The organism is Pseudactinotalea suaedae (genome assembly GCF_009733815.1).
In the GTDB taxonomy this organism is placed as follows: domain Bacteria; phylum Actinomycetota; class Actinomycetes; order Actinomycetales; family Beutenbergiaceae; genus Pseudactinotalea; species Pseudactinotalea suaedae.
On the sequence record NZ_WNXY01000012.1, the window covers coordinates 1 to 55,955 of the forward strand.

Annotated in this window: 56 protein-coding genes, 2 tRNA genes and 1 pseudogene (1 of these 59 running past the window's edge); 18 read left to right on the forward strand and 41 right to left on the reverse strand. The window is 71.5% G+C overall.

The features are described 5' to 3' along the window. On the forward strand, positions 1-1,394 hold a 1,394-nt coding region (locus GPA04_RS21055), incomplete at its 5' end, for an HNH endonuclease signature motif containing protein (RefSeq protein ID WP_162458662.1). Positions 1,395-1,748: 354 nt separating this feature from the next. Here GPA04_RS21055 and GPA04_RS18235 read toward each other — a convergent pair. Continuing rightward, positions 1,749-2,243: an AAA family ATPase gene (locus tag GPA04_RS18235; RefSeq protein ID WP_436277930.1), complete on the reverse strand. Its 495-nt coding sequence runs from the start codon at positions 2,241-2,243 to the stop codon at positions 1,749-1,751. A gap of 60 nt (positions 2,244-2,303) precedes the next feature. Here GPA04_RS18235 and GPA04_RS18240 point away from each other — a divergent pair, with 60 nt between their 5' ends. Both GPA04_RS18240 and valS read left to right on the forward strand, forming a co-directional pair. Next, on the forward strand, positions 2,304-3,224 hold the full coding sequence (locus tag GPA04_RS18240) for an SMP-30/gluconolactonase/LRE family protein (protein ID WP_206674279.1): 921 nt from the start codon (positions 2,304-2,306) through the stop codon (positions 3,222-3,224). 229 nt (positions 3,225-3,453) lie between these two features. Beyond that, entirely contained in the window at positions 3,454-6,105 is a 2,652-nt protein-coding gene (gene valS, locus GPA04_RS18245; RefSeq protein WP_156225654.1) for a valine--tRNA ligase, read from the forward strand. Positions 6,106-6,109: 4 nt separating this feature from the next. Here the strand turns inward: valS and GPA04_RS18250 are convergent, their stop codons facing one another. Together GPA04_RS18250 and GPA04_RS18255 are read right to left on the reverse strand one after the other, a co-directional pair. After that, positions 6,110-6,754, reverse strand: coding sequence for a DUF6226 family protein (locus GPA04_RS18250; RefSeq protein ID WP_366464997.1), 645 nt, complete (start codon positions 6,752-6,754; stop codon positions 6,110-6,112). Continuing rightward, positions 6,751-6,960 carry a hypothetical protein gene (locus GPA04_RS18255; protein WP_156225656.1) on the reverse strand — a complete coding sequence of 70 codons (210 nt, stop codon included), beginning with the start codon at positions 6,958-6,960 and terminating at the stop codon, positions 6,751-6,753. The genes GPA04_RS18250 and GPA04_RS18255 overlap by 4 nt, the downstream gene beginning before the upstream one ends. Before the next feature lie 75 nt (positions 6,961-7,035). On the opposite strand from GPA04_RS18255, the gene GPA04_RS18260 reads away from it, so the two are divergent. From GPA04_RS18260 to GPA04_RS18270, 3 genes are all read left to right on the forward strand, one after another. Continuing rightward, positions 7,036-8,328 carry an alpha-L-fucosidase gene (locus GPA04_RS18260; protein WP_156225657.1) on the forward strand — a complete coding sequence of 431 codons (1,293 nt, stop codon included), beginning with the start codon at positions 7,036-7,038 and terminating at the stop codon, positions 8,326-8,328. A 7-nt stretch (positions 8,329-8,335) separates the two neighbouring features. Then, positions 8,336-9,412 (forward strand): C45 family autoproteolytic acyltransferase/hydrolase, encoded by a 1,077-nt coding sequence (locus GPA04_RS18265; protein WP_156225658.1) that lies wholly within the window; start codon positions 8,336-8,338, stop codon positions 9,410-9,412. Between the two features lie 89 nt (positions 9,413-9,501). Beyond that, complete coding sequence (locus GPA04_RS18270) at positions 9,502-10,032, forward strand: hypothetical protein (protein ID WP_156225659.1); 531 nt, start codon at positions 9,502-9,504, stop codon at positions 10,030-10,032. 4 nt (positions 10,033-10,036) lie between these two features. Here GPA04_RS18270 and GPA04_RS18275 read toward each other — a convergent pair whose 3' ends face one another. Genes GPA04_RS18275 through GPA04_RS18290 form a run of 4 tightly spaced genes read right to left on the reverse strand, consistent with a single transcriptional unit; the run spans position 10,037 to position 13,994 of the window. Then, positions 10,037-11,272, reverse strand: coding sequence for an ATP-grasp domain-containing protein (locus GPA04_RS18275; protein WP_156225660.1), 1,236 nt, complete (start codon positions 11,270-11,272; stop codon positions 10,037-10,039). Positions 11,273-11,300: 28 nt separating this feature from the next. Then, on the reverse strand, positions 11,301-12,047 hold the full coding sequence (locus GPA04_RS18280; protein WP_156225661.1) for an alpha/beta hydrolase-fold protein: 747 nt from the start codon (positions 12,045-12,047) through the stop codon (positions 11,301-11,303). A gap of 2 nt (positions 12,048-12,049) precedes the next feature. After that, entirely contained in the window at positions 12,050-13,069 is a 1,020-nt protein-coding gene (locus GPA04_RS18285) for an alpha/beta hydrolase (RefSeq protein WP_156225662.1), read from the reverse strand. Positions 13,070-13,121: 52 nt separating this feature from the next. Beyond that, a complete protein-coding gene (locus GPA04_RS18290; protein ID WP_156225663.1) occupies positions 13,122-13,994 on the reverse strand; it encodes an oxidoreductase in 873 nt (290 codons plus the stop codon). A gap of 103 nt (positions 13,995-14,097) precedes the next feature. Between GPA04_RS18290 and GPA04_RS18295 the strand changes: the two genes are divergently transcribed. Further along, positions 14,098-14,532 (forward strand): winged helix-turn-helix transcriptional regulator, encoded by a 435-nt coding sequence (locus GPA04_RS18295; protein ID WP_156225664.1) that lies wholly within the window; start codon positions 14,098-14,100, stop codon positions 14,530-14,532. A gap of 44 nt (positions 14,533-14,576) precedes the next feature. On the opposite strand, the gene GPA04_RS18300 is transcribed toward GPA04_RS18295, so the two are convergent. The 22 genes and pseudogenes from GPA04_RS18300 to GPA04_RS18400 form a co-directional block, all read right to left on the reverse strand. After that, positions 14,577-14,957, reverse strand: coding sequence for an HIT family protein (locus GPA04_RS18300; protein WP_162458663.1), 381 nt, complete (start codon positions 14,955-14,957; stop codon positions 14,577-14,579). A 121-nt stretch (positions 14,958-15,078) separates the two neighbouring features. Further along, positions 15,079-15,660: a putative glycolipid-binding domain-containing protein gene (locus GPA04_RS18305; RefSeq protein ID WP_156225666.1), complete on the reverse strand. Its 582-nt coding sequence runs from the start codon at positions 15,658-15,660 to the stop codon at positions 15,079-15,081. Between the two features lie 81 nt (positions 15,661-15,741). Beyond that, positions 15,742-16,848, reverse strand: a complete 1,107-nt coding sequence (cobA, locus tag GPA04_RS18310; protein WP_156225667.1) for a uroporphyrinogen-III C-methyltransferase — start codon at positions 16,846-16,848, stop codon at positions 15,742-15,744. 67 nt (positions 16,849-16,915) lie between these two features. Further along, on the reverse strand, positions 16,916-18,484 hold the full coding sequence (locus tag GPA04_RS18315) for an FAD-dependent oxidoreductase (RefSeq protein WP_156225668.1): 1,569 nt from the start codon (positions 18,482-18,484) through the stop codon (positions 16,916-16,918). Continuing rightward, entirely contained in the window at positions 18,481-20,646 is a 2,166-nt protein-coding gene (locus GPA04_RS18320) for a molybdopterin oxidoreductase family protein (protein ID WP_156225669.1), read from the reverse strand. The genes GPA04_RS18315 and GPA04_RS18320 overlap by 4 nt, the downstream gene beginning before the upstream one ends. Next, positions 20,646-22,028 (reverse strand): MFS transporter, encoded by a 1,383-nt coding sequence (locus tag GPA04_RS18325; RefSeq protein WP_156225670.1) that lies wholly within the window; start codon positions 22,026-22,028, stop codon positions 20,646-20,648. Before GPA04_RS18325 ends, GPA04_RS18320 begins: the two co-directional genes overlap by 1 nt. Before the next feature lie 124 nt (positions 22,029-22,152). Then, the gene (locus tag GPA04_RS18330; RefSeq protein ID WP_241680912.1) at positions 22,153-22,446 is read right to left on the reverse strand and encodes a chorismate mutase; all 294 of its coding nucleotides are present in this window, start codon (positions 22,444-22,446) and stop codon (positions 22,153-22,155) included. Continuing rightward, positions 22,439-23,740 carry an ATP-dependent Clp protease ATP-binding subunit ClpX gene (clpX, locus tag GPA04_RS18335; protein WP_156225671.1) on the reverse strand — a complete coding sequence of 434 codons (1,302 nt, stop codon included), beginning with the start codon at positions 23,738-23,740 and terminating at the stop codon, positions 22,439-22,441. Before clpX ends, GPA04_RS18330 begins: the two co-directional genes overlap by 8 nt. A 219-nt stretch (positions 23,741-23,959) precedes the next feature. Beyond that, entirely contained in the window at positions 23,960-24,616 is a 657-nt protein-coding gene (locus GPA04_RS18340) for an ATP-dependent Clp protease proteolytic subunit (RefSeq protein ID WP_156225672.1), read from the reverse strand. Between the two features lie 37 nt (positions 24,617-24,653). Then, positions 24,654-25,283 carry an ATP-dependent Clp protease proteolytic subunit gene (locus GPA04_RS18345; protein WP_436277927.1) on the reverse strand — a complete coding sequence of 210 codons (630 nt, stop codon included), beginning with the start codon at positions 25,281-25,283 and terminating at the stop codon, positions 24,654-24,656. A 148-nt stretch (positions 25,284-25,431) separates the two neighbouring features. Then, a complete protein-coding gene (gene tig, locus GPA04_RS18350; RefSeq protein ID WP_156225674.1) occupies positions 25,432-26,856 on the reverse strand; it encodes a trigger factor in 1,425 nt (474 codons plus the stop codon). A gap of 124 nt (positions 26,857-26,980) precedes the next feature. After that, the gene (locus tag GPA04_RS18355) at positions 26,981-27,976 is read right to left on the reverse strand and encodes a WxL protein peptidoglycan domain-containing protein (protein WP_156225675.1); all 996 of its coding nucleotides are present in this window, start codon (positions 27,974-27,976) and stop codon (positions 26,981-26,983) included. Positions 27,977-28,056: 80 nt separating this feature from the next. After that, on the reverse strand, positions 28,057-29,469 hold the full coding sequence (locus tag GPA04_RS18360; RefSeq protein WP_156225676.1) for a hypothetical protein: 1,413 nt from the start codon (positions 29,467-29,469) through the stop codon (positions 28,057-28,059). A 75-nt stretch (positions 29,470-29,544) separates the two neighbouring features. Continuing rightward, the gene (locus tag GPA04_RS18365; protein ID WP_156225677.1) at positions 29,545-30,840 is read right to left on the reverse strand and encodes a hypothetical protein; all 1,296 of its coding nucleotides are present in this window, start codon (positions 30,838-30,840) and stop codon (positions 29,545-29,547) included. Further along, complete coding sequence (locus GPA04_RS18370) at positions 30,837-32,060, reverse strand: hypothetical protein (RefSeq protein ID WP_156225678.1); 1,224 nt, start codon at positions 32,058-32,060, stop codon at positions 30,837-30,839. Before GPA04_RS18370 ends, GPA04_RS18365 begins: the two co-directional genes overlap by 4 nt. Continuing rightward, a complete protein-coding gene (locus GPA04_RS18375; RefSeq protein WP_156225679.1) occupies positions 32,057-32,908 on the reverse strand; it encodes a heme ABC transporter ATP-binding protein in 852 nt (283 codons plus the stop codon). The genes GPA04_RS18370 and GPA04_RS18375 overlap by 4 nt, the downstream gene beginning before the upstream one ends. After that, positions 32,905-34,011: a FecCD family ABC transporter permease gene (locus GPA04_RS18380; RefSeq protein ID WP_156225680.1), complete on the reverse strand. Its 1,107-nt coding sequence runs from the start codon at positions 34,009-34,011 to the stop codon at positions 32,905-32,907. Before GPA04_RS18380 ends, GPA04_RS18375 begins: the two co-directional genes overlap by 4 nt. Further along, complete coding sequence (locus tag GPA04_RS18385; protein ID WP_156225681.1) at positions 34,008-35,093, reverse strand: heme/hemin ABC transporter substrate-binding protein; 1,086 nt, start codon at positions 35,091-35,093, stop codon at positions 34,008-34,010. The genes GPA04_RS18380 and GPA04_RS18385 overlap by 4 nt, the downstream gene beginning before the upstream one ends. 85 nt (positions 35,094-35,178) lie before the next feature. Further along, positions 35,179-35,844, reverse strand: coding sequence for a biliverdin-producing heme oxygenase (locus GPA04_RS18390; RefSeq protein ID WP_156225682.1), 666 nt, complete (start codon positions 35,842-35,844; stop codon positions 35,179-35,181). Next, positions 35,765-36,823, reverse strand: a complete 1,059-nt coding sequence (locus tag GPA04_RS21540; protein WP_366464960.1) for an IS3 family transposase — start codon at positions 36,821-36,823, stop codon at positions 35,765-35,767. Before GPA04_RS21540 ends, GPA04_RS18390 begins: the two co-directional genes overlap by 80 nt. 32 nt (positions 36,824-36,855) lie before the next feature. Beyond that, positions 36,856-37,128: pseudogene (locus tag GPA04_RS21545) on the reverse strand (hypothetical protein); the annotation flags it as partial. Between the two features lie 306 nt (positions 37,129-37,434). Then, positions 37,435-37,508 (reverse strand) — tRNA-Pro (locus GPA04_RS18400). A gap of 70 nt (positions 37,509-37,578) precedes the next feature. On the opposite strand from GPA04_RS18400, the gene GPA04_RS18405 reads away from it, so the two are divergent. Further along, positions 37,579-37,652, forward strand: a tRNA-Gly gene (locus GPA04_RS18405). A gap of 53 nt (positions 37,653-37,705) precedes the next feature. On the opposite strand, the gene GPA04_RS18410 is transcribed toward GPA04_RS18405, so the two are convergent. The 3 genes from GPA04_RS18410 to GPA04_RS18420 all read right to left on the reverse strand — a co-directional run bounded on the left by GPA04_RS18410 (position 37,706) and on the right by GPA04_RS18420 (position 38,519). Further along, positions 37,706-37,912, reverse strand: a complete 207-nt coding sequence (locus GPA04_RS18410; protein ID WP_156225683.1) for a hypothetical protein — start codon at positions 37,910-37,912, stop codon at positions 37,706-37,708. A gap of 136 nt (positions 37,913-38,048) precedes the next feature. Beyond that, positions 38,049-38,219, reverse strand: coding sequence for a 50S ribosomal protein L32 (gene rpmF, locus GPA04_RS18415; RefSeq protein ID WP_156225684.1), 171 nt, complete (start codon positions 38,217-38,219; stop codon positions 38,049-38,051). Positions 38,220-38,258: 39 nt separating this feature from the next. Then, positions 38,259-38,519 carry a type B 50S ribosomal protein L31 gene (locus GPA04_RS18420; RefSeq protein WP_156225810.1) on the reverse strand — a complete coding sequence of 87 codons (261 nt, stop codon included), beginning with the start codon at positions 38,517-38,519 and terminating at the stop codon, positions 38,259-38,261. A gap of 198 nt (positions 38,520-38,717) precedes the next feature. Here GPA04_RS18420 and GPA04_RS18425 point away from each other — a divergent pair, with 198 nt between their 5' ends. From GPA04_RS18425 to cysE, 5 genes are all read left to right on the forward strand, one after another. Further along, positions 38,718-39,152, forward strand: a complete 435-nt coding sequence (locus tag GPA04_RS18425; RefSeq protein WP_156225685.1) for a DUF3592 domain-containing protein — start codon at positions 38,718-38,720, stop codon at positions 39,150-39,152. A gap of 38 nt (positions 39,153-39,190) precedes the next feature. Next, a complete protein-coding gene (locus GPA04_RS18430; RefSeq protein ID WP_156225686.1) occupies positions 39,191-39,544 on the forward strand; it encodes a GntR family transcriptional regulator in 354 nt (117 codons plus the stop codon). Further along, the gene (locus tag GPA04_RS18435) at positions 39,541-40,527 is read left to right on the forward strand and encodes a hypothetical protein (protein WP_156225687.1); all 987 of its coding nucleotides are present in this window, start codon (positions 39,541-39,543) and stop codon (positions 40,525-40,527) included. Before GPA04_RS18430 ends, GPA04_RS18435 begins: the two co-directional genes overlap by 4 nt. 82 nt (positions 40,528-40,609) lie before the next feature. Continuing rightward, the gene (cysK, locus tag GPA04_RS18440; RefSeq protein WP_156225688.1) at positions 40,610-41,548 is read left to right on the forward strand and encodes a cysteine synthase A; all 939 of its coding nucleotides are present in this window, start codon (positions 40,610-40,612) and stop codon (positions 41,546-41,548) included. 10 nt (positions 41,549-41,558) lie between these two features. Then, positions 41,559-42,146, forward strand: a complete 588-nt coding sequence (gene cysE / locus GPA04_RS18445) for a serine O-acetyltransferase (RefSeq protein WP_156225689.1) — start codon at positions 41,559-41,561, stop codon at positions 42,144-42,146. A gap of 100 nt (positions 42,147-42,246) precedes the next feature. Here cysE and GPA04_RS18450 read toward each other — a convergent pair whose 3' ends face one another. Next, positions 42,247-42,588, reverse strand: coding sequence for an MGMT family protein (locus tag GPA04_RS18450; protein ID WP_170299375.1), 342 nt, complete (start codon positions 42,586-42,588; stop codon positions 42,247-42,249). Between the two features lie 125 nt (positions 42,589-42,713). Between GPA04_RS18450 and GPA04_RS18455 the strand changes: the two genes are divergently transcribed. Then, complete coding sequence (locus GPA04_RS18455; RefSeq protein ID WP_156225690.1) at positions 42,714-43,337, forward strand: hypothetical protein; 624 nt, start codon at positions 42,714-42,716, stop codon at positions 43,335-43,337. A gap of 240 nt (positions 43,338-43,577) precedes the next feature. On the opposite strand, the gene GPA04_RS18460 is transcribed toward GPA04_RS18455, so the two are convergent. Then, on the reverse strand, positions 43,578-44,030 hold the full coding sequence (locus tag GPA04_RS18460; protein WP_156225691.1) for a ribose-5-phosphate isomerase: 453 nt from the start codon (positions 44,028-44,030) through the stop codon (positions 43,578-43,580). Positions 44,031-44,065: 35 nt separating this feature from the next. On the opposite strand from GPA04_RS18460, the gene GPA04_RS18465 reads away from it, so the two are divergent. Both GPA04_RS18465 and GPA04_RS18470 read left to right on the forward strand, forming a co-directional pair. Further along, the gene (locus tag GPA04_RS18465) at positions 44,066-46,054 is read left to right on the forward strand and encodes a S9 family peptidase (protein WP_156225692.1); all 1,989 of its coding nucleotides are present in this window, start codon (positions 44,066-44,068) and stop codon (positions 46,052-46,054) included. Positions 46,055-46,112: 58 nt separating this feature from the next. After that, complete coding sequence (locus GPA04_RS18470) at positions 46,113-47,294, forward strand: NAD(P)/FAD-dependent oxidoreductase (RefSeq protein ID WP_156225693.1); 1,182 nt, start codon at positions 46,113-46,115, stop codon at positions 47,292-47,294. A gap of 28 nt (positions 47,295-47,322) precedes the next feature. Here GPA04_RS18470 and GPA04_RS18475 read toward each other — a convergent pair whose 3' ends face one another. From GPA04_RS18475 to pdxR, 5 genes are all read right to left on the reverse strand, one after another. Further along, complete coding sequence (locus GPA04_RS18475; protein ID WP_156225694.1) at positions 47,323-48,075, reverse strand: SDR family NAD(P)-dependent oxidoreductase; 753 nt, start codon at positions 48,073-48,075, stop codon at positions 47,323-47,325. 9 nt (positions 48,076-48,084) lie between these two features. Then, positions 48,085-48,456: a rhodanese-like domain-containing protein gene (locus GPA04_RS18480; RefSeq protein ID WP_156225695.1), complete on the reverse strand. Its 372-nt coding sequence runs from the start codon at positions 48,454-48,456 to the stop codon at positions 48,085-48,087. A 188-nt stretch (positions 48,457-48,644) separates the two neighbouring features. Further along, positions 48,645-49,217: a hypothetical protein gene (locus GPA04_RS18485; protein WP_156225696.1), complete on the reverse strand. Its 573-nt coding sequence runs from the start codon at positions 49,215-49,217 to the stop codon at positions 48,645-48,647. Positions 49,218-49,304: 87 nt separating this feature from the next. Further along, positions 49,305-49,952 (reverse strand): mycothiol-dependent nitroreductase Rv2466c family protein, encoded by a 648-nt coding sequence (locus tag GPA04_RS18490; RefSeq protein ID WP_156225697.1) that lies wholly within the window; start codon positions 49,950-49,952, stop codon positions 49,305-49,307. 85 nt (positions 49,953-50,037) lie between these two features. Beyond that, the gene (gene pdxR, locus GPA04_RS18495; protein ID WP_156225698.1) at positions 50,038-51,426 is read right to left on the reverse strand and encodes a MocR-like pyridoxine biosynthesis transcription factor PdxR; all 1,389 of its coding nucleotides are present in this window, start codon (positions 51,424-51,426) and stop codon (positions 50,038-50,040) included. A gap of 92 nt (positions 51,427-51,518) precedes the next feature. Here pdxR and GPA04_RS18500 point away from each other — a divergent pair, with 92 nt between their 5' ends. Next, entirely contained in the window at positions 51,519-52,469 is a 951-nt protein-coding gene (locus GPA04_RS18500) for a DMT family transporter (RefSeq protein ID WP_156225699.1), read from the forward strand. Positions 52,470-52,533: 64 nt separating this feature from the next. Further along, positions 52,534-55,119 (forward strand): aminopeptidase N, encoded by a 2,586-nt coding sequence (gene pepN, locus GPA04_RS18505; RefSeq protein WP_156225700.1) that lies wholly within the window; start codon positions 52,534-52,536, stop codon positions 55,117-55,119. Positions 55,120-55,178: 59 nt separating this feature from the next. Here the strand turns inward: pepN and GPA04_RS18510 are convergent, their stop codons facing one another. After that, positions 55,179-55,751, reverse strand: a complete 573-nt coding sequence (locus GPA04_RS18510; protein ID WP_156225701.1) for a GNAT family N-acetyltransferase — start codon at positions 55,749-55,751, stop codon at positions 55,179-55,181. 20 nt (positions 55,752-55,771) lie between these two features. Next, a protein-coding gene (locus GPA04_RS18515) for a YciI family protein (protein WP_156225702.1) crosses the window boundary here: on the reverse strand, positions 55,772-55,955 show its 3' portion. Its footprint extends 137 nt past the window's final position; only the last 184 of its 321 coding nucleotides appear in the window; its start codon lies off the right edge, out of view; the stop codon is at positions 55,772-55,774.

Consider the following 55,955-nt stretch of genomic DNA (forward strand, 5'->3'; position numbering starts at 1 on the left):
CTCGGGTGCTGGCTGGTGAGGTCAAGCCGTGGCGGGCGCGTCGGATCGCGCAGGCCACTGGCGGGTTGAGCAGGCTGGCGGCGGGGTTCGTGGATCGTGAGATCGCTGCGGCGGCGGACCGGGTCAGTGGCCATCAGCTGGAGGGGTTGATCGCGACCGCGATGGCCCGTCATGACAGCGAGCTGGCCGAGCAGGTGGCGGCCGAGCGGGCCGAGCAGCGGGGGGTGCAGATCCGCCTGGACCAGACCGGTATCGCCGGGTTGACCGAGGTCAGTGGCTGGGTGGATCTGCCGGATGCGTTGGATCTGGAGGCGGCGCTGTCGCACTCGGCGCAGCAGCTGGCCGCGTGGGGATCAGCCGACCCGTTGAACGTGCGCCGCGCCCGCGCCCTGGGCGAGCTCGCCCGCGAACACCTGACCTTCCAAGGTCAACCAGTCACCGGCAGCAGCAGCGACGACCACGCCGACCACGCCGACGGCCAGGCCTGCGACGCCGGTACTGGTGGCCACGGTGGGGTGCGCGTGCGGTCCCGGCGGCAGGTGGTGCTCTACGTGCACCTGACCGATGCCGCGATCTACGACATGCTCAGCCGCGGCCCCGCCAACACCGGGCAACCCGGCGCCAGCGGCCGCAGCGGTGGCGGCGCTGCCGCCGCGGACGGCGGTGCTGCTCCCCATAGCGACAGCGCTGCCGGTGGTGGCGACGGCGCGGGTTGCGGTGTCAACGGCGAGGGGTGGCGGGTGCCGGTGTGGGTGGGGCGGGTGGAGAACACCGCGACCCCGATCACCGCCCAGACGATCCGGGCCTGGTGCGCCGATCCGGGTACCCGGGTTGCGGTGCGGCCGGTGCTGGACCTGAACGGCTACCAGCAGGCCGACTCCTATGAGGTCCCGGGACGGATCAAGGAACAGCTCCGGTTACGTGATGGCACCTGCGTCTTCCCCAACTGCCGCGCCAAGGCCCTGTACTGCCAGGACGATCACGTCGAACCTTACGACCACGCCAACCCTGAGGCCGGTGGCCGGACCGAGACCACGAACCTGCGGTTGTTGTGTCAACGCCACCACAACCTCAAGACCCACCACGGGTTCCGCTACCTGATCCTGACCAACGGGGCGGTGCTGTGGCGCACCCCGCACGGCCTACGCATCCGCCGCAACCGCGACGGCACCGTCGACTACCTCACCCGACACCAAGCACGCCACCGACCACACACCGACGACGACTGCGGCGGCGATGAAGCCGGCCACCAGGTCGAGACCACCACAGCCGCTGGTGCCCGCCGGCGAGGCATCCCCGGACTGGACGCCCTCGACGGGCTCGCGAAGCTGAACTCCATGGACAGCGTCGAGGGTCGCGGCACTCTCGACGACCTCGGTCCACCACCCTTCTGAACCACCCGCCCCGAACCCCGCCAACCCACCGAGGCGGAGACATCGGGCTGTCCACGATCGGGCACCGGGCTGCCGGAGCCAGACCACCAGGCAGTAGCAGAGACCTGAGGCTTGCGAGCCATCAAGCGGCGGGGATACCGGGCTTGTCGGAGTCAGGACACCGGGCTTGTCGGAGTCAGGACACTGGGCTGTCGGAGGCGCGACATCAGGCGCTGCCACCAGGTCCTGACGTCGACGCAGGCTTGCCCTCCACGACTCACGGCGTCCACGCGAGGCCCAAGGAACGTCCACTACCGCCCGGACCCGCGCGGTCCCACCACAGCACCAGGGCTGTACCGGTCTGCGTGTGCCGCCCTACGCTCGATCTGCTGGCATCGTCTGCGGGCGCGCCCAGACCGCGACAGCGTCGAGTACCTCGGCGACGTCCCGGCGACCGGTATCGATGCACGGCAGCCCGAGCGCGCGGTACTCAGCCGCATCGGCCAACGCGGCGAGGACCCCCGCCTCGGGCCCACCTCGGGACGACAACCGGCGTACCCGTTCCTCGTCGTCGCAGTCGAGCAGCAGCCACTCCCCCGTGGGCCAACCCTGGCCGGGGTCGAGCTCCTGCGGGGTGCACACCGTGGCGAGCAGCACGGGAACCGACCCGAGACCGCTGAGCACCGAGCGAACCAGCTCCGCATAGGGCTGCCACAGCTCCTGGTGCTCCCTGACCGGCCGCCCTGCGAGCCCCATGGCCGCAGGCATCAGCCAGTCCCAGTCGAGCACGACCCAGCCCGGCAACCGCTCCGTCAGCAACGGCAGCACCGTGCTCTTGCCGACCCCGGGCGCACCCAGCACGTACCGCATCTGCACGAGCCCGAGCGTTGCACGCCCGGCCCAACCCCGGAAGAGCAATAGCCTGGCCCCGTGGAACCGACGCCGACTCCCGTGCTGAGCAGCACCCCCGCCGAGCTCGTTCCCGCCCCGGGACACGACGACGAGTTCGCATCCCTCTTCCCCGAGGGCGCCACGCTCGACCTCCTCGCCGAGGGCGGCACCTGGTTCGAGGGCCCCACGTGGACCGGCGAGGACGAGATCGTCTGGAGCGACGTCGTCGGCAACCGTCTGCTGGTCTGGACCCCGCAACAGGGCGCCGGCATCCTCCTCGAACCTTCGCACCACCAGAACGGGCACACCGTCGACAACCACGGTCGCCTCGTCGCCGCCAGTCACGGCGAGCGCGCCGTGGTCCGTCGCGAGCTCGACGGCTCCTGGCACGTGCTCGTCGACCGCCACGAGGGGCGCCGCTTCAACTCCCCCAACGACCTCGTCGTCGACAGCCACGACGCCATCTGGTTCACCGACCCCCGCTATGGCATCGACAAGCCCGAGGAGGGCTACGGCGGCACGGTCGAGATGGACGGCTGCCGCGTCTACCGGCTGACCCCGGACGGCAACGCCACCGCGGTCACCCCGCCGCACCCGGGCCCCAACGGGCTCGCCTTCTCCCCCGACGAGTCGGTGCTCTACCTGGCCGACTCCGAGGTCGGGCACATCCTGGCCTTCGAGGTGCTCGACGGCGGAGCTCGCCTGGGCGAGCCGGTCACGTTCGCGCGCCTCGACCCGGGACCGCCGGACGGCATCCGCGTCGACCCGCAGGGTCGCGTCTGGACCTCCTGCGCCTCGGGGATCCAGGTGTTCGCCGCGCGCGGCCCGAGCGAGCCCGGCGAGCGTCTCGGCTCGGTCGCCGTTCCCCAGCGCACCGCGAACCTCGCGTTCGGCGGCCCGGAGGGCAAGACCCTCGCGATCACCGCCACCTCGGGGCTGTACCGGCTGCAGACCCGCTGACCACCGCCGCTGGCCCGCGCCGGGCAGGGTGGGTACCCTGTGACCGTGATCTCGACTCTTCCGTCCCGCCCTCTGGTGGTGCTGACGCGCGTCGAGGTACCGGTACGAGTATCCGTACCCCTCGCCTGAGCGCTCCGGCCGTCGGCCGCGCTCGCGAACCGCAGGACACCCCTGCCCCCAGCCGCACCGCGGGCCGACCGGCCCGCTGATACCGAGAGACGAAGCGACCATGACCAGCACCACGCCGAGCCAGCCGACATCCACCCGCAAGGCGCAGGTGCCGGACAAGGTCGCGCTCGAGGGTCTCGAGGAGCGCTGGGGCCAGACCTGGGCCGAGCACGGCACCTACACCTTCGACCGCAGCCGCTCGCGCGAGGAGGTCTTCTCGATCGACACCCCGCCGCCCACGGTCAGCGGGTCGCTGCACGTCGGGCACGTGTTCTCCTACACGCACACCGACGTGGTGGCCCGCTTCCAGCGGATGCGGGGCCGCGAAGTCTTCTATCCGATGGGCTGGGACGACAACGGCCTGCCCACCGAGCGTCGCGTGCAGAACTACTACGGCGTGCGGTGCGACCCGTCGCTGCCGTACGTCGCGGACTTCACTCCGCCGCACGACGGGACCGACGGCAAGAACGTCAAGCCCGGTGACCAGGTCCCGGTGTCCCGCCGCAACTTCATCGAGCTGTGCGAGCAGCTGACCGCTCAGGACGAGAAGCAGTTCGAGGCGCTCTGGCGCTACCTGGGCCTGTCGGTCGACTGGTCGCAGACCTACCAGACCATCGGCACGCGCGCCCAGAAGGTCGCCCAGGTCGCGTTCCTGCGCAACCTCGCCCGCGGCGAGGCGTACCAGGCCGACGCACCCGGGCTGTGGGACGTCACGTTCCAGACGGCGGTCGCCCAGGCCGAGCTGGAGGCTCGCGACTACCCGGGTCACTTCCACGAGGTCGCGTTCCACACCTCCGCCGGTGAGAACGTGGTCATCGAGACCACCCGGCCCGAGCTGCTCCCCGCCTGTGTCGCGCTGATCGCGCACCCCGACGACGAGCGCTACCAGGCGCTCTTCGGCACCACGGTCACGACGCCGGTGTTCGGGGTCGAGATCCCGGTGCTGGCACACCCGGACGCCGAGAAGGACAAGGGATCCGGCATCGCGATGTGCTGCACCTTCGGCGACCTCACCGACGTGACGTGGTGGCGCGAGCTGAACCTGCCCACCCGCTCGGTGGTCGGCCGTGACGGTCGCATCCTCGCCGACACCCCCGAGTGGATCACCACCGACTCGGGCCGCGCCACCTACGCCGAGCTCGCGGGCAAGACCACCTTCTCGGCGCGCACTGCCGTCGTCGACGCGCTCATGGCGAGCGGCGACCTGCTCGCCGAGCCCAAGCCCACCCAGCGCAAGGCGAACTTCTACGAGAAGGGCGACAAGCCGCTCGAGATCGTCACCAGCCGCCAGTGGTACATCCGCAACGGCGGCCGCGAGGCACCCGGGCGCAACCTCCGCGGCGAGCTGCTCGCCCGCGGTGACGAGCTCGCGTTCCACCCGGACTTCATGGGTGTGCGCTACGCGAACTGGGTCAACGGCCTCAACGGTGACTGGCTGATCAGCCGGCAGCGCTTCTTCGGCGTCCCGATCCCGCTCTGGTACCGGCTCGACGAGGCCGGCGAGCCCGATCTCGGCGACCCGATCCAGCCCACCGAGGACCAGCTCCCCGTGGACCCGAGCTCGCAGGCGCCGGCCGGGTACACCGAGGACCAGCGTGGCGTGCCCGGCGGCTTCATCGGCGACCTGGACATCATGGACACCTGGGCCACCAGCTCGCTGACACCGCAGATCGTGGCCGGCTGGCTCGAGGACGAGGACCTGTTCGGTCGGATCTTCCCGATGGACCTGCGCCCGCAGGGCCAGGACATCATCCGCACCTGGCTGTTCGCCACCGTGCTGCGCAGCCACCTCGAGCACGGCTCGCTGCCGTGGACCGACGCCGCGATCTCAGGCTGGATCCTCGACCCGGACCGCAAGAAGATGAGCAAGTCCAAGGGCAACGTCGTGACCCCGATGGGACTGCTGGAGCAGCACGGCTCCGACGCGGTGCGCTACTGGGCGGCGTCGGCGCGGCTGGGAACGGACGCGGCGTTCGACCCGCAGCGACCCACCCAGATGAAGATCGGGCGCCGCCTCGCGATCAAGGTCCTCAACGCCAGCAAGTTCGCGCTCTCCTTCGGCGGTGACGAGCCGGTCTCGCTCGACGGCGGCGCCGTCACCGAGCCCATCGACAGGGCCGTGCTCGCCGCGCTGGCCACGGTGGTCGACGAGGCCACCACCGCGCTCGAGAGCTACGACCACACCCGTGCGCTCGAGGTCACCGAGACCTTCTTCTGGACGTTCTGCGACGACTACCTCGAGCTCGTGAAGGACCGCGCCTACGGTCGCGAGGACGCCGGTCTCGATCCCGCGAGCGTCGCCTCGGCCCGCACCACGCTCGGGCTCGTGCTCGACGTCGTGCTGCGCCTGCTGGCCCCGGTGCTGCCGTTCGCCACCGAAGAGGTCTGGTGCTGGTGGCGCGAGGGCTCGGTGCACCGAGCACCCTGGCCCGTCTCGGCGCCGCTGCGTGAGGCCGCGCCCGACGGCGACCCCCACCTCCTCGCGGCCGCGGGCGCCGCTCTCGCGGCGCTGCGCAAGGTCAAGAGCGAGGCCAAGGTGAGCCAGAAGACCCGCCTGAGCGCCGCCGTCGTGCACGCCCCTGAGGCCGAGGTGGCGCTGCTGCCGGCCGTGCTGGCTGACCTGCGTGCGGTCGGCGGCGTCGACGGCGAGCTGAGGTTCCAGGTCGGCGACGAGCACCGCGCCGAGGGTGAGCTGCTCGTCGAGGCGGAGTGACCGCCTACCAGGCAGCTCCCAGCAGCAGCCGGTGTCCCACCTCGTCGCCCGCGCGTGCGCGGGCGATGAGGTCGTCGACGTGCGCGGTCGGGTGCGCGCCCAGGCCGGTGGCGCTCCAGCCGTCGACCGTCGTCTGCAGCGACCAGTCGGCAGCCTCGATGTGCACGAAGCCGCCGCCGACGACGGCGAGGATCTCGTCGTCGAGCGCACGGAGCAGATCCTCCGAGCCGCTGTCGCAGGCGTCGCAACCGCAGTCGGGTGCCCCATGACCGACAGCGACCGGCGGCTCACCGGCACCGAGGGTGAGGACGCAGCCCGGTACCGCGTCGAGGTCGCTCAGCACCAGCAGCAGCGGCTGCGCACCGGGAGCGTGCGGGCGCAGCAATGTGGCGGCGTCGGCGCTGGTGCGCCATCCCGTCGGCACGGGCACCGAGGCAGCGGCAGCCAGGCCCAGGCTCGTGAGCGTCTCGACCCAGGCGTCCGCGCGAGCGCCGACGATCCGGTACCGCTCCGGGTCGGTCACCCGCGAGTACTCCTCGTCAGCCACCTCGTGTTCCGGGTGGGGGTCCGGCCAGCTCACGTGCGCAAGCGGGCCGGCTCCGTAGGTCCGGTCGACGGCAGCACGCAGCGCGTGGACGTCCAGGCTCAGCTCCGACGCTGAGGTCTGAGGGCGCGGTAGCGCTCGAGGAGGAGCTTGCCGTACCGCAGCGCCACGAACAGCGACAGGCCGCCGAGCAGCAGCGCCAGCCAGCTGCCGTGCGTCGCGGACCGGAGGTTGACCAGGGTCACGACCACCGAGAGCACGAACCAGAACACGGCGGCCCCCGTCGAGCCGCCGGGACGCTTCTCCGGCATCCGCACCTCCTCTGTCCTGTCCAGCCTACGGCGTGAAGTTGACCGGACCCGCCGCGCCGTGTTGGCTCGTGCCCGATGAGCAGCGACGACGCCACGCCCGACCCGCACGCCTGGTTCAGCCACGACCGCTTCGGCATGTTCGTGCACTGGGGGCTCTACTCCCTCGCGGCACGCCACGAGTGGGTGATGAGCAACGAACGCATGAGCATCCCCGACTACGAGCGCTACGCCGAGCGGTTCGAGCCCGACCTGTACGACCCCGCCGCATGGGCGCGCGCCGCCAAGGCGGCCGGCATGACCTACGTGGTGCTGACGACCAAGCACCACGACGGCTTCTGCCTGTGGGACTCCGACCTCACCGACTACACCAGCGTCAACACCCCGTTCGGCCGCGACGCCGTGGCCGAGTTCGTCGAGGCCGTGCGCGCCGAGGGCCTGCGGGTCGGCTTCTACCACTCGCTGATCGACTGGCACCACCCGGACTTCCACGTCGACGGCGTGCACCCCCGCCGCGACGACGACGTGGAGGCGCTCAACGCCGGCCGCGACTGGGACCGGTACCGCACCTACCTGCACGGCCAGGTCCGTGAGCTGCTCACCCGGTACGGCCAGGTCGACTACCTCTTCTTCGACTTCACCTACCCGGGTGTCCGTCACGGGCTGCCGGGCAAGGGGCCGCAGGACTGGGACTCCGAAACCCTGCTGGCGATGGTGCGCGAGCTGCAGCCCGGGATCGTCGTCAACGACCGTCTCGGCATCCCCGGCGACCTCACCACGCCCGAGCAGTACCAACCGGCCGGTCCGGTGATCGACGAGAACGGGCGCGAGATCCTCTGGGAGGCGTGCCAGACCATCAACGGCTCCTGGGGCTACGACCGCGACAACCACAACCACAAGTCGCCCGAGCTGCTGGTGCGGATGCTGGTCGACGGCGTCTCCAAGGGCGGCAACATGCTGCTCAACGTCGGTCCGACCGGGCGGGGTGATCTCGACCCCGTCGCGCAGCGGACCCTGGCCGGCATCGCGGAGTGGACCGGGCACCACGAGCGTTCCTTCCGCGGCGCCGGACCGGCCCCCTTCACTCCCCCGCCGGACGCCCGCTACACGCTCCGCGGTGACCGGCTCTACCTGCACCTGTTCGCCTGGCCGATGAACCACGTGCACCTGACCGGTCTTGCGGGCAAGGTCGCGTATGCCCAGCTGCTCCACGACGGCTCGGAGATCCACGTCGAGGAAGCCGCCGCCGACGCACCGCACACCAGCATGACCCCGGACGCACCGACGGACGCCGTCACGTTGCGGCTGCCGACCCGCGCGCCCGACGTCGCCGTCCCGGTCATCGAGCTCTTCCTCGTGTCGGCACCGTGAGCCGGTCATGATCCACACCTGGCACACCGAGGAGACCGACCCGGCCCGCCGCGGCGAGGAGCTCGGGTCCCGGTGGCGCGACCGGGTGCGCGCCACGCTCGAGGAGTACGAGGCGCTGTTCGCCGGGCGCGCCGTCAGCTCCGTGGTGGTGCGAGAGACCTCCGAGGCCACCCGCGAGCTGGTCGCCGGTCACGCCCCCGAGATCCTCGCCGAGATCGACGGCGTCGCGCGCGGCGCGCAGATCGAGCCGTGGCAGGCGATGGCGCTGAACGCGCGCACCGAGATCCTCGCCCGCGCCGCGGCGGTCACCCAGGAGTGCTCGACGGCGGTGTTCCTGCCCGCCGACGGCGGCGCACCTCGGTCCGTGCAGACGTGGGACTGGTACAGCCAGATGGCGCACGAGACGATGGTGCGGTCACAGCCAGCCGCGGGCGGCACCCGGATCGTCACCTTCGGCGAGTTCGGCCAGGTCGCCAAGATCGGCGTCAACAGCCGCGGTCTGGGCGTCCACTTCAACATCCTGCAGCACACCAGTGACGGGTCCCGCCTCGGCGTTCCCGTGCACGTGCTGACCCGGATGATCCTGGAACGCGCCGGCACCCTGGCGGAGGCGCTGCAGATCGTCGACAGCGTGCCGCTGGGTGCCTCGACGGTGCTCACCGTCGTCACGGCCGAACCCGCTGCGGCGAGCGTCGAGCTCAGCCCCGTCGGCTGGGCGGTACTGCACGCCACACCCGGTGAGCCGCTCCTGCACACCAACCACTTCCTCGACCCGGCGCTCGCCGCCGGCGAGGTCGCCGCCACCCCCTTCAGCACCACGCGCGAGCGGCTCGCCTTCCTCGGTGGGCGCGGCTCCGCCGTCGAGATCGGTGAGCCGTTGGCGAGGGTGCGGGCGCTCGCCGACGAGGCCCCGGGCTCGATCTGCGTGGATCCCGACCCGCGGCGCGCGCCCGACGACCGCCCGGAGACCAAGGCCACCTTCACGATCGACGTCGAGCGGGCCGAGCTGGGCTTCCATGCCGGCCACCCCCGGCAGGTCGCCGACAGGACCTGGAGGGTGCTCGCGGCCCGCTCGCCTGCGTGACATCTGTCAGCCCGCACCCGTGCAGCGCTCCTGCGGATCGGTGACCGGGCGCACTACTGGAAGCGGGGCGGCCCGGGCAGGCTCGTGTCATGGCTGACCTACTCATCTCCTTGCAGGAATTCACCACGTCCCTCCCCCCGGTCCTGCGGTGGGTGGGTGTGATGCTCGCGGCCGCGATCCCCTACGTCGAGGCCGAGGGTGGCGCCGTGCTCGGGATCGCCGCCGGGCTCCACCCGGTCGTCGCGATCGCCGCCGCCATCGCCGGCAACGGTCTGGCGCTCGCCGTGGTCGTCAACGCCACCTCCGCCGTGCGCTCGGGCGTCACCGCCCGCCGCAACGGCTCCTCCGCCGCGGGCGGCGTCGCCGTTCTCGAGCAGGACGAGGCCCCAGCGAACGACGCCAAGCGTGCCCGGATGCGCCGGGTGTTCAACCGTTACGGGGTGCCCGGCGTGAGCTTCCTCGGCCCGCTGCTGCTGCCCTCGCACGTGACGGCCGCCGCCATGGTCGGCTTCGGTGCCCCGAAGCGTGCGGTGCTCGCCTGGGGCGTCATCGCGGTCGGCGCCTGGGCCGTCGTGCTGGGCACGATCGCCTACCTCGGGATCTCCGCGCTCGTCGGGTGAGCGCTCAGCGGCGCTCGCGCACCCACATCCCCGTCAAGCCGCGGAAGTGGGCGATGAACCTCTCGTGCTCGTGCGCGGGGTAGGTGCTGCGGACCGTGTCCACCAGCAAGGTGTCGAAGTCCGCCGAGGCCACCCAGTCGAGCACGCGTGAGTCGAGGTCGGGCAGGAACTCGGCGCACCAGTCCCAGTACCGATCGGTCTCGAAGTAGTCGTCCGCGAGCCGCCGGTACCGCTCCATCTTCTCCTCGTACGTGAGCGAGGCGTCGTCGGCCACGGCGAAGTAGGACTCCATGCTGAGGTCGGCCTTCACACGGCGACCGGTGGCCAGGCAGTAGACGCTCCACCGCACCAGCGCCGTGATCGCCCACGGGAAGTAGTAGTGCAGCGACGTCAGCGAGACGTCCGGGCACGCGTTGGCGTAGTCGATCGGATACACCTCGGTGCCTGCGACCAGCATCTCGGCGGAGTTGAACTCCCACCCGAAGAAGGCGTTGACCACCCGGCTCACGGTCACCGCCTCGGCGCCGGTCGACGGCGAGAGGAAGCCGTGGTTGACCTGGTAGCGCTCGTGCATGGGCAGCTCGGGCCGGAAGTCCACCACCATCGTCTCCGGCCCGATGGACAGGGCGCGCGCGAACACGTCGTAGTCCACGGTCGCCTGCAGGTGCATCAGCATCTGCCCCGACTCGTCGTAGGCGGTGTGCAGCTGCTCGGCGTTGTCGATGCGGGACACGCCGCGCCAGGCACCGCCGTCGAACGGCTTCATGTACAGCGGGTAGCCGAGATCCTCGGCGATCGCGTCGAGATCGAACGGGTCGTTGTAGTGCGTGGAGGTGTACGCCCAGCGATCGTTGTCGATCGGGTTCTTGTAGGGCACCAGCACGGTGCGCGGGACCTTCAGCCCGAGCCGGAGCATCGCGCAGTAGGCGCTGTGCTTCTCCATCGACTGGAACGTGAAGGGTGAGTTCAGCAGATACGTGCCGTCCACGAGTGCGGCCTTCTTGAGCCACTCGCGAGGGTGGTAGTACCAGTGGGCGAGCCGGTCGATCACCAGGCCCGGGCGGACCGGGTCGAGCAGGTCGAAGGGCGCGATCCGCAACCGGTCGCTGCTGAAGGAGTGGGTGGTGCCGTCCGCGGTGCGCACGTCGCCCACGCGCCGCAGGATGGTCTCGAAGGCGCGTGGCCAGTCTTCCTCGGCGCCGAGCAGCAGCCCGATCAGGTGCCGCGAGATGTCCGCCATGGTGCTCCCGTCCTCGTCGTCGTGAACGCTACCGCTCGAGCAGCCGTGGCAGGTGGTGCAGCAGCTGCAGGCGCCACCAGTGCCAGTGATGGGCGACGTCCTCGCCCCAGGTGTCCAGGTCGTGATCGATCCCGTGGCGGGCGAGGTGGGCGGCCATCGCCCGGGTGCCCGGCAGCGCGCCGGTGGGCCAGGTCTCCCACTCCCCCTGGCCGACGACCAGCTGGACGAACAGCCGGGATCGCAGCCAGGCGAGGTGGTCGGCGTCGAAGGAGTCGAGGTAGCGGCTGGGGTTGGTCCAGTGCAGGTGCTCACCGTGCTCGCCCCAGACATGCCACAGCGAGGGGTCGTAGCTGCCCGAGAGCGCCAGCACCCGCGGCGCGATGTCGGCCCGCGCGAGCCCGAGCTGGAGCGCGTGGTAGGCGCCGAGACTGGCTCCGACGGCGATCATGTCGGCGGGCGCCCGCTCGTGGACCCGGGGCACCACCTGGTGCACCAGCCAGCGCTCGTACGCCCGGTAGCGGCGAGCGCGTTCCTCGGCGGGGATGCCGCGGTCCGACCAGGTGAAGGCGTCGACGGCGTCCACGCAGAAGAGCGTGATGCGACCCTCCTCGATCAACGAGGACAGCGCGCCGACCATGCCCTCGTCCTCCCACTCCCAGGCGCGACCCAGCTCGGTGGGGAAGGCGAGCACCGGGCGGCCGCTGTGGCCGAACCGCAGCAGCGTTCCCGCGTGCGGCAGGTCGGGAGCCTCGAGCTCGAGGTGCTCGCGGTGCACGCTCAGGCCACCGTGACCGTCGCGAGCAGGTCCCGCAGTGCCGGGTCCAGCCCGTCGCGCCAGCAGGTGAAGTTGTGCAGGTCGGGCAGCTCGGTGTGGCTGAGGAGCACACCGGCCGCACGCAGCCGATCCGCCAACCTCCTGTTGTTGACCACGTTCTCCTCATGGCTGCCGCACGTGGTCGCGACGGGCGGCAGCGCCGCGACCGCGCGGTCGTCGGTGTGGAGCTCGGCGACGAACGCGGTGACCTCGCCCCACCGGGCGAACGCCGACTCCTGCCCGTCGGTCTCGGGGCTGAAGAACGACCCCGACTGCAGCAGCAGGGCGTCGAAGGCACCGGGATGGCGCCACTGGGCGTGCAGCGCCGCCAGCGCTCCCAGGCTCGCCCCGACGGCGATCGTGGCGCTGGTCGGCCAGCGCCGGGTCACGCTCGGGACCAGGTCGGTGACGAGCGCGGCCGCGTAGTCCTCCGAGGCCGCGTACAGCTCCTCGCGCGGGTCGGCGGTCAGCAGCAGCGCGCGCGTCGGGGGCGCCGCGCCGTCGGCAGCGAGCACGCTCAGATAGCGGGACAGCTCACCGCGGCTCGCGTAGTCGGGCCCGTCATGAACCACGAGCAGGGGCGCCGGCGTCGTCTCGTCGACACCCTCGGGCGACCACAGCGCGGCGGTGACACCCGGCACGAGCGCCGCGAGCGCCGTCGTCGTGCCCGGGGGGACCTCCCGAGCGGTCCAGGCGGGCGACTCGTACCCGGGGAGCTCGAGGACCGACCGGTGCCCGAAGCCGGTGTCGACCTGCGTGGGGCTGGCGGGATCGACCACGGTGGTGGTGACCTCGAAGCCGTACTCGACGCGGTGCAGCGGCGGGAGCGCGACCTCCACCGACCAGACGCCGTCCGCCCAGGCGAGCTCGGGCCGCGCGCCCGCGGTGCCCAGGCCGGCGTCGAGACGAACCCGGGTGTAGCGGCGATCAGGGTCGGGCAGACGGAACTCGAGGCGGCCGTCGCCGCGCGTTCCTGCGTGCATCCGGCGAGGCTACCCGCCCGCCCCGATCTGATCGCTGCGGCAGCCGGGCTGTTCACGCAGCGATGCTGTCGAGCTCGCGCAGGTCGTCGTCGGAGAGCTCGATACCGGCCCCTGCGATGTTCTCCCGGAGGTGCTGCACCGAGGAGGTACCGGGGATGAGCAGGATGTTGGGCGCGCGGTGCAGCAGCCACGCCAGCGCCACCGCCTTCGGGGTCGCGCGCAGCCGACCAGCGACGCGCGACAGCGCGTCGGACTGCAGCGGCGTGAAGCCACCCAGCGGGAAGAACGGGATGTAGGCGACCCCCTCGGCGGCAAGGCGGTCCACGAGGTCGTCGTCGTGGCGGACGGCCAGGTTGTACATGTTCTGCACCGATACGATCGGCGCGATCGCCTGCGCCTCGGCGACCTGCTCCGCGGTCGCGTTGCTGACACCGAGGTGGCGGATCACGCCCTGCTGCTGCAGCTCGACCAGGGTCTCGAACGCCTCGGCCACCGAGCCCGCGACGGGGCCGTTCGCGTCGCCGAGACGCAGGTGCACCAGGTCGAGGGCATCGAGCCCGAGCGTCACGAGGTTGTCCTCGACCTGCTGGAGGAGCTCGTCGGGCTTCCTGGCGGAGGGCCAGCCGCCCTGGGCGTCTCGCCGCCCGCCGACCTTCGTCGCGATGACCAGGTTCTCCGGGTAGGGGTGCAGCGCCTCGCGGATGAGCTCGTTCACCACGCGCGGGCCGTAGGCCTCGGCGGTGTCGATGTGGCTGATGCCGCTGGCGTCGGCGGCCCGGAGGACCGCGAGCGCGCCCTCGCGGTCCCTCGGTGGGCCGAGGACCCCAGGGCCGGCCAGCTGCATGGCGCCGTAGCCGACGCGGGCGACGGCGGTGCTGCCCAGGGTCCAGGTGCCGCCGGGAAGATCGGTCGTGGTGATGCTCATCGGGTGCCTTTCGTGGCGTGCGGATAGTCGTCGTCCACTCTCACCGATCGACTATCCAGAAGGAAGTAGTTACCCTGAAGTGCGTTGATACCTAGGAGGACCGATGGTCACGACGACGGCCGCCCGGAAGAAGGCGGAAGCCAAGGTGCAGTACGACGCGTTCCTGGCGGCGTGCCCCAGCCGGCAGCTGCTCGACCGCGTGTCCGGCAAATGGGTGATCCTCGTGCTCTCGGCGCTGGGGAGCGGCCCCGACTGCACCGGAGACCCGCGACCGATGCGGTACTCCGAGCTCGGCCGGGTGCTGGCGGGCGTGAGCCCCAAGATGCTGTCGCAGACGCTGAAGTCCCTCGAGCGGGACGGTCTGCTCCAGCGCACCGCCACGGCGACCGTTCCGGTCACGGTGACCTACGAGCTCACCGACCTGGGCATCTCGCTGCACCAGACGTTGCGGATGCTCAAGGTCTGGGCCGAGCGCCACAGCGACGAGGTCGCCGCGCACCAGGCACAGTTCGACGCCGCGAGCCAGCCGGCGCGGTAGCCCGGAGCGCCCGCCGCCCCCGCGCGATCACACCGCGGTGGCTCTCACGCCGGGCGGTCGATCTCGTCCATGTACGTGCGGAGTCGAGCGGCGAATTCTGCGACGTCACCGCGTACCCCGCCTTCCCACTGCTGCCACCAGAGATGGTCGTGAGGCGTTCCGAGGTGCCGGGCGAACAGGTGCTCATGGAAGTGCGGTATGCCGAGCCCCGCGACGAACGCGTGCACGTGCTCGACCCCGATCTCGGTCCGCAGCCCGCGGGCCAACCGGGATCGAGCCTGACCGATCACCCGAGCCTCCTCCTCGGTCAGCTGATCGAGTGACGCGACGTGTCGCTTCGTCTCGATGAACACATATCCCAGCGGTCCGTCGGCGCGATGAGTGATCTCGATCAGCGTGTCGGAGTGGATCACCGGTCCGGTCAACGACCCGCGACCACGGTGCTTCTGACAGATCGGGCACGGCGGACCCGTAGCTGCGCCGGTGGTCGATGTCTCGGGTGGCTGCTCGATCGACATGGGGAACGCCTCTCTTCCGCGCTGGGTCCTACGACTCCCGGCTGGCGATGCTCGGGTACTGGAGGATGAGCCCGCTGTGGTCGTACTCGAGGTCGCAGGCGACGTCGAAGCTCGACGACTCGTAGTGGACGAGCAGCCGCTCGGGCCACGCCTCCACCAGGGTGTAGCGCTGCTCCAGACGTTCCACCCGAAGGTCGTCGGCGCGGACGAACGCTGCCGGCACATCGATCCCGGCTCCGGGGACCAGCTCGAGCCGGTGAAGAGGCAGCGTGTTCGTGACGGCGGACGACTCGAGGTCGACGTCGACGCACCCGTCGAGCTCGGGGCGCAGCTCACCGTTGACGGTCCACCGACCGTGCGCATCGCGTATCAGCGTCAGGGCGCTCGTTCCCGCGGCGGTCAGGCTCGACACGTGCGCCGAGACGGTTGTCCAGGCACCGTCGACCGTGACGTCGTAGCCGACGGACCACAGCGCCCCGGACTCGTGTGCGGTGGTGTGACCCGCGAGGCGATGGCCCCCGTTCAGATCGGCGAAGAAGGCGATCTCGAAACCGGTCCGTACCCCTCGGTGGTTCCAGCTCGCGGCGGCCGGCAGCGGCGTCAGGTTCATGGATCGAACCTATTCCGGACGCGGTCGTTCGTGGGCGTCGCGCGACAGCGGGCGCCAGCGCCGGTGCAAAGGGGGAGGCAGCTAGGACGCCGCGACGGCGCCGATCACGATGACGGCGGGAGCGCGCACCCGGACCTCGGCAGCCACGGCGACGACGTCGGCCAGGGTGGCGCGAGTGAGCCGCTGGGCCGGCGTGCTCCCCCGTTCCACGATCGCGACCGGCGTCGCGGGGTTCGCGCCCGCACTGCGGAGCTGCTCCACGATGTGGCCGAGATTCCCGACGCCCATCAGCACGACCAGGGTCGCTGAGGCGTCACGGACGCAGGCCAGCGCCGCCTCCGCCAGCGGCTCGTGGCCGCTGGTGACGTGCACCGCCGCGACGACCTCGCGCTGCGTGACGGGGATGCCCGCCAGCGCCGGTACCGCGAACGCGCTGCTGATGCCGGGGATCACGTCGACCGGCACCGCGGCCTCCTGGCACGCGAGCACCTCCTCGCCACCACGGCCGAGCAGGAACGGGTCCCCGCCCTTGAGGCGGATCACGCGGCGCCCGAGCTGGGCCTGCTCCACGAGGATCCGGTTGATCTCGTGCTGGGGCACCGGGTGGTGGCCCGGGGTCTTGCCGACGTCGATGACCTCGACGCCGGGGCGCACGTGGGCCAGCACGCTGCGCGGGCCGAGACGGTCGGTGACGATGACATCCGCCTCCGCGAGCGCGCGACGACCGGCGACCGTGATCAGCTCCGCGGCACCAGGACCGCCCCCGACCAGCGTGACGCTCCCCAGCGTGCCCGGGGGGCGGCGGAGGTCGACCTCGCCGCGGTCGAGGAGTCCGTCGGCGTCGTGGATCTGCGCGGCTGCGGGGTCGTCGCTGACGACGCACCAGGTCCGCCGCGCCTCGGCCCACCCCTGCACGGCGGAGCGGTCGCGGGCGCTGTCGTCGGCGGCGACCACCAGCCACACGCCGTCGAGGTCGACCGGCGTGGGCTCACGTTCGTCGAGCCGTACGGTGGCACCGTGCTCGGCCACGAGGTCACGGAGGTCCTCGCACACGTGCGGCGCGACCACCCGCACGCGCGCCTGCACCTGCCGCAGCGCCGCCACGTGCGCCGCCGCGGCGGGACCGCCGCCGGTGACCAGCACGTCGCGGCCGGCGAGCGGCAGGCCGACGAGCAGCGCGGGTGTCATGCCTCCATGGTGAGGGCGGCTCGCGATCTCCGCCCGCTCCGCTCTCGGACGTCCGCCTGCCGGACGCTCAGCCCACCGTGACATCGGCGTTCTCCTTGTCGTTGACACCCAACCAGTCGAGAAGCCCGCAGACCGTGGCGGTGCAGCTGCCGCACCCGGTGGTGGCTCGGGTCCCGCGCGCCACGTCCGCCACCGTGCGGGCCCCCGCGTGGACGCAGTCCACGATCTCGCCCTTCGACACCGAGTTGCACGAGCACACCGTGGCGCGCGCGGGCATCTGCTCGGGCCCTGTCGCGACCGCCGGTGACGGCTGCACGGGCCGCAGGAACAACATCGAGGGATCGCTCGGTATCGGGGTCCGGCGTGTGTAGGTGGCGACCAGGTCCGCTGCGAGGTCGGGTGCGCCCACGCACGTCGCTCCCACGAGCTGGCCCTGGGCCACCACCACCTCGACGTGCCGTCCGGCGGCTGGGTCGTCCAGACGCAGCACGCGCTCGCCGGGTCCTGCCCGCCCGCCGCAGACGCCCATCGCGACGACGTCGAGCCCACGCGCCTTCAGCGTGACGACATCCGTGCCGGACACGGCCGGGGCCGCGTCCGCCGGACCGCGCATCTCCCTGGCCGCCATCACCGAGCCGACGCGCACCGCCAGGCTGGGACGCCCGCGACCGGCCGGCTCGTCGGTGCGGGACCGGGTCAGGTCGATCGCCAGCCGCCGGGCCTGCTCCCACCCCTGCGCGATCAGCCCGCTCGCACCCTCGGGCGGTTCGGCGCAGTCACCGATCGCGTAGACGGCCGGGTCGGTGGTCGCGAGGTCGGCACCGACGCGGATCCCGCGCGCCGTCGCCAGCCCGGCGGCGGCAGCCACCGAGCCCGCGGGCACCGTGCCGGTGGCGAGCACCACCAGGTCGGCGGGCAGGTCCGCCGCAGCGGGCGCATCCGTTCCCCGCCCGCCGGGCGGGCATCCCTGGACGGCGACCGACACCACCCTGCCCTGGCGTGCCTGGACACCGAGCGTGCGCGCGGCGGTCCAGCAGTCCACGCCCAGCCCGGCCAGCGACGCCTCGACCACCTGCCCCGCCCCTGACGCGAGCTGGCGGTCCATCAGGCCGGTACCGCCGTGCACGAGCGTCACCGCGAGCCCCCGACCGGCCAGCCCGCACGCGACCTCCAGCCCGAGCACCCCGCCGCCCACGACCACCGCACGACTCGCGTTCGCCGTCGCGGCGACGATCTCGCGAGCGTCGTCGAGGGTTCGCAACGGATGCACCCCCGCCGGCAGGTCGCCGTCGAGCCCGGGGACCTCCGGGACCCGTGCCGCGGCGCCGGTGGCGAGCACGAGCACGTCGTAGGGAATGCTCGCCGTCTCGGTCCGCACGCGCCGCCGTCGCCGGTCGATCGCGACGACCTCCTGCCCCCGGTGCACACGCGCGCGCTCGTCGTCATGAGGGAGCTCGAGCCCCAGCAGGTCGACCTTCCCTGCGACGACCTCGCTCAGCAGCACGCGGTTGTACGGCCGGTACGGCTCGGCGCCGAGCACGGTGATGTCGAAGCGTTGCTCGGGATCGCGTGCCGCCACCTCCTCCACGAACCGGGACCCGACCATCCCGTTGCCGACCACGACCAGCTGCGTCATGCCACCGCCTCCTGGCCGGCCGGGACCACGTCGACGGCGCACACCTTGAACTCCGGCATGCCCGAGACCGGGTCGGTGGCGTCGTTGGTGACGCGGTTGACGCTGCCGACACCCGGGAAGTGGAACGGCATGAACACCGTGTCGGGACGGATCCGGTCCGTCCACCGTGCGGTGGCCTCGACCCAGCCTCGTGCCGAGGTCAGGCGGACCAGCGCGCCGTCGAGGACCCCGAGACGGAAGCCCAGCATCGGGTGCATCTCGACGTAGGGCTCGGCGACCACCGAGCTCAGCTCCTCGACGCGGCGGGTCTGCGCTCCCGACTGGTAGTGCTGGAGCACGCGGCCGGTGACGAGGTGGATCGGCGCGTCCGGCCGTACCACCTCGTCCGGTCCGACGTGCTCGACGGCGATCAGCCGCGCCCGGCCGTCCGGCGTCGGGAACTCCTCCAGGAACATCCGCGGCGTGCCCGGGTGGGCGGGCGCGGGCACCGGCCAGAAGTAGCCCGGCCCCGCGACGGCCTCGTCGGCGTCGAGCCTGTCGTGGCTGAGGCCCGAGTAGTCGGCGCGGCCGCCGGCAGAGGCGCGGGCGAGCTCGGCGAAGACGGCGGCCGGGTCGGTGTCGAGCCGGACCTGCGACCCCAGCCGGGCCGCCAGCTGAGCGAGGACCCAGAGCTCTGACCGGGCGCCGTCCGGCGGCTCCACGGCCTTGCGGCGGCGGATCACCCGCCCCTCCAACGACGTCATCGTGCCCTCCTCCTCGGCCCACTGGGTGACGGGGAGGACGACGTCGGCGATCCTGGCGGTCTCCGACGGCACGACGTCGCACACGACCAGCAGGTCGAGCGAGCGCAGACGTTCCTCGACCGCGGTCGCATCCGGTGCGCTGATCAGCAGGTTCGATCCGTGCACGAGCAGCGCGCGTGGCCCGCCCGCGGTGCCGAGCTCGCGCAGCAGCTGCACGGCGGGCACACCCGGGCCCGGCAGGTCGTCCGGGTCGATGCCCCACACACCGGCCACATGCCTGCGGGCGGCCGGGTCGGTGACGGAGCGGTACCCGGGCAGCTGGTCGGACTTCTGGCCGTGCTCGCGGCCGCCCTGCCCGTTCCCCTGCCCGGTGATCGCGCCGTACCCGCTGCCGACCCGGCCGACCAGGCCGAGCACCAGGGCGAGATTGATCGCCGCGGTGACGGTCGCCGTCCCCTGCACCGACTGCTCGACCCCACGCCCGGTCAGCACGTACGCGCCGCGACCGCCGTGCGCGGGCGCCGCGGCGGCCAGCAGCCGCGCGGTGCGTCGCAGCGCGTTGACGGGGACGCCGGTCACCGCGGCCACGCGCTCGGGCCACCAGGCCACGACCGACCGGCGCAGGTCCGACACACCGGTCGTGCGCGTGGCGAGGTAGTCCGCGTCAGCCAGGCCTTCCATGAGCACGATGTGGGTCAGTCCGAGCAGCACCGCGAGGTCGGTGCCTGGCACGGGTTGCAGGTGCACGCCGTCGCTCCCCCGGCCGCCGCCGTCGACACCCGGCGTCAGCTCGCCCGTGAGCGCGGCCGTCGCGCTGCGCCGAGGATCGACGACCACGAGGCCGCCCCGTTCGCGGACGCCCGCCAGGTGCTGCACCGCCGGCGGCATGGTCTCCGCGAGGTTCGAGCCCAGCAGCACCACGGCGTCGGCACCACCGAGGTCGGTGAGCGGGAACGGCAGCCCGCGGTCCAGCCCCAGGCTGGCGTTGGCCGCGGCGGCCGCGCTCGACATGCAGAAGCGGCCGTTGTAGTCGATCCGCGAGGTGCGCAGGACCGCACGTGCGAACTTGCCGAGCATGTACGCCTTCTCGTTGGTGAGGCCGCCGCCCCCGAAGACGGCGACCGCGTCCCGACCGTGCTCGACCTGCAGCCGCTGCAGGGTGCCGGCCACGTGGTCCAGCGCCACGTCCCAGGTGACCTCCTCGAGCGCGCCGGTGGCGCCGCGCAGCAGCGGGGTGGTCAGCCGGTCCGGGGCAGTCAGCACGGCGGGACTGGTCCAGCCCTTCTGGCACATGCCGCCACGGTTGGTGGGGAACGCACGCGGTTCCACCTCGAGCGCCCGCCCCGGTGCAGCGCTGATCGCCATGCCGCACTGCAGGGCGCAGTACGGGCAGTGGCTGGCGACCGCGGGAGCCGACATCAGATCCTGGCCGCGGACAGCGTGGTGCCCGGGCGGAGGTAGACGAACCACGTGGTCGCCGCCATCACCAGGTAGCAGCAGACGAAGAGGCCGAGCGCCGTCGCGAGCGATCCGGTCAGCTGGGTGGAGACGGCGAACCCGCGCGGGATCAGGAACCCGCCGAACGCACCCACCGCACCCGCGATGCCGATGCAGCCCGCCGCCGCCTGCTGCGCCCGCAGCCGGCGCTCCGCCAGGTCGCCCTCGGCCTCGAGCTCGCTCATCCCCTCGTGGGCGCCGGCCGCGAAGACGGCCGGGATCATCCTGTAGGTGGAGCCGTTGCCGATCCCGGTGGCCACGAACAGCAGCAGGAACGAACCGAAGAACAGACCGAACTCGGTGCGCTGCAGCGCGGCGATCACCCCGGCGGCGCCCACGCCCATGACCAGGAACGAGGCGACGCTGACCCGGGCGCCACCGAGCCTGTCGGCCAGCACCCCGCCGAGCGGCCGGGCGACCGAGCCCACCAGGGCGCCGAGGAAGGCGACCGTCAGGGTCACCTCGGGAAAGGTGGTGGCCAGCAGGGTCGGGAACACCCCGGAGTAGCCGATGAAGGATCCGAAGGTACCGATGTAGAGGAAGGAGATGATCCACGTGTGCCGGTTCCGGGTCGCCACCGTGAACGTGCGGGCGTCAGCGCGTGCGGTACCGAGGTTGTCCATGAACCTCCACGCCAGCACGGCGGCGAGGAGCACCAGCGGGATGAACACCAGGCCGGCGCGCTCCAGCGCGATCCCGGCGCCCGTCGCGATCACCAACGGGACCGCGAGCTGCACGGCTGCCGTGCCGATGTTGCCGCCGGCGGCGTTCAGACCGAGCGCGCGGCCCTTCTCCCGCTGCGGGAAGAAGAAGGTGATGTTCGCCATCGAGGAGGCGAAGTTGCCCCCGCCCAGGCCTGCGAGGGCGGCGACGGTCAGCAGCACCGGGAACGGCGTCGCGGGTTGCTGCACCACGATCACCACGGCCACCGTCGGGATCAGCAGCAGCAGCGCCGAGATCATCGTCCAGTTGCGGCCACCGAGCAGCGGGACCGCGAGTGTGTAGGGGATGCGCAGGGTCGCGCCCACCAGGCTCGGGATCGCGATCAGCCAGAACTGCTGGTCGACGCTGAGGGCGAAGCCCGCCGCCGCCAGCTGCGGCACGACGATCGACCACAGCGCCCACACGCCGAACCCGAGGAACTCGGCGACGATCGAGACCGACAGGTTCCGCCGTGCGACATGGCGACCGGTGCTCTGCCAGGAGCGCTCGTCCTCCGGGTCCCAGTCCTCGATCCAGCGGCCACCGAACCTGCGGCGCTCCCGCGTCGGCGCGACGGTGGAACCTGTTGCGGTCGTCGACATGTGCGCTCCCCAGAGGATCGGCGGTATGCCTACCGACGCTAGGGAGACGCTGTTTCGACCAGCGGCGTGGTCGGTTTCCTACCGGTAAGGGCTTGCGCACGCCGGCCCGACCACGGTTGTGAGGTCAGCTCTGTGCGGCGATGTCCTCGTGGTGCCGGATCACCTCGGCGACGATGAACGACAGGAACTTCTCGGCGAACACCGGGTCGAGCCCGGCCTCTTCGGCCAGTGCCCGCAGCCGGGCGATCTGCTTCGCCTCGCGGCCGGGGTCGGAGGGCGGCAGGCCGTGCTCGGCCTTGAACCGCCCGACCTCCTGCGTGCACTTGAACCGCTCGGCGAGCAGGTGCACCAGGGCGGCGTCGATGTTGTCGATGCTGCCGCGGAGCCGGACCAGCTCCGCGGGGGGCTGATCAGGCACTCTTCTCCCGCGGCGGGCGCTTGCTGCGCGGAGCCTCGCGAGGCACCAGGGTCGGGTTGACGTTCTTCTCCACGACGGCGCGATTGATGACCACCCGGGCCACATCATCACGGGAGGGCACGTCGAACATCACCGACTGCAGCACCTCTTCCAGGATCGCCCGCAGCGCCCGCGCACCCGTACCCCGCAGGATCGCCTGCTCAGCCACGGCCTCGACCGCGTCCGGGGCGAACTCCAGCTCCACGTTGTCCAGCTCGAACATCCGCTGATACTGCTTGAGCAACGCATTCTTCGGCTCGGTCAGGATCCGCGAGAGCGCCTCCTTGTCCAACGGCGCCACCGTGGCCAGCACCGGCAACCGACCGATGAACTCCGGGATCAACCCGAACTTCAACAGATCCTCCGGCATCACATCAGCGATCCCGTCCACATCATCAGCCGAGTGCAACGGCGAACCGAAACCGATGCCCTTACGACCCCGCCGCCCGGCGATGATCTCCTCCAACCCCGCGAACGCACCCGCCACGATGAACAACACCTTCGTCGTATCGATCGTGATGAACTCCTGATGCGGGTGCTTGCGCCCACCCTGCGGCGGCACCGAAGCGGTCGTGCCCTCGAGGATCTTCAGCAGCGCCTGCTGCACACCCTCACCCGAGACATCACGCGTGATCGAGGGGTTCTCACTCTTGCGAGCGATCTTGTCGATCTCATCGATGTAGATGATCCCGGTCTCAGCCTTCTTCACATCGAAGTCAGCCGCCTGCAACAGCTTCAACAGGATGTTCTCCACATCCTCACCGACATAACCCGCCTCGGTCAGCGCCGTCGCATCAGCGATCGCGAACGGCACGTTCAACAACTTCGCCAACGTCTGCGCGAAATACGTCTTCCCACACCCCGTAGGACCGATCAGCAGAATGTTCGACTTCGCCAGCTCCACGTCATCGGCCTCACCGCCGAATGCCGTGGCGCCTGCGCCGCCCACGCCGCTCTCGCTGGCCTGGACGCGCTTGTAGTGGTTGTAGACGGCGACGGCGAGCGCCCGCTTGGCCGGCTCCTGGCCCACGATGTAGGACTCGAGGAACTCGAAGATCTCGCGCGGCTTGGGGAGCTCGACCAGTCCGAGCTCGCTGGCCTCGGCGAGCTCCTCCTCGATGATCTCGTTGCAGAGCTCGATGCACTCGTCGCAGATGTACACGCCCGGCCCGGCGATGAGCTTCTTGACCTGCTTCTGGCTCTTGCCGCAGAACGAGCACTTCAGCAGGTCGGCGCCTTCTCCTACCCGGGCCATGGGTACCTCCTGCTTGTCTGGTTCTGCGTGGTCATCGGTGGTGCGATCGCGGTGCCGCGTCCTGCTGCTCGCGCTGCATCCGCGAGGGTGCGGCGCTCAGCACCATTGCACACTATGTTCACCCACCCACGCACGCCCGATTGAGCACCGCGTGTCGGAAGGACACAGGGCCCCGGCCGGCCGAGGTGGCCGGCACGGAGCCCTGTGGGTGTTCAGCTCTCAGCTCGCGGCGATCGCTGCTGCGGCCTTGCGGCTCTCCAGCACCTGGTCGACCAGGCCGTACTCCAGGGCCTGCGCGGCGGAGAGGATCTTGTCGCGCTCGATGTCCTGGCGGACCTCCTCGACCGGCTTGCCGGAGTGGTCGGCCAGCGTGTTCTCGAGCCACTCGCGCATGCGGATCATCTCGTTGGCGTGGATCTCGATGTCCGACGCCTGCGCGTAGCCACCCTCCATCGCCGGCTGGTGGATCAGCACGCGAGCGTTCGGCAGCGCCAGTCGCTTGCCGGGGGAACCGGCGGCGAGCAGCACGGCTGCGGCCGACGCGGCCTGTCCGAGGCACACGGTCTGGATCTGCGGCTTGATGTACTGCATCGTGTCGTAGATCGCCGTCATCGCGGTGAACGAGCCACCGGGGCTGTTGATGTACAGCGTGATCAGGCCGTCCGGGTCCTGGCTCTCCAGGACGAGAAGCTGGGCCATGATGTCGTCGGCCGAGGCGTCGTCCACCTGGACGCCGAGGAAGATGATGCGGTCCTCGAACAGCTTGGTGTAGGGGTCCTGACGCTTGAAGCCGTAGGCGGTGCGCTCCTCGAACTGCGGGAGGATGTAGCGCGCCGACGGGGTGGCAGCTGACCCACCGAAGTTGCTGTAGCTCATGTTCACTGCTCGTCTCTTCCTGTCTTCGCCGGCCGGCTCAGTCGCTCGTCCCGCCGCCGCCGCGCACCAGGTTGGAGTGCGCGACGACGTGGTCGATGAACCCGTACTCGAGCGCCTCCTCCGCGGTGAACCAGCGGTCGCGGTCAGCGTCGCGGTTGATCTCCTCGACCGACTTGCCGGTCTGCTCGGCGGTCAGCTCGGCCATCACTCGCTTCATGTGCAGGATCAGCTCGGCGTTGATCTTGATGTCGGTGGTGGTGCCGCCGATGCCGCCGGAGGGCTGGTGCATCATCACGCGGGCGTGCGGCGTGGCGTAGCGCTTGCCCTTGGCGCCGGAGGCGAGCAGGAACTGCCCCATCGAGGCGGCCATGCCCATCGCGACCGTTGCCACGTCGGGCTGGATGAACTGCATGGTGTCGTAGATCGCCATGCCTGCCGTGACCGATCCACCCGGGCTGTTCACGTACAGCCAGATGTCCTTCTCGCTGTCCTCGGCCGCCAGCAGCAGCATCTGCGCACAGATCTGGTTGGCGTTGTCGTCACGCACCTCCGACCCGAGCCAGATGATGCGCTCCTGCAGGAGTCGGTTGTAGATGCTGTCCCCGAGCGTCAGGCCCCGGGTGTCCGGGCCTGCCGCCTGCGGGAAGTCGTTCGAGTGCTGACTCACGTCTGCCGCCATTCTGCTTCGGTTTGAGACTGTCGCTTGGCACCAGCCACTGGTAGCTGTTGCATGCGAGGCTAACGCCGCGGCATGCCCCGCCATGCCCGCGCCCGGCCCGGTTTCGCTGCTAGCGCACACCGGGCCGGCGCTGACGTCAGGCCTTCTCGGCGTCGGCCGCGTCCTCGTCGTCGGCGGACTCGGCTGCCTCGGTCTCGACGAGCTCGACCTCGGGGGCCTCGACGGCGGCCTCGTCGGTCGCCGCGCCGGCTGCGGCGTTGGCGGCGTCCTCCTCGTCGGAGCCGATGTAGTCGGCGAGGTCGACGACCTCACCGGAGGCGTCGACGACCTTGACGTCGCGCAGCGCGACCGCGAGGGACTTGTTGCGAGCCAGCTCGGCCGCGTAGAGCGGGATCTGGTTGTTCTGCGACGCGCTCTGGATGAACTCGTTCGGGTCCATCCGGTACTCCTGCGCGGTACGCAGCATGAACTCGATCATCTCGCCCTGCTCGACCTGGACCTCGAGCTTCTCGGCCAGGGTGTCGAGCAGGAGCTGACGGCGGAGCGCGTCGGTGGCCTGCGCGCGCACCTCTTCGCGGTGCTCGTCGTCCTCGAGGCGACCCTCGCCCTCCAGGTGGCGGTGGATCTCGTCCTCGATCACGCCCTGCGGCAGCGGGAACTCGGTGACCTCGAGCAGGTGCTCGAGGAGCAGGTCACGAGCCTGCACGGCGCGGTTGTTCGACTTGGCGTCGGCCACCTGCGTGCGCAGGTTCGCCCGGAGCTCCTCGATCGTGTCGACCTCGGAGGCCATCTGCGCGAACTCGTCGTCAGCCTCGGGGAGCTCCTGCTCCTTGACCGCGGTGGCGGTCACGGTGACGGTGGAGTCCTCGCCTGCGTGCTCGCCACCGGCCAGCGGCGCGTTGAACGTGGCGCTCTCCCCGGCGGAGAGGCCGATCAGCGCCTCGTCGATGCCGGGCAGCATGTTGCCCGAGCCCACCTGGTAGGAGACGCCCTCGGCGGTGTCGATCTCCTCGTCGCCGATCTTGGCGACCAGGTCGATGCTGACGAAGTCGCCGTCAGCGACCGCTCGGTCGACGCCGACCAGGCTGGCGAAGCGCTGACGCAGCGTGGTGAGGCTCTCCTCCACGTCCTCGTCGCTGACCTCGGCGTCCTCGACGGTCAGGGTGACGTCGGACAGGTCGGGCAGCTCGATCTCGGGACGCACGTCCAGCTCGGCGGTGAAGACGAGGTTCTCCGCCTCGGCCTCCGCCGCGGCGGTCAGACCCGGGATGTTGGTGACGTCGATCTTCGGCTGGCCGATCGGCTTCAGCTCGGCCTCGGTGACGGCCTGGCGGTACAGGTCGGGCATCGCCGAGTTGATCGCCTGCTCCATCACAGCAGCCTTGCCGACGCGCTGGTCGATGATGCGGGGCGGCACCTTGCCCTTGCGGAAACCAGGAATCGTGACCGACTGGGCGATCTCCGAGTAGGCCCGGTCGACCTGAGGCTTCAGGTCGTCCATCGGGACCTCGACGGTCAGCTTGACCCGGGTCTCGTCGACGGTCTCGACGGCGCTCTTCACGGCATGCACTCCTGAACGTTTTCTCTGGGGCTCGACGGGCGCGCGCCTTGGCGACGGCACCGGCGTCGAGCGGGATCAGTCGTCCGCACGCCAAGGATCCGGCGCACAACAGCGACGCCCAATGCTACGGCACCGGCTCCGTCCTGATGGACGTGGGCTCACTCCTGCCGCGAAGCACCCCGATCACGACGGCGGCGCCGATGACGAGGACGAGCACGGCGACGAGGGTCCAGGGCACGGCCCAGGCTCCGCCGTCGAGCCGGATGGGTGAGGCGAGCTCGCCATCGACAGCCTGCGGGACCAGCTCGACGCTCACGTCCGTGTAGCCCACTGACCAAGCCCCGGGGATCTCGACCACCCTGACGATCTCGCTGCCAGGCAGGATCTCGGCCACGGTCGCCGTGGCCATCACGCTTCCGAGACCGCCGGGGCCGCTGACCGTGACCCGCTCGGTGAACACGGTGCGGACGCTGCCCTCGTTGCGGACCGCGTACCGCACGGTTGCGGTCCCCCCAGCGACCGGGTTGAGCTGCGCCGGTTGGCTGACCGCCAGCTCGTCCGCCGACAGCGCCACGACCTGGTCGCCCGGCACCCGGACGTGGATGCGCGACCCCAGTCGCTGCTCGAGCTGCACGGTGCCGCCGCCGGAGCTGGTACGCACGGTGACGAGGCCGCCGGTGTGGTCGCCAGGTGCGGCCCCCGCCGGCACGGCGAGCGTGAAGGGGACCTCGGTCGACTCCCCCGGTGCCAGCGTGATCTCCGAGACGGCGGGGACGACCCACATCCCGACACCGCTCTGGATCTGGCTCAGCGGCAGCAGGTCGAGGACGCCCTGCGGCGTCGTGTACCCGTCGGCAGCGGCGACGGCGAGCGTGAGCTCGACGTCGCCGGTGTTGACCACGTCGAGGGCGTCCTCGATCGTGGCGCCCGGCTCGAGCCGGTAGCCGAAGTTCGGCCGGCTCTCGCCGTGCTCGTTGTCGGACGGAGCGACCGACCACGCCGCGTCGAGTGCTGTCGCGGGTGGCGCTGTCACCACGGCGACCGCGAGCACCGCGAGCACCGCGAGCACGACGCCCGTGCGGGGCCTGGGCGGGGCGGCGGCGGTCGAGTCAGTTCTCATCGTGCCTCTCTTCGGCAGGTGGCGGGCGGGCCGGGAGATGCCCCTGCCCGCCCGCCTGATGTGCGCGGTATCTGCGGTCCTCAGCCGACCATCGTGAGTGTGATGGTCGAGCTGTACGAGCCGGGCTCGGTGTCGGCGGGTGCCACGAGGTCCAGCGCCGCGGTGATGGTGGACGACTCGGCGTTGTGCCCCACCAGCCCGATCGCGAGCCGCGCGGCCGTGGCCAGACCACCGGTCCCCGAGGTGCTGCTGCCCGGGTACGCCCCACCGGGGTTCGACAGCACCTGCGGCGACCAGCCCAGGTACTCGGCGCCGAATCCAGCCGTGCCCGAGGTGAAGTCGGTCGCATGACCGGTCAGCTCCCAGGCCGGCGCATCCTCACGACTGTCGGTGACGGTGATGGTGGGAAGCATGCCCTCGGCGTAGAAACGACCGTCGTCGAGCAGTCCCGCCTGACCCAGGTTCACCGATGCGGCGCCCTCGATGCTCCACTCGAGCGCTCCCGGCTCCTCCGGCTCCGTCGGAGCCTCGGGGACGTCGACACCGACCTCGATGTCACCGGAGCCCTGGCCGGGCTCCCCGGGGTCGGTCGGCTCCTCGCCGTCCTCTCCGAGCACCCAGGCGACGCTCATGGGGTTGGCCACCTTGCGCGCATCGACGCTGCCGCCGGATGAGTACCAGTAGGACGACTGCCCGGTCTGGCCCTGGAAGGTCACGAAGTCCTGCGGGAACGCGCCCCAGGTGGCACCCGTACGAACTTGCGTGGAGGTACCTGCAGGCGCCTCGACCTCGACGCCGAGGTAGTCCGGGGTGTGCTCGAAGCCGTGCTCGGTGACGTCCACACCGGTGAGCGTGGCGAACGTGATCTCGGTCGGCTCGATGGGGACCCAGATGCTCGGGTCCTCCATCGACGCCTGATAGCCGCCGGCCGTGACCGTCAGCTCCACCGTGCCGTCCGCGGCCACGCTCAGGTGCGGGTCGGAAGCGGTCCAGTAGGTCATCCCGCCGTAGAACACGACCGTGAAGTCGCCCTCCCAGCCGATCTCGGCGGTGTTGGACTCGATGTCGACGGTGCCGCTGCCGCCCGCGATCTGGACGATGTTGCCGGTCACGGCTGAGCCGGTGTTGGCGTTGCCGCCGTCGGGCGTCTGGCACTTGGTGGACCAGGTCGGCTCGACCCAACCACCGTCGGCGGTCGGCTTGAGGATGCTCACGTCGCCGGCGGTCGTGGCATAGAACCCGTCGGCCTCGGTCCAGAGCCTGGAACCGCCCGCGTTGCCGGCGGCGCCCGCGACGAGGAAGTTGCAGCCGCCGAAGAACGCCCCACCTCCCGACTCGTCGTTGATGGACCACGCGAACGTGGCGTCGTCCACCGTGGCCGGGGCGGCCGAGGCAGGTGCGGCGAGGGCGATCCCCGCCGCCGCAAGTGTCAACGCTGCCGTGGTGGCGGCGGCGAGCCGCGCACCCAGCGCTGGTGGTCGGTTGTACTTCATCGTTCTCCTCATGGTGGTGTGAACAGGAATTGCCGCGTTCTGGTGCGGGTCAGCTGCCCGCGGTTCGTGGACGACTCAGGGGGAGCTGAAGGGCAGCACCAGCCACCCGCTCCGGAAGCCGACCAGCGCGATGCTGCTGAGCCCGAGCACGCCGGCGACACCCAGCGGCAGCAAGTCGTTGGAGGTGGCGGGAGCGGCAGACGGGATCAGCCCCGGTGCCAGCCAGGTCGGGGCGCTCACCAGCTGACCGGTCGGGGCCTGCAGCGTGGGCTCGTCGGCCAGCACCGGGGGCGTCGAGATACCGCTCGGCGGGACGCCGCCGGCCCCTGCGCCGCTCGAGCCGGGGAACCCGTCGGCGGTGCCCGGCGCCGGTGCCCCGCCCGCGGACGGCTCCGGCGTCGAGGGCGGGGGCGGCGTCGACGGCAGCGGGGTCGATGCCTCGTAGCTGACCCACATCGTCGTCGGCGTCTTCGCACTGTCGCGCAGCCCGCCCGAGGTGTACCAGTAGGCAGCCTGGCCCGTGCGGACCTGCGCGTCGACGAACTCCTGCGGGAACGACCCCCAGCCCTCGACGTCCCTGCGCTGCGGCTGCACCGAGTCGGGGACCTGCACCTGGACGCCGTCGAAGACCGGCACGGTCGCCATCCCGGTCTCGCCGAGCTCGACCCCGGACAGCGTGGCGATCACGACGTCGGGAACCGGGCTCAGCCGCTCCCAACGGGTCAGATCGTCCATCGAGGTGCCATAGCCGCCGATCGTGGCGGTCAGAGTGCCGGTGCCGTCGGGCTCGATGACCAGCATCGGGTCGGTGAGCCACCAGTAGGTGAGCCCGCCGTAGAACACGACCGTGACAGATCCGCGCCACTGGATCCGCGCCGTGCCCGCATCCAGGTCGACGGTCCCTTCACCGCCGTCGATCACCGCGACCACGCCGGTGCCCAGGTCACCGCCGTCGCTGGTGACCGTACGACCGGTGCCGTCCTGGCAGCGGTCGGGCCAGGTGAGATCCTGCCAGCCGCCGTCGGCGTCGGGCTTCTCGATGCGAACTGCGCCGTCCCGCGTGCGGAAGAGGGCACCCGGACCCGTCGCGTCCGCATCACTCCATACGCGGGCGCCGCCCGCGTCACCGGCGGCGCCGGCGGAGAGGAAGTTGCAGCCGCCGAAGAACGCCCCCGACCCGGTCTCGGCGTTCAGACCCCACCTCAGCTGCGCATCCGTGACCCGGAGCTCGCTGTCGCCGTCGGGGATGTCGACGACGACGGTGACGCCATCGGCTGCCGCTGCTCCCGCGAGCGCGAGCACGGGCCCGAGTGCGAGCACCGCAGCGGCGAGCGCGCGCAGCCCGGCTCGGGCCGCGGTCCGGGCGGTCACGCGTCGACCCGCTCAGGCGCCGAGCGGCGCTCCGGGACTGCTGGGAGCACGGCCGTCTGCTCCTCCTCGGGTGCGGCGTGCGCGGCGGCAGCCTGCGTCTCTGGCACGGATCGGGCAGCACGACGGCCCCTGCGTCTGCGGATCAGCCCGTTCACGAACGAGCTGAGCACCAGCACTGCGAGCACCAGCCCGGTGACGAGCACGGCGATCACCGGCCAGGTCAGCTGGTCGCCGTCGTCCGCGGCGATGCCGAACGCCGAGGGGTCCGCCATCACCGAGATCGTCGCCTCCGCGACCTGGCCGGAGCCCGCCCCGGCGATCGTGAGCACGTGCGTGCCCGGCCGCAGGTCGGGTGGCAGCGTCACCGCGCCGGCGACCTCCCCGAACTCACCCGCGAGCAGCGGCCCGGCGCCGGTCTCGCCCGCACCCAGCACCGCGACGACCTGCTCCCCGGGCTGGAACCCGGTCCCGGTGAAAGTCAGCACCCGGCCCGCGATGATCGTCGACTGCTCCAGGCCGATCGTCGCCGGTTCCGACAAGGATGCGGTGGCGCCGTCGGCGCTCTCCTCGGTGTCGTCGGTGTCCTCGACCGGCGCCGGGTCGCTTCCTGGCGCCTGCTCGTCCCGCACCGTTGCGACGCCCCCCGACCTGGGTGAGATGAACTCGACCGGTGTGAAGGTCTCGTTGTTCGCGTTGGCGACGCCGTGGGCGCCGATCGTGATCAGGCCGCACGTGACCTCGCGGCAATCGACGGTGCGCATCCCGCCGTCGCGATCGACCGCCTGGAACGTCGGGCCGGGCACGACCATCGTGAGGTCCCAGCTGCCGTCGGCGCGAACCTCGCCACCGTTGGCGGCGGCCGCCGTCCCGGATCCCGGGAACGTCACGAAGCGCTGGTAGCCGGCGTTGTCCTTGGCCTCGGAGTCGGGGACGTACAGGTAGTCGACGCCGGTGCGACCACCCTCGCTCGGTCGCCACGAGCTCGACGGCTCGACCCAACCGAAGAACACGTAGATGCCACCGAACCCGCCCTGGACCGACTGGAACCCGCTCCCGCTCACGGAGATCGTCGTCGGTCCCTCCAGGCTGGCGAGGGCGGATCCCAGGTCTGAGGCGATGCTCACCCGTGCGGCCGCCTGGGCCGGGGTGCCGACGCCGCTGACGGCGGTGGCGGCCAGCAGGCCTGCAGCGAGCAGGGAGGCGAGGCGGGCGCGGGTCATCGGTACAGCTCCTTGGCACGAGGACGCGCTGGGATCACCAGCGGACCAGAGGGATGGTCGAGCACCTCGACCGGGTGGCCGTAGACGTCACCGAGCAGCTGGGCGTCGCACACCTGGCGCGCGGGTCCGTCGGCGCGCACGGCGCCGCGGTCCAGCAGCACCAGGCGGTCGGCGTAGGCGGCGGCGAGGGACAGGTCGTGCAGCACGACGACAACAGCGGCGCCCTCGTGAGCGCATACCCGGGCACGCACGAGCGTGGCCTCCTGATGGCGGATGTCGAGGGCCGCGGTCGGCTCGTCGAGCAGGATCACGGGGGTGCGCTGAGCGAGCACACGCGCGAACGAGGTCCTCGCCTTCTCACCGCCGGACAGCGTCGGGAAGCTCTGCTCGGCGAGGTCGCGTACGTCGGTCGCGGCCATCGCCTCCTCGACGACCAGGTCGTCATCCCGAGCCGCTGAGGTGCGTCGCCACGGAGCGCGCCCCATCTCGACGACCTCACGAGTGGCGAACGCGAACGCGAGGCGGTTCTCCTGCATCTGGACGCTGCGCTGCTGCGCGAGCCTGGCAGCGGGGATCGAGGCAAGGGGGACGCCGTCGAGATCCACGCTTCCGCTCGCCGGGGCGAGGTCGCCGGAGAGCACACCGAGCAGGCTGGACTTTCCCGCGCCGTTCGGTCCGACCAGCACGACCAGCTCACCCGGCCCGACGACGACGCTGACGTCGTCGAGCACTCGGCGGCCGCCCAGCTCGAGGCTCACCCCGGCAGCGGACAGCCCGAGCACACGGTCGCGAGCTGACCGGTCGGCCACCGTCGTTCCGGGATCTGCAGGGACCGTCAACCCCGTCATGCCCATGCCCCCGACCGCCGGCCGCGCCGGATCAGGTAGAAGAAGAACGGGCCTCCGACGAGCGCGGTCAGCATCCCGATCGGCAGATCGGCGTACGGCACCATCGTGCGAGCGCCCAGGTCCGCGGCGAGCAGCAGCACGGCACCGCCGAGCATGCTGGCCGGTACGAGCGTGCGGTGACCGGGCCCGACGATCATGCGCAGCAGGTGCGGCACGACCAGACCGACGAAGGCGATGATTCCGCAGAAGGCCACCGCAGCCCCCGTGAGGATCGCCACCAGCACCACGGTGCCGGAGCGCAGTCGCTCGACGTCGACACCCAGGTGACGCGCAGCTCGGTCACCGAGCGACATCAGGTCGAGCTGCCGGGCGAACGCGAGTGCGAGCACGGACCCGATGACGCACGCGGGCAGCACGGCGAGCACGTGCTGCCAGCGGGTGCCGTTGAGTGAGCCGAGCTGCCAGAACACGATCTCCTCGCGCGCGGCGGTGTCGCCCAGGAACGTCATCAGCGCGATCCCGGCGCCGCAGAACGCGTTGACCGCGACGCCGGTCAGGATCAGCGTGACAGCCTCGGTGCGACCGCCGTGGCGAGCGGTCCGGTAGGCGACTGCGGTGGCGGCGAGCGCACCGACAAACGCGCATGCGACCACGGTCCACTCGCCGAAGAAGTTCAGGCCGAGCACGATGACGGTGCAGGCGCCGAGCGCCGCGCCCGAGCTGACGCCGATGACACCGGGCTCGGCGAGCGGGTTGCCGAAGACGCCCTGCATGAGGACGCCGCCGACACCCAGGCAAGCGCCCACGAGCAGCGCCAGCGCCACGCGGGGGAACCGGATCAGCCAGAGCGCGCTCTCGGCGTTCTCGGCCAACGGGCTGGGACCGGGCAGCACCTGCAGGCGGTGCAGCACCGAGGCGAGCACGTCGCCGGGTGCGATCGCAAGCTGGCCCATGCCGACCGAGACGAGTGTGAGCGCGGTGCCGAGCGCGAGCAGCACGAGCACCACGCCGGTGGTGCGGGCGGTGCCGCGGCGCTGCCGCTCGCGCGGGACCTCGGCGCGCGCCGGTGCGTCAGGGGTGGCGGTGGTGGTGTCGGGCGTCATGCGGCGTCCGGTGCGTAGATCGCGACTGCGAGCGCCTCGAGCACCTGGGCGGCGTTGGAGCCGAAGCTGAGGATCTCGGTGTCGGCCATGTCGACGACGCGGCGGTGCTGGCCTGCCGGAGTGATGGCGAGGGCCGGGACTCGTTCCAGCAGGCCGTCGACTCCCTCGACCGAGCTCAGCCCTCCGCTCATCATGAGGATCAGGTCCGGGTCCGCGGCCACCAGGCCCTCGTCATTGAGCGGCCGCATGCCGTCCCAGCCGATCTCTGTGGCGACGTCGATACCGCCCAGCGCTGTGATCAGGGAGTCCGTCCCTGAGCCGGTGCCGAACATGTAGTAGATGCCCGACTGGCCGCGCACGTAGAGGAAGACCATGCGCAGCCGCGCGTCGCCGGTCGGCGCGATCGCGGCGATCTGCTCGATCATCTCCTCGACGGCGGTCGTGGTGCGCTCGGCGAGCTTCTCTCCCTCGGCGGGCACCCCGAGCGCGGCGGCGACCTGCCGGATCAGGTCTCCGGCGGTATCCAGCGAGCGGTGCGAGTCGACGACCACGACCGGGATCCCGGCGTCGCGCATCTGGAGCATGACGTCCCACGGACCGAGGCTGGTGTCGGTGATGATCACCGTCGGCGAGAGCTCGAGGATGGCCTCGCCGTTGAGGTCGTGGCCGTTCGCGGTCACGAGCGGGAGGTCGGCGGCTTCGGCGAAGCCCGAGGACGCGTCCCGGCCGACGACGTGCTTGCCCAGACCGAGCTCGAACACCGTCCGCGCGGTCGTGCCGTAGAGGTCGAGCGCCAGGATGCGCGAGACATCGTGCACCGTGACCTCGCTGCCCTGCGCGTCGGTGACGGTGACCGGGAGCTCTGGCTGGGGGCCGTCCGCGACCGGCGAGATGCTGGTGTCGCCGAGCACCGCCGTCGACTCCCCGACATGGCTGAGGGGATCGGTGAGCGGCTCGACCTCGGCGAGGGCAGGGCCCCCGTCGGGCGCCTGGGAGGTGGAACTTGCGAGGCCGCCGCAGCCGGCGAGCACGAGAGCCAGGCCCAGCACGGCGAGAAGGACGGCGGGACGACGCGAGGACATGGGGCTCCAGCGGAGGACGAGAGAGCGGGCAGAGCAGGATGGCGCCCCGCCCGGCGCGGCACCGGGCGGGGCAGTCTGGGGGCCGTCAGCCGAGCGCGGCGAAGATCGCGGCGTTCATCGCGAACGCACGCTCGGCCTCGGCGACCACCTCGCCACGTTCGACCGGACCCCATGGGGCGGTGTCCAGGGCGCGTCGGTAGTCGTCCTTGAAGAGTTTCGGCTTGGGGATGCCGTCGAAACGGTAGAAGAGCAGTCCCGGTTCGCCCTCGCGCAGCCCGTAGTGCTGCGCGACCCGGCGCGCGATGGCCAGCCCGCCCGAGAGGTCGCCCAGGTAGCGCGTGTAGTGGTGCCCGACGAACGCCGGCGTGCTGCCGGAGACGCTAGCGACGTGCTCGGCGTAGGCACGGGCGGCGGGGAGCACCGGCTCTGCGGTGCGCCAGTCCGGTCCGATCAGCGTGGCCAGGTCGTGCTCGAGAACAGCCAGCCGGTGCAGGCGCGGGTCGTCGAAGCGATCGCGCACCGAGTCGTTTGCGCTCGAGCACTCCATCGCCTCGTAGACCGGATACAGCTGGGCCATCAGGCGCGCGAAGGCGGCGGCGTCGAGCTCACCGGCCAGCAGCCGATCGACGAAGCTCGAAGATTCCGCAGCGGTGTGAGCTCGCTGGGTGCTCTCACGTAGGACTTGTGAGAAGGGCATCTCGTCGGTGCTGAGCGCCGACGAGGCGTGCAGGGGCGGCAGGGTGGTGGTCACGGGGTCCTCGGAGCGACGGATTCGGCACCGGCCCGAGCGGGCCGGCTGGAGTCATTGCTGGTCCTGGGACCAGCCGTTGCACCGGACCGGAAGCTGCCGCGTTAATAGCCCCGATCGGCTGAGGTGAGCCTAACCTTACGTAGGCTGCGCACGCAAATTCGTCATGTTGGCCGCGCGTAATTGATGACGATCTCTGGCGGCGTGTCACCATGGGGCCGCCCCCACCCCTTTCTCGCCACGATTCCGGACAGCCCTGGCTGGACGTGACGGGTTGCACTGCTCGCCTGAATCGCCCCGGGTTCAGTGGAGGGCGGGTTCTCCCAGGGCCGGTTGGCTCTGGGGTTGATCTGACGGTAGTCCGCGTTCTCTCTCTCGATGGGGGTACGAAGTCGATGGCGGAGTGCAGGCGGTTCTCGTTGAACCAGTGCACCCATGACAGCGTCGCGAGCGTGAGCTCATCGGCGGTCCGGAACGGGCCGTCGATCTTGACGCACTCGGTCTCGTACAGACCCACGACCGTCTCAGCCAGGGCGTTGTCGTAGCTGTCGCCCACGGTTCCGATCGAGGCGATGGCGCCGGCGCCTGCGAGTCGTTCGGAGTAGCGCAGCGCGGTGTATGGCGACCCGGCGTCCGAGCGTTGGATGACGCCGTTGACGTCCCGCCCGGCGCGATCGCGGACCCATAGGGCCATCTCGAGCGCATGCAGCGGCAGCTCGGTCGGCATCCGATCCATCGTCCGCCAGCCCACGATCCGACGCGAGTAGACATCGGTCACGAACGCCGTGAACGCCATCCCCGACCACGTCGGCACATAGGTGGATTCGACCACCCAGAGCTCGTTGGGCCGGTCCGCGCGGAAACAGCGCTGCACATGATCTGGTGGCCGCAGCGCGGCACTGTCGGCCTTCGTCGACGAACGCCTTGCCGCGGCGAATTCCTCATGACCCCTGGTGGGCGCATCGGCCGTTCGACGGTGCACCTGGCAGCGATGACGCCCTCACGGCGCAGCAGCGGCCAGACCTTCCGGGCGCCGCTGATCCCCTGGCCCTGGTTGCGGTCCCAGAACACCCGCTCGATCTGCACGATCGACTCCGCGTCGCTCTGGGCCCGTGCTGAGCGAGGTCGAGCTCCCGCGCGAAGAACGAGGAAGCCGCCAACAAGGTCTCGTTGGCACGCTTGAGCTCCACGTTCTCCGCCTCGAGCTGCTTGATCCGAGCGGCACCGCTCGTGCTCGTTCCCGCACGCTCGCCGGCATCGATCGCGGCCTGCTTGCACCAGCCCCACAACGTGTCGGCGCCGACCCCGACACGCTGCCCGACCCGGACCGCCGCGTTCAACGACAGCTCCGGATCTTCCTTCCTGGCCTCGCCAGCAAGCCGCATCGCACGCTCACGAAGCTCCGGCGGATACTTCCTCGGTGCTGGCATGGTCATCATCTCTCGGGAATCAGACCCTCTACGAGACCCGGGGCGATTCAGACCTCACCCGCGACTACCAACCCACCGGCAAGCCGCTCGCCCCCACCAAAAGCTAGCCCGAACCCACGATCCGTGGGCCCGGGCTGTGCCGATGTCCTGAGACATCACAACGTCGGGATGACAGGATTTGAACCTGCGACCTTCCGCTCCCAAAGCGGACGCGCTACCAACCTGCGCCACATCCCGTCGCCCGGCGCGACGCCATCGGCACCGCACAGAACCACCCGCTCCTGCCTGTATTCTCGTCGGCAGCACCGCGGGTGTAGCTCAATGGTAGAGCCTCTGCCTTCCAAGCAGATGGTGCGAGTTCGATTCTCGTCACCCGCTCCAGCCCGACGGGGCCGCGTGAGCGGCCCCGTCGTCACGTCCGGAGCCTGCCGCTGCTAGTGCGGACCTGGCGGCAGCTTGTCGACGCCGTGGCGGGCCGGCTCGCCGGGCTCGGCGGCGGTCTCCGGGCTCACGTCGCTTCGCTCGACCGGTCCGCCGCCCGGGTAGGGGTCACCGGACGTGGTCCGCTCGTCATCCGGCTCGCGCTCGTCGGCCGGCGGGAGGTGGTCGGTCGGTCGCTTCGGTTCGGGCGTGTCGCTCATCACTCCACGCTAACCCGCTCGGCTGCCCGGCGTGGGTCGCTCGGCACCACGATCGGGTTCGCGCAGGCACGACGAAGGCCGCCCCGGCGAGGCCGGAGCGGCCTGTCGATCACGCCGGCGCGAGCCGGCGGAAAACTCAGTCCTCGGGGACGACGAGACCGCGCTCGACGGCCTTCGCGAGCCGACGGGGAACGCGGACCTCGCGACCGCCCACACGGACGGGGACAAGCTCGGCGACCTTCGCCTTCCACTGCGAACGGCGGTGGCGGGTGTTGCTGCGCGAGAGCTTGCGCTTGGGGACAGCCATCGGGGTCTCCTAGGTCTGGTTCTGGTGAGCGGCAGGCCGTCAGGCCTTCGCGTCACCCTGGGTGGCGTAACGGCGGCGGAACTTCTCCACACGACCTGCGGTGTCGAGGATCTTCTGCTTGCCCGTGTAGAACGGGTGCGAGGCCGAGGAGATGTCGACGTCGACCACCGGGTAGGTGTTGCCGTCCTCCCACTCGACCGTCTGGGTCGAGGTCAGCGTGGACCGCGTCAAGATCGAGAAGTCCGCGGAGATGTCGCGGAAAACGACCGGCGCGTACTCCGGGTGGATGTCCTTCTTCATGACTGTCGCTTCCTTGTTCGTGACGGGACGGCACAGGTCGACGCCGTACTCCCGAGACGGCGCAATCACCCCGGGTTCGAGGGCGCGCCAGGTGCGGCCCTGCAGCCGCAACCGGACGATCATACCCGCAATCGGAGCCCGCTCGCACCTCGGGACGGGCGTCGTGGGTTCGCCGCGGCTCCCACTACGGTGACGCGCATGATCGAGGAGCAACCCTGGGTCGGTCTGCTCATCGGCCTGGCCGCGGTGACCCCGTTCGTCGTGCAGGCGAGCATCTTCACACGCAACCAGCGACGGCACCGCTCCTGGGTCCGGGCCGTCGGCGTCGTGCTTCACACCCACGCCTCCTCCACCAGCGACGGCGTCAGGACCTATCGCGCGAGCTACAACTACACCGACCCCACCGGGACGATCCGCAGCGGGCGGGGCGAGATCGACCGCGACGCCCCGCACGGCACCGAGCTGCCGATCCTCTACGACCCGGAGAACCCCGCCACGACCCAGCCCCAGCGGCGCATCGGCGTCGGCCACTGGATCGCCGGCGGCCTGGGCCTGCTGCTGTTCGTGGTCGGCGTCTTCGGCGTGGTCCAGAGCATCCACATCATGGCGACCGGGAGCATGCTCGGCGAATAAACTTGTGCTAGTTGGACTAATACAAGTATGGTGATGGCGTGCTCATCACCATCGACCCCTCGCTGCCGCGACCGCTCTTCGAGCAGGTCGCCGCAGCGGTTCGCCTCGCCGTCGTGCGGGGCGAGGTGGCCCCGGGGGAACGTCTTCCCGCGGCACGCGACCTGGCTGAGGCGCTCGACCTCAACGTCAACACCGTGCTGCACGCCTATCGCGACCTGCGCGAGGAGGGCCTGATCGATCTGCACCGCGGCCGGGGCGCGACCGTGAGTCCCGCCGCTGCCCGCAACTACGACCGCCTGCGCCAGCAGGTCGCCGCCGTGCGTCTGGAAGCTGAACGCCTCGGCGTGCAGCCCGCGACGCTGGCCGCCATGCTCACCGAGGAGGAGCAATGACCATCCGAACCCGAGCCGTGATCCTGGGTGCGGTGCTGCCCGCAGCACTGCTGGCGGGAGCGTTCGCGCTCATCACCGGCTGGCGTGACCGGCTCCCGGACCCGATGGCGCTGCACTGGGGTCTCGACGGCGTCGACCGGGTCGGCTCGTTCACCGAGCACCTGCTCCCGTTGGCGATCCTCGGTCTTCTCGTCTGCCTGCCCTCGATCGCCCTCGCCCTCGTCGTCACGGGCGCTGCTCGACGCGGCATGGTCGGCCTGTCCGCCGGGATGGCGGCGATGATCGCCGGGATCGCGATCAGCACCACCGCCGTCCAGCTCGACGCCACCGACGCGTACGCGGTCCCCTCCCCCGGCTCGGCGATCGTGCTGCCGCTCGTCGGTGCCGTGGCGATCGGGATCCTCGCGACCTGGCTCGCCGGGCGCGACACCCCACAGCCCGCCACCTCGACCGTGCCGGACGACGCCGCTCGCCTCCCGCTCCCCGCCGGTACCGCCGCCGTGTGGTCGCGTCCGCTGCCCTCGGTGCCGCTCGCGCTCCCGATCGGGGTCACCGCACTGCTCGTGGTGCTGGCGCTCACCTTCGGCGCGCTGACCGGGGACTGGTGGATGCTGGCCTTCCCTGCGCTGCTCGCGCTGCTGTTCCTCTTCACGAGCGGCTGGCGTGTGCAGATCGACCGCACCGGGCTCACGCTCTACAGCTTCCGCGGCCGTGCCCGCCACCACGTGCCCGCGAACGAGATCGTCCGCGCCGACGTCACCCAGGTGCGGCCGATCGCCGAGTTCGGCGGCTGGGGCATGCGGGTCGGCTACGGCGGGGCGCACCGCGGTGCGCTCGGGTTCGTCTCACGCTCCGGCGAGGCCGTCTCGGTCGAGCGCACCGGGGGCCGTCGCGTGGTGGTGACCGTCGACGGCGCAGCCCAGGCCGCAGCACTGCTCAACACCCTCGCCGACCGGGCCCGCTCGTCGAGTCCTGCGGAGTGAGACGCCGCTCAACCGGGTACGCCACCTGAGCACCTCGTGGGATCGTGACCCCGTACGCCTTTCACGCTCCCGGAGGAACCCCATGGCACGCATCTATGACGACGCGACCCAGCTGATCGGCAACACGCCGCTCGTGCGTCTGAACAAGGTCACCGACGGCGCGGGCGCGACCGTCCTCGCGAAGCTGGAGTTCTACAACCCGGCGAACTCCGTCAAGGACCGCATCGGCGTGGCGATCATCGACGCCGCGGAGCGCTCCGGCGAGCTGCAGGCGGGCGGCACGATCGTCGAGGCGACCTCGGGCAACACCGGCATCGCACTCGCGTTCGTGGGCGCGGCACGCGGCTACAAGGTCGTGCTGACCATGCCCGAGACGATGTCCAACGAGCGCAAGATGCTGCTCCGCGCCTTCGGGGCCGAGCTCGTCCTGACCCCGGGTTCGGAGGGCATGAAGGGCGCCGTCAACCGGGCGGACCAGATCGCCGCCGAGCGCCCCGGTGCCGTGCTGGCCCGCCAGTTCGCGAACGAGGCGAACCCCGAGATCCACCGCAAGACCACGGCCGAGGAGATCTGGAACGACACCGACGGCGGCGTCGACATCCTCGTGGCCGGCATCGGCACCGGCGGCACGATCACCGGCGTGGGTCAGGTCCTCAAGGAGCGCAAGCCCGAGGTGCAGATCATCGCCGTCGAGCCCGAGGAGTCCGCGATCCTCAACGGTGGCCAGCCCGGCCCCCACAAGATCCAGGGCATCGGTGCGAACTTCGTGCCCGAGATCCTCGACACCTCCGTCTACGACGAGGTGATCGACGTCAACGCCGAGACCGCCGTCAAGGTGGCCCGCCGCACCGCCGCCGAGGAGGGACTGCTCGTCGGCATCTCCTCGGGCGCCGCGATCCACGCAGCCACGCAGGTGGCCCAGCGCCCGGAGAACGCCGGCAAGACGATCGTCGTCATCATCCCCAGCTTCGGCGAGCGCTACCTGTCGACGATCCTGTTCGCCGACCTCGCCGAGGGCTGATCACTCCTTCATGAGCGCGACGCATCACCTTCCCCTGCTCAGTCTCGTACGGGAGGACCTGGAGACCGCGCGGCGGCGTGACCCCGCCGCGCGGACCTTCCTGGAGGTCGCGCTGCTGTACCCGGGTGTGCACGCGCTGTGGGCGCACCGGTTGGCGCACCGGCTCTGGACCACCATGCCGCTGCTCCGCTTCCCCGCGCGGCTGCTCTCGCAGCTGGTCCGGCTGGGCACCGGGGTGGAGATCCACCCCGGGGCCCAGCTGGGTCGGCGCTTCTTCATCGACCACGGCATGGGCGTCGTCATCGGCGAGACCGCCGAGGTCGGCGACGACGTGCTGATGTTCCACACCTCGACGCTCGGCGGACGCTCCATGAGCAAGGGCAAGCGCCACCCGACGATCGGTGACCGCGTGGTGATCGGAGCCGGCGCCATGGTGCTCGGCCCGATCACGATCGGTGACGACGTGCAGGTGGGCGCGAACGCCGTCGTCGTCAAGGACGTCGAGGCGGGCGCCGTGGTCGTCGGCGTGCCCGGCAAGCCCAAGAAGGTGCCGCCCGCCGCACGCGACGACCTCACCGACCCCGCGATCTACATCTGAGGCCCTTCTTCCGGCTCGCCTCATGAGAGGAGAGCCAGGATCGCCGTCCTCCCTCGGGCGACGAGGCCGGCCGACGGCGGTCGACCGGGTGGGGCGCCCGTCACGCACCTCGCGACAGGTCCGGTGGGCTGGGTGCCCAGGCTGCCCTGCGCATGTCGACCCGAGGCGGCTCACCCATCATCGGGACGTCCTCGGAGCGCAGCCGCGCGCGCTGCTCGGCGGCGACCCGCTCCGCGAGCGCGCCGGACGCCGTCACCACCCGCCACCAGCAGACCTCGCCGCCGTAGTGAGCCATCACGCGCCCGACCACGCGCGCGCTGCCCCGCCCGGTCACCTCGCGCACGGCGGCTGCGACGGCGCCGTAGCTGGTGACGCGACCCTCGGGCACGGTCGCGACGACGTCCAGGACCAGCTCGGCGTAGTCGTCGGGTGGTGGCAGCACGCACCTATGATCGCTTGTCGACCCTCGAGAAGGCTGGCTGACCAAGCATGACGACGGCGGACCCTTACGTCTGTGAGCACTGCGACGACTCCGTGCCTCACCAGCACGTGGACGAGCGACCGCTCGTGGAGAGCTACAGGCGCGACCTGCTCCGAGCGGTGCTCGCGGCCTGCGCGGTCAGCGTGGTGTGGCTCGCGCTGGGCCTGACGACGGCCTGGGGTTCGGTGCTCGGCGTCATCCTCGGGATGGCCGCCTGGGCGGTCGCGACGGCGGTCGGGGTGCTGTTCTTCCTGCTGACGCGTCGCGGGAAGCCGGCCGCGACCGCGGTGATCGGCGGCGCGATCGCCACCGCTGCGGTCTCGCCGATCCTGGCGTTGCTCGTGGCTTTCCTCACGCCCGGTCCGATCGCGGCTCGCGCCGTTGTCGCCGGGCTGGGCTGGCTCGTGCTGAGCACGCTCGTGACCGCGGTCCGGGCGGGTCGGCTGCGCGCCCAGCTGGTCGCGCACACCCGTGACGGCGAGGCAGCCCGTTCCGCGGTGGTGCGCACCGGTGGCCGGCCCAGCCCCTACGTCGAGGCCGGCTGGCTCGTAGGGACGGCGGTCGTGTTCGGGCTGTGCGTCGCGGCCACCGCGGCGCTGCCGGTCGTCACCGGGGTGCTCGTGCCGCTCAACGCCGCGCTCGCCGTGCTCAGCCGGCGGCTCCAGGCGCGTGCGGCGCAGCCGCAAGCGGCCTCGTCGACGCGGCGGTGAGACAGCGCCCACGCATCTGCACCGTCGGTGAGACAGGGCCCACACATCTCCACCGTCGGTGAGATAGCGCCCACGCGGAGTCCTCCTGTGGGCCCTCACCCACCGCCACCGCGCTGAGATGGGCCCTCACCCACCGCCACCGCGCTGGGATGGGCCCTCACCCACCGCTGAAGCGGGACCGTAGGCGGTGGCGCACCGCGGAGTGCGGTGTGGTCGGCGGGCTCGCGCGAGGTCGATGCCTCAGCCGCGAGCGGCCTCGTAGGCGCTGACCTCGTCGATGCGGCGCTGGTGCCGCTCGTCGCCGGAGAACGGTTCGGCCACGAAGGCGTCGACGATCGCGAAGGCCTCGTCCTCGCTGTGCTGGCGTGCGCCGATGCCCATGACGTTGGCGTCGTTGTGCTGGCGGCCGAGCTGCGCCGTCGTGACGTTCCAGGCGAGCGCGCAGCGCACCCCGGTGACCTTGTTGGCGGCGATCTGCTCGCCGTTGCCGCTGCCCCCGATGACGATCCCCAGCGTGCCCGGCTCGGCGACGACCGCCTCGGCGGCCGCGAAGCAGAACGCGGGGTAGTCGTCGAGCGGGTCGAAGCTGTCGGCGCCGTGGTCGACGACGTCGTGCCCGGCAGCGCGCAGGTGCTCGGTGAGGGCGGTCTTGAGCTCGAAGCCGGCGTGGTCGGCGGCGATGTGCAGACGCATGAGCGTCATCATGCCGCACCCGCGATACTGATGCCGTGACGTCCACGAAGCCTGCAACCGAGACCACACTCATCCCCCGCGACGCCCTCTTCGGCAATCCCGAACGCGCGTCGGTCCAGATCAGTCCCGACGGCCGCCACCTGTCCTGGCTCGCACCGGTCGAGGGCGTGCTCAACGTCTGGGTCGCCCCCGCGGACGACCTCGGCGCGGCCCGACCGGTCACACGCGACACCGCGCGGGGCATCCGCGCCTACTTCTGGACCTATCGCCCGGACGTGCTGCTGTACCTGCGCGACACCGGCGGCGACGAGGACTTCCACGCCTTCCGCGTCGACGTCACGGGCGGTGAGCCGCTCGATCTCACGCCGTACGAGGCGACCACCGCCGACATCGCCGGCGTCAGCCCGCAGGTGCCGGACGCCGTGCTCATCGGCATGAACGATCGGGACCCCGAGCTCCACGACCTCTACCGCGTGGACCTGGCAACCGGCGAGCGCATCCTGGTGGAGCAGAACACCGACGGCTTCCTCGGTTACCTCGCCGACGACCGCTACGAGGTCCGCTATGCGCTCAAGCAGCGCCCCGACGCCGGCATGGACCTGCTCGCCCGGACCGAGGAGGGCTGGGAGATCGCCGAGTCGATCGGGTTCGAGGACTCCCTCTCGACGGCGCCGCTGTCGCTGACCGCTGACGGCTCCGTCCTCTACATGCTCGACTCGCGCGAGCGGGAGACCGCGGCGCTCGTGGCTCTCGACGTCGCGACCGGTTCCCGTTCGGTGGTGCACTCCGACCCGCGCGCCGACGTGCAGGGCCGGCTGCTCGTGCACCCGACGACCGGTGTGGTGCAGGCCGTGGGAGTCACCTACCTCGAGCCCGAGTGGGCGGTGATCGACGAGACCGTCGCCGCGGACCTCGAGCGGCTGCGCGAGCTCGGCCCTGGTGACGCCGTCGTCAACACCCGCACCCTCGACGACGCCACCTGGGTGATCGCCTACTCGGCACCCGACACCCCGCTCGCCTACCACCTGTACCACCGGGAGAGCGGTGAGATCGAGTACCTGTTCAGCGGCCGCCCCGCGCTCGAGGGCGCCCCGCTCGTGCCGATGACGGGCGTCGAGATCGTCGCCCGCGACGGGATGACGCTGCCGAGCTACCTCACGCTGCCCGCGGGCGTCACGCTCGGCGAGGCCGGCCGCGCGGGCACCGCGGTGCCCATGGTGCTGTTCGTGCACGGCGGGCCGTGGGCGCGCGACGGCTTCACCTACGACCCCTGGGCGCAGTGGCTCGCCAACCGCGGCTACGCCGTGCTCCAGGTCAACTTCCGCGGCTCGACCGGGTTCGGCAAGGCGTTCACCAACGCCGGTGACCAGCAGTGGGCCGCCGCGATGCACGAGGACCTGCTCGACGCCGTCGAGTGGGCCGTGCAGCAGGGCGTCACCACCTCCGACAAGGTCGCGATCATGGGCGGCAGCTACGGCGGCTACGCCACGCTCGCCGGTCTCACCTTCACGCCGACCACCTTCGCGTGCGGCGTGGACATCGTGGGCCCCTCGAACCTGCACACCCTGCTCGAGACCATCCCACCGTACTGGAAGCCGATGTTCGAGCAGCTGGCCAGGCGCGTGGGCGACCCCCGCACCGAGGAGGGCCGGGCGCTGCTGACCGAGCGGTCACCGCTGGGCCGGGCCGAGGCGATCGTGCGGCCGCTGCTCATCGGTCAGGGTGCCAACGACCCCCGGGTCAAGCAGGCGGAGAGCGACCAGATCGTCACCGCGATGTCCGAGCGCGGCATCCCGGTCACCTACGTGCTGTTCCCGGACGAGGGTCACGGGTTCCACCGCCCGGAGAACAGCAAGGCCTTCAACGCGGTCGCCGAGAACTTTCTCGCCACCCACCTCGGTGGGCGCGCGGAGCCGATCGACGCCGACCTGCGGGGCTCGAGCACCGAGGTGCCGACGGGTGCCGACGGCGTCCCCGGGCTCGTCGAGGCCCTCTCGGCCCACGAGGCGGTGTCGCGGGCCTGATCGCCGCGGTCACGGCATCCGCCACCCGGCGTCGGGGGGCAGCGGGTACCGTCGGGAGATGAACGAGGTCAAGCACGACGTCCTCGTCGTCGGTGGCGGCAACGGCGGCCTCTCGGCGGCGGCGCAGCTGCTCCGACGCGGCTGCCGCGACGTGGGCCTGATCGAGCCGGCCGACGTGCACGTGTACAAGCCGCTGCAGCACTACGTCGCCGCGGGCCTGGCCGACCAGAGCGAGCTGACGCGCCCCCAGCGCGACCTCGTGCCGGACGGCGTCCGGTGGCACCGCACGGCGGCCGTGCTCGTGGACCCGCAGCGGCGCGCCGTGCTCGGCGAGGACGGCGTCTGGCGGCAGGGCACCGACCTGGTGCTCGCACCCGGGGCCCGCCTCGACTGGGACCGGGTGCCGGGGGCCTGGGACGCCGTCGAGCGAGGCACGGCGGTGTCCTCCTTCCTCGACACGCTGCTCAGCCGGACCGGCGAGCGGATCGAGGGCCTCGAGTCGGGCCGCGCGATCTTCGAGCTGCACGGTCAGCCCGCGTCAGGGCGCGAGACCGCGCTCAAGTCGCTGTTCTTCGCCTGTGATCGGTGGCGCCGCAGCGGTGCGCTCGGGCGCATCGAGGTCGTGCTCGTCCACGCCGGCCCGCGGGTGCACCCGGTGGCGGCGATCGCCGACGAGATCGAGCGACACCTGGACAGCTACCGGGTGCAGGTCCGACCGGACACCTCGATCAGCGCCATCGAGGGCGAGACGATCGTGCTGAGAACACCGCACGGCGAGGACCGCGAGCGGTTCGACCTCGCGCACCTGCACCCGCCGTACGCGGCCCCGGAGCTGGTGGCAGCCTCCGGGCTCGACTCCTCGGGGACGTCCGGCTTCCTCGACGTCGACCCCGAGACGATGCAGCACCGCCGCCATCCGCGGATCTGGGGCGTGGGAGATGCGTGCGACCTCGGTGACGCGCGCACCGGCGGCGCGCTGCGGCACCAGGTGAAGGTGCTCGTGGAGAACATCCGCAGAGCTCGGACCGGGGCGGAGCTGCAGCGCTACGACGGCTACACCGTCGCGCCGGTCGCGACCTCCCGGAGGAGTCTGTCGTTCGGTGAGTACGACCGGGACCTCCAGGTCCGTCGGAGCCTCCCGGTGCCTGACGAGATCACGTCGACCCCGCTCTGGTACCTGCTCGACCGGTACCTGCTGCCGCAGATCTACTGGCACCGCATCCTGAAGGGTCGGCTCTGAAGCTCGCCACGGTGTCGAGGGGCGGCGGTCAGCCGCGGCCCAGCGCGGTGCCGCCGTTGACCTGCAGGATCTGCCCGGTGGTCCAGCCCGCCTGCGGCGAGGCCAGGTAGGCGACCGCCTCGGCGACCTCCTCCGGGGTGCCCGGGCGGCCCATCGGGATCTGCTTGACCCGCGAGTCGGCGACCTGGGGGTCCGCGGCGATCCGGTCACGCCAGAACTCGGTGTCCGGCACGAACCCCGGGGCGACGGCGTTGACCGTGATCCCCGAGGTAGCGAGCGCCGTGGCCTCCGACCACACCCAGGCGTTGACGGCGGCCTTCGCGGCGCCGTAGGCACCGGACCCGCGGATCGCCGCGACCGAGCTCATCGCGATCACGCGGCCGCCGGGCGAGCTCAGGTGCGGCTTGAGCGCGTGCGCGAGCAGCACCGTGGTCAGCACGTTCCCGTCGAAGTCGGCACGCCACGACTCGGCGACGGCGGCGAGCCCGGTGCCGCCGCCGACCCCGAAGTTCCCGCCGGCGTTGAGCACCAGCACGTCCACGCTGCCCGCCTCGGTGATCTCCGCGGCGGCGTTGCCGACAGCCGCCGGGTCGGTGAGGTCCGCGGTGTGCAGGGTGACCTCGACCTGGGGATCGGCGGCGCGGAGCTCGGCGGCGGTCTCCTCGAGCACGCCCAGACGGCGACCGACCAGGGCGAACGACGGGCTCTCGGCCAGCAGCCGGTGCGCGACGGCACGACCGAGGCCGGTGCCGCCGCCGGTGATGACGATGCGACGGGTCATGAGCCGTGTCTACGCGGTCGGCAGACCGCACGCAACCCAACCGGCGAAGCCGCCGTGGACCGAGGTGACACGAGGATCGGATCCGGCGGCCAACCGCCCGGCCCGAGCTCCGTCGTCGTCCACGAGGACGATGCGGGAGGCGAGCGACTCGCGCAGCCACACACCGAGCTCGAGCCGGTCGACGACGGCGGTCGCGACCTCCGTGGACAGCTCGCCGTCGCGCTCGCGCCGGCGAGGCGTCCGGAGGTCGACGAGGATCGCGCGCCCGTAGAGCGCGGCCTGGTAGGCGGCGCGGGGCGAGGTCGCCGACCGGGAGGGGGCGGTGGTGACGGGCTCGTTGCTGAGGACGATGTCCCAGGTGGTGCCGGTGGTGACGGCCATGAGGTGCTCCGAGGGTGTGCGAGAGAAGGTGTGGCTGCTGGTCAGGAGCAGCGACACATCTCGCAGATACGCATGCCACGCACCGCGCCCAGGGCGCGGGGGCGGGCGGTCTCGGCGATCACGACGTCAGTCAAACCGGTCGGGCCTCGCCGCGGCACCGGCGGCGGATCGTTCCCAGATGGTGAGACTCAGTCGAGGCTGGGCCCGTACCGGGTGATCGTGAACCGGTGCCCGGCGCTGAGGTTGGTGCACGTGACACCGGTCTCGCTCGAGGCGCACATGTAGTCGCCGACCGCGGTGGTCTGGTCGTAGTCGAGCACCGTGCGGTCGGCAGCGGCGGCGCCGGGGATGTTCTCGGTGGGGCAGGGGTACTCGGCGCCCTCGGCGCTCACCTGGACGATCTTGCCGGCGAGCTCGTTGTCCGCGCAGCCCTCGATCTGCGGCGGCTGGTAGTCGATCACGTCGATCTGGCACACCGCTGCCGAGTCGCCGATCGTGCACCAGATGTTCCCGCTCGGGGTGGCGAACTCGGCGACGTCGAGGGCGTCGGCCGGCGCCGTGACCGCCTGGGTGGAGGTTCCCGAGGTCGTCTCGTCGGTGGCCGGGTCGCTGGGGGCGGACGTGGTCGTCGTCGGCCCGCCGGCCCCGTCGTCCGGGCCGTCGGGAGCCGTGGCGAGCAGGACGATGAGCACACCGATGAGGATCACGTCGATCACGATCAACGTGATCTCCACGGGTCCTAGGCGGCGTGCAGCGGGCATGGCAGAGGTCTCCTCACGATTCGAGCACCCCTAAGGTACGCGAACCGGCGAGCGCTGCTCAGGCTCCTCGGTCTGGCCGGCGGTGGGTCAGTCGAAGACCGGCCCCTGCGTGCGGGTGCGCTTGATCTCGTAGAAGCCCGGGTAGGACGCGACCAGCACGGCACCGTCCCAGAGCTTGCCCGCCTCCTCGCCCCGGGGCGCGGGCGTGATGACCGGACCGAAGAACGCGGTGCCGTTGAAGGCGACGATCGGGGTCCCGACCTCCTCGCCGACCTGGTTGATGCCCTCGGCGTGGGAGGCGCGCAGAGCGGTGTCGATCTCGTCGCCGGGGGTGTTGTCCCAGACCTCGATCAGCTCAGCAGGCAGGCCGACCTCGGCCAGCGCCTCGACGACCAGCACCTTGAGGCCCTCGTCGCGGCGACCCTGCGGGTGGATCCGGGTGCCGATCGCGTCGTAGAGCGTCTTGACGTGCTCCTCGCCGTGGCGCTGCTGCGCGGCGATGATCACGCGCACCGGGCCCCAGGCCTCCTCCAGCCCCTTGCGGTAGTCCTCGGGCAGCTCGTCGCGACCCTCGTTGAGCACCGACAGGCTCATGACGTGCCAGCGGACCGTGATGTCCCGGACCTTCTCGACCTCGCCGATCCATCGGGAGGTCATCCACGCCCAGGGGCAGGTCGGGTCGAACCAGAAGTCGGCGACGGCGGTCGTCACGGGTGCTGTGGCCTCGGAGCTCATGGTGGTCCTCTCACATCGGTTCGCGTGCTCGTCAGATCCAACCACCGCCGACGGCGCTTGTTCCCCTCGGGCGGAACCGTCCCGGTCACCGGATCGCAGCGGCGATCGCCCGCACCGCCGTCTCGAGCCGGTCGGGTGGGTGGGCGGCGTACCCCAGCACCAGCCCGGGTCGCTCGCTCGCGGCGTGGGCCAGGCGGTGCCGGGAGAGGGGATGGACGATGACGCCCACCGCCGCGGCTCGCTGCGCCACCGCCACGTCGTCGACGCCGTGGGGCACCAGCACGAGCACGTGCAGACCGGCAGCGACGCCGGTGACCTCCGCGGCCGGCAGGTGCCGCCGCACCGCCTCGACCACGGCGTCGCGTCGGAGCCGTTGCCGCCGGCGCACCCGCCGCAGGTGCAGGTCGTAGCCGCCGTCCTCGAGCAGTCTCGCCAGCACGAGCTGCGGCAGCGCAGGGCTTCCGAGATCGGCGTCGTGCCTCGCCTGCACGAGGTCGTCGAGGTACCGACGCGGCGGCACCAGCCACCCCAGCCGCATCCCCGGAGCCAGCGTCTTGGACGTGCTCCCGGTGTGGGCGACGTGCTCGGGAGCTGCCGCCTGCAGCGCGGCCACCGGCGGCCGGTCGTACCGGTGCTCGGCGTCGTAGTCGTCCTCCACGACCAGACCGTCGGTCGCTGTGAGGCGCTCCAGCAGCGCACGCCGGCGTTCCGGGGCGAGCACGACGCCGGTCGGGAACTGGTGAGCGGGCGTGAGCATGATGGTCGTGACCCGCTCCGGGATCGCCGCCACCTGCGCACCCTCGGCGTCGACCGGTACCCCGACGGCGCGCATGCCCCAGCTCTCCAGCTGGTCGCGAGCGCCCTTGGACCCGGGGTCCTCCACCGCGACCTCGGCGACGCCGCTGGCCCCGAGGACCCGCCACAGCAGCGCCAGCGCCTGGGCCACCCCGGCGACGACGAGGACGCCCTCGGGCTCGACGTGAACGCCGCGGGTGCGCGCGAGCCAGCCGGCCAAGGCGGTCCGGAGAGCGACGTGACCGCGCATGTCCCCGTAGCCGAGGTCGGTGGCACCCATCTCGCTGAGCACCGCCCGCTCGGCACGCAACCACGCCGTGCGCGGGAACGCGGACAGGTCCGGGACGCCGGGTGAGAGGTCGAGGGCGGCCGCCGGGCGGCGCCGGGGCTCCGCAGCCCTGGGGGGCTGCGGAGCCGTCACGCCCGACGCCACGACCACCGTGCCGCCGCCGGCCCGGCCCTCGGCCAGTCCCTGCTCGGTGAGGCGTTCGTAGGCGGCCACGACGACGCCGCGCGAGACACCCAGATCGGCGGCGAGCACGCGGCTCGCGGGCAACCGGTCGCCGGCGCGCAGCCGGCCGTCGTCGACCGCCTCCCGGAGCGCCGTGGCCAACCACGCGGTGCGTCCGCGCGCGGGAGCCGTACCGATGTCCAGCACGAGGAAGTCCGAGCCTGACATGTCTCCCCCGCCCGCTGAGGTGCCGTTTGGACCTCAACAGTAGGACCGCGATGGACCTGTTACCAGGTCCAAACCCCGACCAGCCTGGTGGGATGGTCGAGCGGACGCAATACCTCCCCACCGGTGACATCAGTGACGACACGCATGATGGTGGTGCCCGCCCGCGCACCACCTCGGTGGCGGCGGCAGCACAGGGCGCCCTGGCGATGGTGTTCGTCGGTGGCAGCGTCGCGGTCAGCGCGCTGCTGCACGACGCGCCGATGCACACGGCCCAGGCCGCGCGCTACGCCGTGGCGTGCCTCCTGCTGGTCGGCTGGGCGCGGCTGCGCGGCATCGCGGTGCAGCGACCGGTCGGGCGCGAGTGGGCCTGGCTCACCGGGATCGCCGCGACCGGGCTGGTGCTCTTCAACATCGGTCTGGTCGAGGGCTCGGCTCACGCCGAGCCGGCCGTGCTCGCCGTTGCGGTCGCGAGCGTCCCGATCGCCCTTGGCGTCCTCGGTCCGCTGCTCGAGGGCTCCCGACCCACGACGCGCATGCTGGTCGCCGCCGCCGTCGTCACCGCGGGCGCCGCCGTGGTGCACGGGTTCGGACGCAGCGACGGCGTCGGGCTGCTGTGGGCGCTGCTGGTGCTGGTGTGCGAGGCCGGTTTCACGCTGCTCGCCGTGCCGGTGCTGCGGCGCCACGGCCCGCTCGGCGTCTCCGTCTGGGCCACGGCGATCGCCGCCGTGGCGTTCGGAGCGCTCGGCGTCGGCGTCGAGGGCCCGACGGCGGTGCTGCGGCTGACGACCACGCACCTCCTGGCCGCCGCCTTCCTGGCGGTCGCCGTGACGGCGGTGGCGTTCGTGCTCTGGTACGGCGCGGTGCAGCGACTGGGGTCCGCGCGCGCCGGGCTGCTCACCGGCGTCGCCCCGATCAGCGCCGCCCTGGCGGCGGCCGTGCTGGCGGTCAGCCTGCCCGCCACCGCGGTGTGGGTCGGGCTCGCGCTGGTGGCGAGCGGTCTGGGGATCGGGCTGTCGCGCCGTGGCCCCGGCCCGACCGGGTGAGGGGCGTCAGGCTCCACGTGGCAGGATCGCAGCCACACCTGACAGCTGACCAAGGAGCCCATCCGTGCCCGGACAGAACCTCACCCGCGCCGAGGCGGCAGAACGCGCCACCATCGTCCGGACCCACAGCTACGACGTCGCGCTCGACCTGACCCGAGGCCCCGACGTCTTCGGCTCGAGCACCGTGGTGCGGTTCTCCGCCCAGGCAGGCGCGTCGACATTCATCGACCTGATCGCCCCGGTCGTGCACGAGGTCGTGCTCAACGGCGTCGCGCTCGACCCCACCGAGGTGTTCGGCGACTCCCGCATCCAGCTCGAGAACCTGGCCGAGGAGAACGAGCTGCGGGTCGTGGCCGAGGCCGCCTACATGAACACCGGTGAGGGTCTGCACCGCTTCGTTGACCCGGTCGACGACGAGGTCTACCTGTACTCCCAGTTCGAGGTGGCTGACACCCGGCGCGTGTTCGCGGTGTTCGAGCAGCCGGACCTGAAGGCGACCTTCACCTTCACCGTCACGGCGCCCGACCACTGGCAGGTGGTGTCGAACTCGCCCACCCCGGAACCGACCGCCGTCGGCGAGGGCACCGCCGTCTGGGCGTTCGAGGCCACCCCGGTGCTTCCCTGCTACGTGACCGCGCTCGTGGCCGGGCCCTACCACCGCGAGACCGGCACGCTCACGAGCACCGACGGCCGCGAGATCCCGCTCGGGGTCTTCTGCCGCTCGTCGCTGGCCGAGCACCTGGACACCCAGAACATCGTGGACATCACCACGGCCGGGTTCGCCTTCTTCGAGAAGGCGTTCGACATGCCCTACCCGTACGCCAAGTACGACCAGCTCTTCGTGCCGGAGTTCAACGCGGGCGCGATGGAGAACGCGGGCTGCGTGACGTTCGTCGAGAACTACGTGTTCCGCTCCAAGCCCACCGAGGCCACCGTCGAGCGCCGCGTGGTCACGATCCTGCACGAGCTCGCCCACATGTGGTTCGGCGACCTCGTCACGATGCGCTGGTGGGACGACCTGTGGCTGAACGAGTCGTTCGCCGAGTACGCCTCGACGCTCGCGACGGCCGAGGCCACGCGGTGGACGCAGGCCTGGACCACCTTCTCCTCGCTGGAGAAGTCCTGGGCCTACCGGCAGGACCAGCTGCCCTCCACCCACCCGATCGTCGCCGACATGGTGGACCTCGAGGCCGTCGAGGTGAACTTCGACGGCATCACCTACGCCAAGGGCGCCTCCGTGCTGAAGCAGCTCGTGGCGTGGGTGGGCCAGGACGCGTTCCTCGCCGGTGTGCAGCAGTACTTCAAGAAGCACGCCTACGGCAACACCGAGCTGCGCGACCTGCTCGTCGAGCTCGAGGCCACCAGCGGTCGCGACCTGTCCGAGTGGTCGAAGGTCTGGCTCGAGGAGGCAGGCGTCACGCTGCTGCGCCCCGAGATCGAGGTCGACAGCCAGGGCCGGATCACGAGCTTCGTGATCGGCCAGGAGACGCCGCAGGAGATGTCGTCGCTGCGGCCCCACCGCATCGCGGTCGGCGGCTACGACGTGCAGGCCGACGGCACGCTGCTGCGTACCCAGCACGTCGAGCTGGACATCGCCGGTGCTGCGACCCCGGTGCCCCAGCTGGTGGGCGTGGACCGTCCCGACATCGTGCTGGTCAACGACGACGACCTCGCGTACGCGAAGGTCCGCCTGGACGCGGCCTCGTTGGCGGCCGCGACCGAGCACATCACCGCCTTCACCGACTCCCTGCCGCGCACCCTGGTGCTCTCGGCGGCGTGGGACATGACGCGCGACGGCGAGACCCCCGGTCGGCAGTTCGTCGAGCTCGTCCTCAACACGATCGCGACCGAGTCCGACTCCACGGTCGTCATGGTGCTCCTGCGTCAGCTCAGCACCACGATCGACTACTACGTGGACCCGAAGGTGCGTGCCGAGCTGTCGGCGAGCGTGGCGAGCAGGTTGTGGGCACTGGCCGTGGCCGCGGAGGCGGGCTCGGACAGCCAGCTGCAGTTCGTCAAGGCCTTCGCGGCCAGGGTCGAGAGCGAGGAGCAGACGGCGCAGGTCAGGGCGCTGCTGGACGGCCCGACCGTCTCCGACCTCGTGCCCGGGCTGGCCGTCGACACCGACCTGCGGTGGGAGCTGCTCACCGGGCTGGCCGCCGCCGGCGCGGCGTCGGAGGAGGACATCGCGGCCGAGCTCGAGCGCGACGGCACCGCCGCGGGCCAGCGAGCTGCGGCGAGCGCACGCGCCGCCGTGCCGAGCAAGAACGCCAAGCAGGCGGCGTGGCGCGACGTCGTCGAGGACGACAAGCTGCCCAACGCCGTCCAGGCGGCCGTGATCAGCGGGTTCAGCCGCTCCCGCGACCGCGAGCTGCTGGTGCCGTTCGTCGAGCCGTACTTCGACTCGATCGAGAAGGTCTGGGACCACCGGACCAACGAGATCGCGCAGAACATCGTCGGCGGCCTCTACCCGAGCCACCTCGCCGACATCGACAACACCTACGGGGTCGACGTCATCGCGCGCACCGACGAGTTCCTCCAGGCGCTCGCCGACCGCATCCCGGCCCTGCGCCGGATCGTCGTCGAGAACCGTGACGCCACGCGCCGCGCGCTCGCCGCGCAGCAGGTGGACCGCACCGCGGGAGCCTGACCGCGAGCTGCCCTGCCCGGCGCGCCGGGCAGGGCAGCGCACCGCGTCTGCCGCAGCGCTCAGGCGCCGCGCCACTCCCGGTCGAGCATGGCGTAGCCGAGGCCGTCCATCCACTCACCCGAGCGGTGGAGCGACTCGGCGACCGAGTGGATCTCGCGGCGCATGCCGGTGCGCTCCATCAACCGCCACGACGGCTCGTTGACGGCGAAGCACAGCGCCTCGACGCGGTGCAGCCCGAGCGTCTCGAAGCTGAGCCGCAGCAGCTCGCGCGCGGCCTCGGTGGCGTATCCGTGACCGTGGTGCCGGGCGTCGAACGCCCACCCGATCTCGGCCTGCACACCCCTGGCCTGCTCCGCGATCTCCCGCTGCGACCAGGCGTCGGAGATGCGCATCATCAGGTCGCCGATGATCTGACCGTCGCGCTCGACGATCAGCGTGACGCCGAGACGGTCCGGCTCGGCGAAGGCCTCGCGGAAGGTCGCGAGCTCGCCGGGCAGCGTGGTCATGTAGCGGGAGACCTGCTCCAGGCTGCGGTAGGCCCAGACTGCCTCCGCGTCCGACGGCGTGGCTCGCCTGATCGTCAGCCGAGAGGTCCGCAGCGGCCAGGTGACGTCGTCGAGGGTGCCAGGCATCGCCGTCGAGGTTAGTCGTCTCAGCCGACGGGTCGGACCTCCACGCCGCCGCCCTGGCGCAGGACCGGGTTGCGGCGCGCGATCGCGAGCGCGGCCTCGAGGTCGTCGGCCTGCACCACGTAGAAGCCGACGACCGACTCCGCCGTCTCGAGGTAGGGGCCGTCGGTCTGGCCGTCCGGACGCAACGACACCGACGCCGTCGGG

Bases quoted from the DNA above. Each gene is read 5' to 3' on its own strand.
- GPA04_RS18235 (WP_436277930.1), bottom strand. From the start codon at position 2,243: ATGCGGTACGTGCTGGGTGCGCCCGGGGTCGGCAAGAGCACGGTGCTG.
- valS (WP_156225654.1), top strand. From the start codon at position 3,454: ATGACCAGCACCACGCCGAGCCAGCCGACATCCACCCGCAAGGCGCAG.
- GPA04_RS18255 (WP_156225656.1), bottom strand. From the start codon at position 6,960: ATGCCGGAGAAGCGTCCCGGCGGCTCGACGGGGGCCGCCGTGTTCTGG.
- GPA04_RS18260 (WP_156225657.1), top strand. From the start codon at position 7,036: ATGAGCAGCGACGACGCCACGCCCGACCCGCACGCCTGGTTCAGCCAC.
- GPA04_RS18265 (WP_156225658.1), top strand. From the start codon at position 8,336: ATGATCCACACCTGGCACACCGAGGAGACCGACCCGGCCCGCCGCGGC.
- GPA04_RS18270 (WP_156225659.1), top strand. From the start codon at position 9,502: ATGGCTGACCTACTCATCTCCTTGCAGGAATTCACCACGTCCCTCCCC.
- GPA04_RS18275 (WP_156225660.1), bottom strand. From the start codon at position 11,272: ATGGCGGACATCTCGCGGCACCTGATCGGGCTGCTGCTCGGCGCCGAG.
- GPA04_RS18285 (WP_156225662.1), bottom strand. From the start codon at position 13,069: ATGCACGCAGGAACGCGCGGCGACGGCCGCCTCGAGTTCCGTCTGCCC.
- GPA04_RS18290 (WP_156225663.1), bottom strand. From the start codon at position 13,994: ATGAGCATCACCACGACCGATCTTCCCGGCGGCACCTGGACCCTGGGC.
- GPA04_RS18295 (WP_156225664.1), top strand. From the start codon at position 14,098: ATGGTCACGACGACGGCCGCCCGGAAGAAGGCGGAAGCCAAGGTGCAG.
- GPA04_RS18305 (WP_156225666.1), bottom strand. From the start codon at position 15,660: ATGAACCTGACGCCGCTGCCGGCCGCCGCGAGCTGGAACCACCGAGGG.
- cobA (WP_156225667.1), bottom strand. From the start codon at position 16,848: ATGACACCCGCGCTGCTCGTCGGCCTGCCGCTCGCCGGCCGCGACGTG.
- GPA04_RS18315 (WP_156225668.1), bottom strand. From the start codon at position 18,484: ATGACGCAGCTGGTCGTGGTCGGCAACGGGATGGTCGGGTCCCGGTTC.
- GPA04_RS18320 (WP_156225669.1), bottom strand. From the start codon at position 20,646: ATGTCGGCTCCCGCGGTCGCCAGCCACTGCCCGTACTGCGCCCTGCAG.
- GPA04_RS18325 (WP_156225670.1), bottom strand. From the start codon at position 22,028: ATGTCGACGACCGCAACAGGTTCCACCGTCGCGCCGACGCGGGAGCGC.
- clpX (WP_156225671.1), bottom strand. From the start codon at position 23,740: ATGGCCCGGGTAGGAGAAGGCGCCGACCTGCTGAAGTGCTCGTTCTGC.
- GPA04_RS18340 (WP_156225672.1), bottom strand. From the start codon at position 24,616: ATGAGCTACAGCAACTTCGGTGGGTCAGCTGCCACCCCGTCGGCGCGC.
- GPA04_RS18355 (WP_156225675.1), bottom strand. From the start codon at position 27,976: ATGAGAACTGACTCGACCGCCGCCGCCCCGCCCAGGCCCCGCACGGGC.
- GPA04_RS18360 (WP_156225676.1), bottom strand. From the start codon at position 29,469: ATGAAGTACAACCGACCACCAGCGCTGGGTGCGCGGCTCGCCGCCGCC.
- GPA04_RS18370 (WP_156225678.1), bottom strand. From the start codon at position 32,060: ATGACCCGCGCCCGCCTCGCCTCCCTGCTCGCTGCAGGCCTGCTGGCC.
- GPA04_RS18375 (WP_156225679.1), bottom strand. From the start codon at position 32,908: ATGACGGGGTTGACGGTCCCTGCAGATCCCGGAACGACGGTGGCCGAC.
- GPA04_RS18380 (WP_156225680.1), bottom strand. From the start codon at position 34,011: ATGACGCCCGACACCACCACCGCCACCCCTGACGCACCGGCGCGCGCC.
- GPA04_RS18385 (WP_156225681.1), bottom strand. From the start codon at position 35,093: ATGTCCTCGCGTCGTCCCGCCGTCCTTCTCGCCGTGCTGGGCCTGGCT.
- GPA04_RS18410 (WP_156225683.1), bottom strand. From the start codon at position 37,912: ATGAGCGACACGCCCGAACCGAAGCGACCGACCGACCACCTCCCGCCG.
- rpmF (WP_156225684.1), bottom strand. From the start codon at position 38,219: ATGGCTGTCCCCAAGCGCAAGCTCTCGCGCAGCAACACCCGCCACCGC.
- GPA04_RS18420 (WP_156225810.1), bottom strand. From the start codon at position 38,519: ATGAAGAAGGACATCCACCCGGAGTACGCGCCGGTCGTTTTCCGCGAC.
- GPA04_RS18425 (WP_156225685.1), top strand. From the start codon at position 38,718: ATGATCGAGGAGCAACCCTGGGTCGGTCTGCTCATCGGCCTGGCCGCG.
- GPA04_RS18435 (WP_156225687.1), top strand. From the start codon at position 39,541: ATGACCATCCGAACCCGAGCCGTGATCCTGGGTGCGGTGCTGCCCGCA.
- cysK (WP_156225688.1), top strand. From the start codon at position 40,610: ATGGCACGCATCTATGACGACGCGACCCAGCTGATCGGCAACACGCCG.
- cysE (WP_156225689.1), top strand. From the start codon at position 41,559: ATGAGCGCGACGCATCACCTTCCCCTGCTCAGTCTCGTACGGGAGGAC.
- GPA04_RS18460 (WP_156225691.1), bottom strand. From the start codon at position 44,030: ATGCGTCTGCACATCGCCGCCGACCACGCCGGCTTCGAGCTCAAGACC.
- GPA04_RS18470 (WP_156225693.1), top strand. From the start codon at position 46,113: ATGAACGAGGTCAAGCACGACGTCCTCGTCGTCGGTGGCGGCAACGGC.
- GPA04_RS18475 (WP_156225694.1), bottom strand. From the start codon at position 48,075: ATGACCCGTCGCATCGTCATCACCGGCGGCGGCACCGGCCTCGGTCGT.
- GPA04_RS18480 (WP_156225695.1), bottom strand. From the start codon at position 48,456: ATGGCCGTCACCACCGGCACCACCTGGGACATCGTCCTCAGCAACGAG.
- GPA04_RS18485 (WP_156225696.1), bottom strand. From the start codon at position 49,217: ATGCCCGCTGCACGCCGCCTAGGACCCGTGGAGATCACGTTGATCGTG.
- GPA04_RS18490 (WP_156225697.1), bottom strand. From the start codon at position 49,952: ATGAGCTCCGAGGCCACAGCACCCGTGACGACCGCCGTCGCCGACTTC.
- pdxR (WP_156225698.1), bottom strand. From the start codon at position 51,426: ATGTCAGGCTCGGACTTCCTCGTGCTGGACATCGGTACGGCTCCCGCG.
- GPA04_RS18500 (WP_156225699.1), top strand. From the start codon at position 51,519: ATGGTCGAGCGGACGCAATACCTCCCCACCGGTGACATCAGTGACGAC.
- GPA04_RS18510 (WP_156225701.1), bottom strand. From the start codon at position 55,751: ATGCCTGGCACCCTCGACGACGTCACCTGGCCGCTGCGGACCTCTCGG.